The sequence below is a fragment of the Xanthobacter sp. SG618 genome (assembly GCF_012932745.1).
Taxonomy (GTDB): Bacteria; Pseudomonadota; Alphaproteobacteria; order Rhizobiales; family Xanthobacteraceae; genus Xanthobacter; species Xanthobacter flavus.
Genome location: NZ_JABBHL010000007.1, coordinates 114,775 through 169,753, shown reverse-complemented (window position 1 = coordinate 169,753; position 54,979 = coordinate 114,775). Strand labels below are relative to the sequence as shown.

The window sequence follows — 54,979 nt, the reverse complement described above, 5'->3', positions numbered from 1 at the left end:
GCCGAGGGGCACCTTGTTCTGTTCGGCCCGGGGCTCAGCCACCCTGCTTGGCCTCGATGATTTCCACGGCGTCGCCTGCGGCAAGGCGCGCCTCGGCCCAGGTGCGGCGGGGCACCACGGCGCCGTTGACCGCCACGGCGATGCCCTTGCGCTCGGGTTCAAGCCCCTTGGCGACGAGCAGATCGGTGACGGTCGCCACGGGGTGCGCCTCCTCGGCGCCGTTCACCTTCAGGGCCAGCATGGCGTTCACTCCGCCGCCGCGCGCGGCGGGCCGAAGCGCTCCGCGCCGAAGGGCAGGGCCACGTCCGCGATGGTGCCGCCCAGGATGTGGTCGGCAATCACCTGCGTGGTCACCGGCAGCAGCAGGATGCCGTTGCGGTGGTGGCCGGTGGCGTAGACCAGGCCGTCCACCTCCGGGCTCGGGCCGAGGATGGGGGCGTCGTCCCGGCTGCCGGGGCGGAAGCCGACCCATTGCTCGACGATGCTCAGTTCCTCCAGCGTCGGCAGTGCCCGCCATGCATTGGTGAGCAAAGCAAGCTGGCCGCCGGCCGTGAGGTCGGTGTCGAACCCCTTCTCCTCGGTGGTGGCGCCAATGATGAGCCGGCCGTCGCGCCGCGGCACGAGATAGGAGCCGGGCGCCCAGAGGACGTGGGAGAGGATGGGCGCGGCCGGGTCCATGCGCAGCGACAGCATCTGCCCCTTGATGGGGCGCACCGGCAGCGGCGTCGCCGGGGTGATGTCCACGCCCCGGCTCCAGGCACCGGCCGCCAGCACCACCACGTCGGCGGCATGGTGCGTCTCGCCGGTGACGATGCCGGTGGCGCGGCCGCCGGCCGTCTCCACCCGGCTGACAGGCGTATTCTGGTGGATCGTCGCGCCGGCCTTCAGCGCGGCGATCTTCAGCGCGGCGGCAACCTTGCGGTTGTCCACCTGATGATCCTCGGGGCTCAGCACGCCGCCGGCGAGGCGGGGCGCGAGATAGGGCTCTCGCCGACGCACCTCGGCGGCGGTGAGCCATTGCACGGGCAGGCCCAGCCCCTGCTGGAAGGCGTAGAGGTGGCGCAGCTTCGCGAGATCGTCCGCCGTGAGGGCGATGGTGATGGTGCCCTCGGTGCGCAGGTCCACCGCCTCGCCGGAGGCGCGCTCCAGCTCCGCGGCGAAGGCGGGCCATAGGGTCTGGCTGGCGCGGTTGAGGGCGAGGAGGCCCTCCTCACCGGGCTCTGCCTCGGCGCAGGCGGCGAGCATGCCGGCGGCGGCGCGGCTCGCGCCTTCCCCGGTCTCACCGGCCTCGAACAGGTCCACCGGGCAGCCGGCGTCGGCGAGGCGCCAGGCGAGGGCGAGGCCGATGACGCCGCCGCCGACGATGGCCACGCGCGGTTTCGCCTTGCCCGCCGGTGCCGAGCCGGCTTGCGATGAAGGTGCGGATGTAAACTGCGACAAGCTCTCGCTCATCGGCATCTCCCTACGCTGGCATGATCCAGACAGGTTCGATGGGTGTGATCTCAGCCGCGCATGATGCGCGGCACCCCAGGCCGTGTCTGTTATTTACTCATGCCGGCCGCAGAACTGCAAGAGGCGGGGCGCCTGGGACGAGGCCGACCTCAGCGGTTGAGTTCGCTTTCGTCCAGCTGGCGCGCCTCGTCGGCGAGCATGATCGGGATGCCGTCGCGGATGGGATAGGCGAGGCGGGCGGCGCGGGAGATCAGCTCCTGGCGCTCGCGATCATATTCCAGCGGCCCCTTGGTGAGGGGGCAGACCAGGATTTCGAGCAGCTTGGGGTCGACGTCGTGGCCGGGACGCTGGGACTGGATCATGTTCTCGCTCTTTGGTGCCGCGCGTTTCGAGGGCAAAGGTTCGCGGCGCGCCACCATAGCGGCGGCGGGGTGGCCTTTCATCAGCGATTTTCGCGACATCACGGTCGCTGATGGGCATATCACGCGGTTTCGCTGTCTTTTCGACCGCACAGACCCTAATAAGCGCCCTTGTAACCGCGCCTCCCGGGAGCCCAATGGATCGACGCTTGGCCCTCGGGCTTCTTCTTGGTTTCGTCGCGGTCGTGATGTTCGGCGCGACCCTGCCGCTCACCCGCTTCGCGCTGCACGATTTCAGTCCCTGGTTCATCAGCTTCGGCCGCGCTGCGTTGGCCGGCTTTGCGGCGCTCGGGCTGGTGCTGGTGATGCGCCGGCCGTGGCCGTTCGGCCAGCGGGCCGTGCTGTGGCGCCTCGCTGTTTCCTCCGGCTGTCTGATCTTCGTGTTCCCGCTGGCCATCGGGGTTGCCACCCAGACGGTGCCGGCGGCCCATGGCGGCATCGTGCTCGGCCTTCTGCCCCTGTGCACGGCCATCGCCGCCATGCTGCTGGCCGGGGAACGGCCGGGCCTCGGACTGTTCGCCGCGAGCGCGGTGGGGGCCGGGCTGGTGGTGGCCTTTGCCTTGCGCAACGGCGCGGGCGGCGCGCTGGGGATGGGCGACAGCCTGCTGTTCCTCGGCGTCATCGCCTGCGCCATCGGCTATGCCGTATCGGGCGGCCTCGCGCGCACCATGTCGGGGTGGGAGGTGATCGCGTTCATGCTGATCCTCTGCCTGCCGGTGACGCTCCCGCTCGCGCTCCTCACCTTTCCATGGGGCGCCGCGGGCACTGTGGCAGGCGCCTCCTGGGCGGCGCTGCTCTATCTCGGCCTCTTCAGCCAGCTCATCGGCTTCTTCTTCTGGAATGCCGGGCTCGCCAAGGGCGGCATCGCCCGTGTCGGCCAGATGCAGCTCCTGCAGACCTTCGTCACGGTGGGGCTCGCCTGGCCCATCAATGGCGAAGTGCCGGACGCGGAGACCGTGGCCTTCGCCGCGGGCGTGGCGCTGGTGGTCGCGGTGGCGCAGCGCACCCGCTCGCGGCCGCACTGATCCCGCAAAAGCAAACGGCCCGCCGAAGCGGGCCGTTCGTCATTTTCGAGACTGCCGGAAGGCTCAGGCCGCCTTGGAACGGGCGGTGATGAGCTTGCGGTTCACCAGCACCTCGGCGATCTGCACCGCATTCAGCGCGGCGCCCTTGCGCAGGTTGTCCGACACGCACCAGAAGGCGATGCCGTTGTCCACGGTCGGGTCGTCGCGCAGGCGCGAGATGTAGGTCGCGTCCTCGCCGGCCGCCTCGTGGGGGGTGGCGTAGCCGCCCGGCTCACGGGTGTCGATGACGAGGATGCCGGGCGCCTCGCGCAGGATCTTGCGCGCGTCGTCGGCGGACAGCTCCTTCTCGAACTCCACGTTCACCGCCTCGGAGTGGGAGATGAAGACCGGCACGCGGACGCAGGTGGCCGTGAGCTTGATCTTGGGGTCGAGAATCTTTTTGGTCTCGGCCACCATCTTCCACTCTTCCTTGGTGAAACCGTCGTCCATGAAGACGTCGATCTGCGGGATGAGGTTGAAGGCGATGCGCTTCGGGAACTTCTTCGGCTCCACCGGATCGGACACGAAGACGGCCCGCGTCTGGGTGAACAGCTCGTCCATGGCGTCCTTGCCGGCGCCGGAGACGGACTGGTAGGTGGAGACCACCACGCGCTTGATGGTCGCAGCGTCATGCAGCGGCTTCAGCGCGACGACGAGCTGCGCCGTGGAGCAGTTCGGATTGGCGATGATGTTCTTCTTGGAGAAGCCGACGATGGCGTCCGCATTCACCTCGGGAACGATCAGCGGCACGTCCGGGTCCATGCGCCACTGGGAGGAATTGTCGATGACGACGCAGCCCTGCGCGCCGATCTTCGGCGACCACTCCTTGGACACGGCTCCACCGGCCGACATCAGGCAGATGTCGGTGTCGGAGAAGTCGTAGGTCTCGAGCGCCTTCACCTTGAGGGTTTTATCGCCGTAGGAGACTTCCACGCCCTGCGACTTTCGCGAGGCGAGCGCGACGACCTCGTCCGCGGGGAAACCCCGCTCGTCGAGGATCGAGAGAATCTCCCGGCCCACGTTGCCCGTGGCGCCGACGACGGCGACCTTGTAACCCATGATGTTCCTCGGATGTATCGGCCCATGCGGCCGAAGACCGTGCTTTTAGGCCGAACCCCTTGGCCTTGCAAATCGAAGATTCGCGATCAGGCACGGCACCGGCGCATTCAACTGTTGCGTCAACGCAACGCGCCGGCGTCGAGAAGGCGGGAACATGGCACCAAGCAGGCGGGTTTCCTTGCGCAGGGGACAAACGTCTATTAATCCAGTCAAGGTCGGCCCAGCGCCGATCTGGGAGGATGCCATGGGTTTCGCGTCGTTCACCACCTTCGCTGCTTTCGCCCGTTCGGGCCTGAAGACGGCGCTCTCGGTGTCGCTGGCGGCGGCAGCCATTGCGGCGACCACCGGTGCCGTCTCCATCGCTTCCGCCGACAGCGCCGAGGCGCAGACGATCAAGAAGCGCAACCGCATCGTGGTGGAGCGCCGCTCCTATCTCGATGCCGGCACGGTGGTGAAGCCCGGCTCCAAGTCGTATCTCGATTACGCGCTGCCGCCCGGCTACTTCTACCCGACCTATGGGCCCACGGCCGCCGGCCCTGGCCCCATCACCGGCCTGCGCTGGCCGCTGCCGGGCGCCTTCGACCTGCCGGGCTTCTGAGCCAAGGCAGCCGAAGAAGACGGAAGGGGCCGCCTTGCGGCCCTTTTTTGTGGGAGGAAATCACAGCATTTTCGCGGCATTTAATTTTTATCCCGGCCAAGCATGACATTTCCGCTTGTGCGCGCCATAACGGCCGTATGCCGCGCCGTCGGCCCGACCTTCCAGCGCAAGATGCCCCTTAAGAGCCCATGCCCCGCCCCCGCTTCGCGCTGCCGATGCTGAGCCGCCAGCCCCGTCGCAGCGTCATTCCGGGCTTTCGGCTCTCGCTCGGCCTCGCGCTGCTCTATCTCGGCCTCATCGTGCTCCTGCCCATCGGCGCGCTGCTGCTGAAGGCGGCGGATGTTGGCTTCGAGCGCTACATCGCCATCATCACCTCGCCGCGCACGCTCGCCTCCTTCCAGGTGACGCTGACCACGGCGGCGCTGGCGGCGCTGTTCAACGCCATCTACGGCCTCGCCCTCGCCTGGGTGCTGGTGCGCTACGAATTTCCCGGCAAGCGCCTGCTGGACGCCATGGTGGACGTGCCCTTCGCCTTGCCCACGGCGGTGGCCGGCCTCGCGCTGACGGCGCTGTTCGCCAAGAACGGCTGGTTCGGCGCGCCGCTGGCGCAGTGGGGGATACAGGTGGCCTACGCCCCGGCCGGCATCGTCTGCGCCATGGCCTTCACCTCCATCCCCTTCGTCGTGCGCACCGTGCAGCCGGTGCTGGAGGACATGGAGCCGGAACTGGAGGAGGCGGGCGCGACGCTGGGCGCCAGCGACCTCACCATCTTCCGCCGCATCATCTTCCCCACCATCTTCCCGGCCTTCCTCGCCGGCACGTCGCTGGCCTTCGCCCGCTCGCTCGGGGAATTCGGCGCGGTGGTGTTCATCGCCGGCAACCAGCCGTTCCGCACCGAGATCGTGGCGCTGCTCACCTTCATCCGGCTGGAGGAATATGACTACGCCGCCGCCGCCGCCATCGCCGTTACCATGCTGGCCCTCGCCTTCGTCATGCTGCTGATCGTGAACGCCGTGCAGGCGTGGCACCAGAAGTTCGCCATGGGGGATGCCTGATGGCGCATCCCGTGAACCGCCACCGCCTGCGCGTCGGCGACGGCGCGGTGACCCGCTCGGTGATTCTCACCCTGGTGCTGGCGACCACCGCTCTAGCGCTCATCGCGCCGCTGGCCGTCATCTTCGCCGAGGCGTTCGCGCGCGGCCTGCCCACCTATCTCGAAGCGCTCGCCCGGCCGGATACGCTGCACGCGGTGGGGCTCACGCTGCTCACCGCCCTCGTCTGCGTGCCGCTCAACACCGCCTTCGGCATCGCCGCCGCCTGGGCGGTGACGAAATTCTCCTTCCGCGGCCGCAACCTGCTGCTGGCGGTGGCGGAGCTGCCCTTCTCCATCTCGCCCATCGTGGCGGGCGTCGCCTATCTCTTCGTCTATGGGGCGCAGGGGCTGTTCGGGCCGTTTCTGCAGGCACACGACATCAAGATCATGTTCGCCGTGCCGGCCATCATCCTCGCCAGCCTGTTCGTGACCGCGCCGTTCGTGCTGCGCGAGCTGGTGCCGCTGATGATGGCGCAGGGGCGGGACGAGGAGGAGGCGGCGGTGAGCCTCGGCGCCTCGGGCTTCGACGTGCTGCGGCTCGTCACCCTGCCCAACGTGAAGTTCGCGCTGCTCTACGGCGCGGCCCTGTGCAATGCGCGGGTGATGGGCGAGTTCGGCGCCGTCTCCATCGTCTCCGGCAACATCCGCGGCCAGACCTCGACCCTGCCGTTGCAGATCGAGCTGCTCTACCAGGACAGCCACGCCGTCGCCGCCTTCGCCGCCGCAACAGTGCTTGCGGGCGTCGCTTTGTTCACGCTGGTGGCGAAATATCTGATCGAGCGGGCGGAGCGGGCGCGGGGCGAGATCGTCGCGCCGCGCCGGCCGGGGCACTGAGGCCGACGGCATCGGTCTTCGACCGCTGCCGGATGGGGTCTCTCAGGTGCCGCGCGGGCTTGCGCCCACGTCAGGCCGCAGCGGCTGTGCCGGTGGCGGCGGCGATCTCGCGCTTCATGGCGGCGATGGTCGCGGCATAGTCCTTGGCGCCGTAAATGGCGCTGCCGGCGACGAAGGTGTCCGCCCCGGCCGCGGCGATGGCGCCGATATTGTCCACCTTCACCCCGCCGTCGATCTCAAGACGGATGTCGCGGCCCGAGGCGTCGATGCGCGCGCGAATGGCCTTCAGCTTGTCGAGCGCCGAGGGAATGAAGGCCTGCCCGCCGAAGCCGGGGTTTACCGACATAACCAGCACGAGGTCCAGCGCATCCAGCGTGTAGTCCAGCACCGAGAGGGGGGTGGCCGGGTTCAGCACCAGGCCGGCCTTCACGCCCTTGGAGCGGATGAGCTGGAGCGAGCGGTCCACATGCTCGGAGGCTTCCGGGTGGAAGGAGATCAGGTCGGCGCCCGCGGCGGCGAACGCCTCGATCATGCCGTCCACCGGCTTCACCATCAGATGCACGTCCACGAACGCCTTGGTCGCCTTGCGCAGGGACTGGAGGATCAGCGGGCCGATGGTGAGGTTGGGGACGTAATGGTTGTCCATCACGTCGAAATGGATCCACTCCGCGCCGCCCTCGAGCACCGCATCCACCTCGGCGCCGAGGCGGGTGAAGTCCGCCGAGAGGATGGAGGGGGCGATGATGGGGTAGGCGCGGGCCATGGGGATCTCTCCTTGACGACTGGATAGGGCGGGGGCGCGGTCTCGTGCCCCGGCCGACTGGAGCGTCAGTGGAAGGAGAGCCGGGGCCCAGCGCAATATTGCGCCGAAGGCGGCTCCCTTCATGACCCTCGCAGACATGAGCCTGCTGCGCAGGACCTTTCCCTGGACCCCGGATCAGCGCTCCAGCTGCGCTGTCGCTTGTCCGGGGAACGAGGCAGCCGTGGCTGCCTCAGGCACTCCTATAGGCACGGCGCCGGGTGGGCGCCAGCCGTCCCCTCAATGCACCACCTGCGCGAGCTCGCCGGACGCATAGCGCTTGGCCATCTCGTCCAGCTCGATGGCCCGGATCTTCTCGGCCTTGCCGGCGGAGCCGAAGGCCTCGAAGCGGGCGATGCAGACCTTCTTCGCCTCTTCCATGGCGGCGGCCATGAACTTGCGGGGGTCGAACTCGGACTTGTTCTTGGCGCCGACGCGGCGGATGGCGGCGGTCATGGCGAGACGGATATCGGTGTCGATGTTCACCTTGCGCACGCCGTAGCGGATGCCTTCCTGGATTTCCTCCACCGGCACGCCGTAGGTCTCCTTGATGTCGCCGCCATAGGTGCGGATTTCCTCAAGCAGTTCCTGCGGCACCGAGGACGAGCCGTGCATCACCAGATGGGTGGTGGGGATGCGCTGGTGGATCGCCTTGATACGGTCGATGGCGAGGATATCGCCGGTGGGCTTGCGGGTGAACTTGTAGGCGCCGTGGGAGGTGCCGATGGCGATGGCCAGCGCATCGCACTGGGTGGCCTTCACGAACTGGGCCGCCTCGTCCGGATCGGTGAGCAGCTTGGAATGGTCGAGGGCCTCCTCGGCGCCGTGGCCGTCCTCGGCCTCGCCCTTGCCGGTCTCCAGCGAGCCGAGGCAGCCGAGTTCGCCCTCCACCGACACGCCCACCGCATGGGCCAGCTCCACCACCTTGGCGGTGACGGAGACGTTGTAGTCGTAGTCGGCGGGGGTCTTGCCGTCTTCCTTCAGCGAGCCGTCCATCATCACGGAGGAGAAGCCGGACTTGATGGCGCCCATGCACACGGCGGGAGAGGCGCCATGGTCCTGGTGCATCACCACCGGGATTTCGGGATAGGCCTCCACGGCGGCGGCGATGAGATGGCGCAGGAAGGGTTCGCCGGCATATTTGCGCGCGCCGGCCGAGCCCTGGAGGATGACGGGCGACGAGGTGGCGCGGGCGGCGTCCATGATCGCCTTCACCTGCTCCATGTTGTTCACGTTGAAGGCCGGCAGTCCGTAGGAATGCTCCGCCGCATGGTCGAGCAGCTGGCGCATGGAAACGAGGGCCATAGTCCTCTCCTCTTCAAAGTTCAGGTTGGCGCCGCGATGCGCGCGCCATGGTTCCGTCCGCTCCGTCAGCCCCGGCTTATGCGGGGCTCACGGTGTCGCTTGGCTGCTGTCCATCGCCCTTCACCGGTCCGGCGGACCCGGCGCGGGCCGGGTCGATCGCGTCGTACGGTGGCGCCCCCGCCCAGCCCTCCGCCTCGGGCGGGGGAGGGCCTTTATTTGGGCTCATCCTACCGCGCGGCGCACGGCGTCGGCCACAGCTTCCGGTGTAAAGCCGAACAGCGGCCACAGGTCCTTTTCCGGCGCCGATTCGCCGAAGCGGTCGATGCCGATGGCGATGACGCCGTCGGCGCGGGTGCCGGAGAGGCCGCGCCAGCCGCGGGTGACGCCCGCCTCCACCGCCACCACCGGCACGCCCTTCGGGAAGAGCGCGGCACGCTCGGTCTCGGTCAGCGCCTCGAAACGCTCGCGACAGGGCATGGAGACGATGCGGGTGGGAATGCCCGCGGTGTCGAGCAGGTCCGCCGCTGCAACCGCCAGCTTCACTTCCGAGCCGGTGGCGACGAGCACGGCGCGGGCGAGGCCCTCGCTCTCGCGCAGCACGTAGGCGCCGGCCTCAATGGCTTCGAGCTGGGCCGTGTCGCGCGGCCAGCACGGAAGGTTCTGCCGCGACAGGATGAAGGCGCTCGGCCCGTCCTTGCGTGTCAGGGCACCATGCCAGGCGGCCAGCGTCTCCACCGTGTCGGCGGGGCGCCAGACATCGAGGTTCGGGATGAGGCGCAGGCTCTCCACATGCTCCACCGGCTGGTGGGTGGGGCCGTCCTCGCCGAGGCCGATGGAATCGTGGGTGAGGATGTAGATGACCCGCTGGCCCATCAGCGCGCTCATGCGCATGGCGTTGCGGGCATAGTCCGAGAACACCAGGAAGGTGGCGACGAAGGGAATGAACCCGCCGTGCAGCGCGATGCCGTTGGCGATGGCCGACATGCCGAACTCGCGCACGCCGTAGAAGATCTGGTTGCCGGCCGGATCGCGGGTGATCGGCACGGCGCCGGGGAAGGTGGTGAGGTTGGAATGGGCAAGGTCCGCGGAGCCGCCCAGGAATTCCGGCACCGCCGGGGCGAGGGCGGCAAGGGCGATCTGGCTCGCCTTGCGGGTCGCCACCGTCTCGGCCTTCTCCACGGTCGCCTTCAGGGCCGCCTCGTAGGTCGCGGCGAAGGCGGGGGAGAGGTCGCCTTTGAGCCGGCGGCGGAATTCGGCGGCCTCGGCGGGATAGGCGCGCTCATAGGCTTCCATGCGCGCGTCCCATGCCGACTGCCGGGCGGCGCCGGAGCGGCGGGCATCCCACAAGGCGTAGATGTCCTCCGGCACCTCGAAGGGCGCATGGTCCCAGCCCATGGCGGCGCGGGTGCGGGCGATCTCCTCGGCGCCGAGCGGGGCGCCGTGGGTGTCCTGGTGGCCTTCCTTGGTGGGCGCGCCTCGGCCGATGGTGGTCTTGCAGCAGATCAGCGTCGGCTTGCCGGTCTCGGACAAAGCCGCCTCCACCGCATCGCGCAGCATGGCGGGGTCGTGGCCGTCCACGTTGCGGATCACCTGCCAGCCATAGGCGGCGAAGCGGGCCGGCGTGTCGTCCGGGAACCACTCTTCCACCTTGCCGTCGATGGAGATGCCGTTGTCGTCATAGAAGGCGACGAGCTTGCCGAGGCCGAGGCGCCCGGCCAGCGAGCACGCCTCATGGCTCACGCCTTCCATCAGGCAGCCGTCGCCGAGGAAGACGAAGGTGCGGTGATCGACGATGGAAAGCCCCGGCCGGTTGAACTGGGCGGCCAGCGTCTTCTCGGCGATGGCCATGCCCACCGCATTGGCGAGGCCCTGGCCGAGCGGGCCGGTGGTGGTCTCCACGCCCGGCGTCATGCCGAGTTCGGGGTGGCCCGGGGTGCGCGAATGCAGCTGGCGGAAGCGCTTCAGCTCGGCGATGGGCAGATTGTAGCCGGTGAGGTGAAGCAGCGCGTAGATCAGCATGGAGCCGTGCCCGTTGGAGAGCACGAAGCGGTCGCGGTCGGGCCAGGAGGGATCTGCCGGATTGTGCCGCAGATGCTCGCGCCAGAGCACGGCGGCGATCTCCGCCATGCCCATGGGGGCACCGGGATGGCCCGACTTCGCCTGCTCCACGCCGTCCATGGCGAGCGCACGCAGGGCCGCCGTCACCGGCCAGCCGAGCGCACCGGGAGAACGGTCGACGGGCGCCGGGGCTTCGGCAGCGGCAACAGCAGCGGCGTGGGCGGTCATGGTCTTCTCCCTTGGGCTCGGGACCCCGCACACCATCCCCCGGCGCCGCCGGGTGGGAGGGAAGGGGCTGCCAGTTGTCGTTTACGCAAAACGCGCGCCATCTCGTGCCGGAAGAAGCGCTCGGCTTCGATCCGGAAAGGGTGGGGGGAGGGCAGCAGCCACGCGTCCAAGGTCGCCCGGGCTTCGGGGCTCAAGAACGTGCCACCCTCCCCCCTCACCCTCCCCCCGGCGCGGGGGAGGGGAGTTACGCGCCCGCCTCAGCCGGCGCGGCGCTTCCTGTCCATCAACTTCATGATGAGCGGGGTCAGCAGGAGCTGCATGGCGAGATCCTGCTTGTTGCCGGGGATGACGATGGAGTTCGCCCGCGACATGAAGCTGTTGTGGATCATCGACAGCAGATAGGGGAAATCGATGCCGTGCGGGTCGCGGAAGCGGATCACGACCATCGACTCGTCCGGCGTCGGGATCCAGCGGGCGACGAATGGGTTGGAGGTGTCCACCGTCGGCACGCGCTGGAAGTTGATGTCGGTCTCGGTGAATTGCGGGCAGATGTAGCGCACGTAATCGGGCATGCGCCGCATGATGGTGTCGGTCACGTCCTCGGTTGAATAACCGCGGGTGGCCTTGTCGCGGTGGATCTTCTGGATCCACTCCAGGTTGATCACCGGCACCACGCCGATCTTCAGGTCGGCATGCTGGGCGAGGTTCAGCTCGTCGGTGACGACCGCCCCGTGCAGACCCTCGTAGAACAGGATGTCGGTGCCCTGCTCCAGATCTTCCCAGTCGGTGAAGCGGCCGGGTTCGGTATTGTACAGCTTGGCCTCGCCGGCATCGTGGACATAGTGGCGGAAGCGGCCGGAGCCGGTCGACCCATAGTCCTTGAACAGCTGGGCCAGATCGTCGAGCCGATTGGTCTCGGGCGAGAAGTGGCTGAAATGCTTGTTGCCCTTGGCCGCCTCGGCGGCCATCAGCTCGCGCATCTCATAGCGGTCGTAGCGGTGGAAGCTGTCGCCTTCCACGAAGGCCGCCTTGACCTTCTCGCGATAGAAGATCTGCTCGAAGGTCCGCTTCACGGAGGTCGTTCCGGCGCCCGACGATCCGGTGACGACGATGATGGGGTGCTTGATGGACATGGGATGCTCGAATTCCGAAGGTCAGGGGGCGCGGGTCAGATGAACAGTCCGCGCCGGGCGAACAGCGGCGAGCGCTCGCCGTGGCCGTTCGGCTCGAGGTGATAGCGGCTGACGCGGGCCACCTCGTCGCGCGAGCCGAAGATGAACGGCACGCGCTGGTGCAGGGCGTCGGCGGTCAGATCGAGGATCGCACCCCGGCCGTCGGTGGCCGAACCGCTCGCCTGCTCCATGAGGAAGGCGACGGGGAAGGCCTCGTAGAGCAGGCGAAGGCGGCCGTGGGTGTAGCCCTTCCGGCCGTCGCCCGGATAGAGATAGATGCCGCCGCGCTGGAAGATGCGATGTGCGTCCGCCACCATGGAGGCGACCCAGCGCATGTTGAAGTCGCGCTCCCGCGGGCCCTTCTTGCCGGCGAGGCAGTCGTCCACATAGTCGCGCACCGGCACGTCCCAGTGATGGTAGTTGGACATGTTGATGGCGAACTCGGCCGCGCCCTCCTTCACCTTCACTGCGGCATCGACCAGACGGAACAGGCCGGCGCGGTCCAGGGCGAAGTGCCAGGTGCCGGCGCCGAGCGTCAGCATCATCGCGGTGTGGGGGCCGTAGACCACATAGCCGGCGGCCAGCATGTCCCGCCCGTTCTGCAGGAAGGCAGAGGGTTCGGACGCGTCGGCGCCTTCTGGACGCGGGAAGACGGCGAAGATGGTGCCGACCGAGATGTCGGTGTCGATGTTGGACGAGCCATCCAGCGGGTCGATGGCGACGAGCAGCGGCGCGGTGGGGTCGAGCAGGACCGGGGCGTCGTTCTCCTCGGACGCCACCGCCGCGACCGGCGCCGCCTTCAGCGCGCCGATGACGATGTCGTTGGAGATGACGTCGAGCGCCTTCTGGCCTTCGCCGGCCTCGCCGGAGGAGAGGGTGCGGGCGAGATCGCCGGCGAGCGGCCCCTCGGCGATGGCGGCGGCCAGCGACGCGCAGCCGGTGGCGAGGGCGCAGACGGTATCCGCGACGGCGCGCCGTCGGGCATCCGCACCCGCCCACTCGTCCAGCATGACGGTGAGGGTGATACGCGAGGCTGCGACACCTGCAGCCTGGGCAACTGCGGCCCGATGGTCTGCGTTCGGCTCCAACATGGCAGGTCTCCCTGAGGGCTCCTCCGCGCGGCCCGTTCAGCGGGCCGTCACAGGTTTTATTCTTGGGTCGTCTTCGGTCCCGCGGCGGATTATTCCGTCTGGGGCTTGTAGTTCGGGGCGTCGATGCCGCCGGCAAACACCCGGCTGGCGCGGACATCCCCCTCGGAAATGGTCGACAGCGCAGCGCGGTCGGCAAACCCGCCGTCCTCGAACAGGCGCAGCGACTGGCGCAGCCGCATGCGGTCGAGGGCGTTGCGGATCGAGCGCGCATTGGCGAAGTTCGGCTGCAGCCGGCGCTTGGCCACGTATTCCTCGATCGCGACCTCGGCCTCCGGGCTGAAGGCATAGTCGGCATCGGCCGCCATGGTCTTGGCGATCTCCACCAGCTCGGCGTCCTCGTAGTCCGGGAAGTCGATGTGGTGGGCGATGCGGGAGCGGAAGCCGGGATTGCTCTCGAAGAAGCGATCCATGCGGTCCTTGTAGCCCGCGAGGATCACCACGAGATCGTCCCGCTGGTTTTCCATCACCTGCAGCAGAATCTCGATGGCTTCCTGACCGTAATCCCGCTCGTTCTCGGGCCGGTACAGATAATAAGCCTCGTCTATGAACAGGACCCCGCCCATGGCCTTCTTAAGAATCTCTTTGGTCTTCGGTGCCGTGTGGCCGATATATTGACCCACGAGATCGTCCCGCGTCACCGAGACAAGATGACCCCGCCGCACATATCCAAGGCGGTGGAGGATCTGCGCCATCTTCAGCGCGACCGTGGTCTTGCCGGTGCCGGGATTGCCGGTAAACGCCATGTGCAGCGTCGGCGCGCCGGAGGTGAGGCCCAGCTTTTCGCGGGCCCGGCCGATGACGAGGTGGGCGGCGATCTCGCGGATGCGCCGCTTGACGGGCTTGAGCCCGATCAGGCCCTCGTCCAGCTCGGCGAGAAATTCGGGAACTTCGCTCTCGGTGAAGAGAGCGCCGAGGTCGAGCCTGCCCTCGGCAGCCTCAGCCGGCAACGCGGCGGACGGTGCGGATGTGGCAACATCGAGCATGACTCGAACCTCGGCGTTAAGTGGCGCGGTGGGAACGGCCGCGCTGGTGAAGCTCGAAAAAGTGAACCTTGAAGATCAGCCGGCCGCGTAGGCCCGGTTCTGCAGCGCATAACGCTGGGTGCGGCCGGGGCCCTCGGTGCGGTCGAGGCGGAAGCCGTCTTCCTTCGCCGGGCGCTGCACGATGAAGGACAGGCGGATCGTCTCCCACCCGCGGGTGGAGTCGAAGGCGTTCACCCGGACATAGAGACCGGGATGGGCGGCGCGGCAGGCCTCGACCTCGCCATAGACGCCGGCGGCATCGCGCAGGTCGAACATGGGCAGGCCCCACATCTCCCAATAGGTGTTCCGGGGATGCGGATCGTCCGTGTACTCGACCGAAACCGCCCAGTTCTGGTCCAGCGCATACTGGATCTGGGCCTTGACCTGAGCCGCCGTGAGGTCGGGCAGGAAGGAGAAGGTGCCTTGGGTGATGCGCATGTCTCTTCTCCTCAGGCGACGGACGCGGTGGGCACGAAGTCGGACGTGTCAGTGGAGGCGTAGTTGAAGGTCACCTCGCCCCAGGTATCGAGCGCGGCGCGCAGCGGCTGGCACCACTTGGCAGCCTCGATCAGGATTTCGGGACCTTCGTTCTTGATGTCCCGGCCCTCGTTGCGGGCGAGGATCATGGTCTCCAGCGCGACGCGGTTGGCGATGGCGCCGGCCTGGATGCCATCGGGATGGCCGATGGTGCCGCCGCCGAACTGCAGCACGACGTCCTCGCCGAACAGGTCGATGAGCTGGTGCATCTGGCCGGCGTGGATGCCGCCCGAAGCCACCGGCATGACCTTGCGCAGGCCCGCCCAATCCTGGTCGAAGAAGATGCCGCGGGTGTAGTCGGTCTTGGTCACGGTCTCGCGGCAGACGTTGTAGTAGCCCTGCACGGTCATGGGGTCGCCTTCCAGCTTGCCCACTGCGGTGCCGGTGTGGAGATGGTCGACGCCGGCCAGGCGCAGCCACTTGGCGATGACGCGGAACGAGATGCCGTGGCCCTTCTGGCGCGTGTAGGTGCCATGGCCGGCGCGGTGCATGTGCAGCAGCACGTCGTTCTCGCGGCACCAGTTGGAGATGGACTGGATCGCGGTCCAGCCCACGATGAGGTCCACCATCACCACCACGGAGCCCAGCTCCTTGGCGAACTCGGCGCGGCGGTACATCTCTTCCATGGTGCCGGCGGTGATGTTGAGGTAGTGCCCCTTCACCTCGCCGGTCTCGGCCTGCGCCTTGTTGACGGCCTCCATGCAGTAGAGGAAGCGGTCGCGCCAGTGCATGAAGGGCTGCGAGTTGATGTTCTCGTCGTCCTTCACGAAGTCGAGCCCGCCCTTGAGGCCCTCGTAAACCACGCGGCCGTAATTCTTGCCGGAAAGACCCAGCTTCGGCTTGGTGGTGGCGCCGAGCAGCGGGCGGCCGAACTTGTCGAGGCGCTCGCGTTCCACGACGATGCCGGTGGGCGGGCCACGGAAGGTCTTCACATAGGCGACGGGGAGGCGCATGTCCTCCAGGCGGCAGGCCTTCAGCGGCTTGAACGAGAAGACGTTGCCGATGATCGAGGCGGTCAGGTTGGCAATCGAGCCTTCCTCGAACAGGTCGAGCTCATAGGCCACCCAGCAGAAATACTGCCCCGGCTGGCCCGGCACCGGCTCCACCTTGTAGGCCTTGGCGCGGTACATGTCGGCGGCGGTGAGGCGGTCGGTCCACACCACGGTCCAGGTCGCGGTGGAGCTTTCGCCGGCGACGGCCGCAGCGGCTTCGATGGGGTCCACGCCGTCCTGGGGGGTGACGCGGAACAGGGCCAGGATGTCGGTGTCCTTGGGCTGGTAGTCGCCATCCCAGTAGCCCATCTGCGCGTACTTCAGCACGCCTGCGGCGTACCTCTTCTTGGCATCCTTGATCTGCCCGATGGCGGCGTCGGCACCCATGATGGCGGCCCTCCTGTTTGTTGAGGTGACCTTGCCCCCGCACCGATTTCAGGTAAATTTAAATGATATGAAGTAGGCATTCAGGAAATCTGAAGTGGCACCCCACTGGACGCTCCGCCAACTCCGCCTCGTGGCTCTCGCCGCGGCCTCCGGCTCCTATGCCAAAGCGGCGCAGGACATGGGTTTGAGCCCGCCTGCGGTCACCGCGCAGATGAAGGCGCTGGAGGAGGACATCGGCGTCCCGGTATTCGAGCGGGTGGATGGCCGTCTGCGACCGACCGCCGCTGGACAGGAGCTTCTTTCCGCTCAGGAGCGGATCGCGCGGGCCCTGTCGGAAGCGGAGCGGGCGATCGCGGCGTTGAAGAGCCCCGAGCGCGGATCGGTGGTGGTGGGGGTGGTCTCCACCGCCAAATATTTCGCCCCCATGGCGCTCGCCGCCTTCCGCCGCCGCCGGCCGGAAATCGAGCTCCGGCTTATCATCGGCAACCGCGAGGACATCATTCGGGGCATTGTCAGCCTTGATTTCGACGTGGCCATCATGGGCCGTCCGCCGCCGGCGCTGGAGGCGGAAACGCGGCTGATCGGCGACCATCCGCACATCATCGTCGCGCCCGTGGACCATCCCCTGTTCAAGCGGCGCAAGCGAATCACCCCGGCCGATCTCACCCGCGAATCGCTGCTGGTGCGCGAGCCCGGTTCCGGCACGCGGATGCTGATGGAGCGGGTGTTCGAGGAGGCGGGGGCGCCCAATCCCCCCATCGCCATGGAGATCGGCTCCAACGAGACCATCAAGCAGTCGGTGATGGCGGGCCTCGGCCTCGCATTCATCTCCGCCCACACGGTGGCGGCGGAGGTGGCGGACGGCCGGCTGCGTGTGCTGGAGGTGGAGGGGCTGCCGGTGGTGCGCCAGTGGCTGGCGGTGCGCGCCCGCGACAAGCGCCTGCTGCCGGCCGGACAGGCGCTGATGGATTTTCTCGAGCGCGAAGGTGCAAGCTTCCTGCCGCAGATGCCGGGCGGGGAGGGCGGGCGCTGCTATCTGCCGGAGCATGTCGCCGGCAGCGCCCCGTCGAAGGCCGCCGCGCGCGATCCTGTCTGAGCGCCCCCTGAAACGAAGAACGCCGCGCTCCTTGCGGGGCGCGGCGTCCTGATTTTCGGGCGGTGCCGGGAGGCTATCCCTTCGCCGCCTGTTTCTTGCCGAGGCCGAGGGCCCCCTTGATGTTGTCCCACAGCTCGATCTTCACCCCGTTGCGCCGCATGATGACGGCCTGCTGGGTGACGGAGAGCGTGTTGTTCCAGGCCCAGTAGATCACCAGGCCGGCGGCGAAGTGCGCCAGCATGAAGGTGAAGATGATAGGCATCCAGTTGAAGATCATCTGCTGGGTCGGGTCCGGCGGGGCCGGGTTCAGCTTCATCTGCACCCACATGGTCACGCCCATGATGAGCGGCCAGGCGCCGAGCAGGAGATAGCTGCCGATGACCGGCACGGAGCCCGGATCCCAGGGGATCAGCCCGAACAGGTTGAACACGGTGGTCGGGTCGGGCGCCGAGAGGTCGCGGATCCAGCCGAAGAACGGCGCATGCCGCATCTCGATGGTGACGAACAGCACCTTGTAGAGGGCGAAGAACACCGGGATCTGGATCAGGATGGGCAGGCACCCCGCCACCGGATTGATCTTCTCCTTCTTGTACAGCTCCATCATCGCCTGCTGCTGCTTCACCTTGTCGTCGGCGTAGCGCTCGCGGATGGAGGTGAGTTCCGGCTGCACCGCCTTCATCTTCGCCATGGAGGCGTAGGACTTGTTGGCCAGCGGGAAGAAGATGCCCTTCAGCAGCACCGTCACCACCAGGATGGCGACGCCGAAATTGCCGACGACGCGATAGATCCAGTCGATGACGAGAAACAGCGGCTTGGTGATGAAATAGAACCAGCCCCAGTCGATCAGCCGGTCGAAGCGGTCGATCTTGTAGGTCTCGGCATAGCCGTCCACCACCTGCACCACCTTGGCGCCGGCGAAGAGCTGGCCGGAGGAGGTGATCTTGCTGCCCGGCTCCACCGTGAGGGGCTGGGCGAGATAGTCGGTCTGGAAGGTCTGCTGGCCGTTGATCATGGCCGAGGAGAACTTGGCGTCCACCTTCACGCTCTGATCGGGAATGACGGTGGCCGCCCAGTACTTGTCGGTGATGCCGAGCCAGCCGCCGGTGGCGGAGAAGGTGAGGGGCTTCTCCTTGTCCATCTTGGCGTAGGTGACTTCCTGCAGGCCGTTGTCGCCGAGGACGCCGATCAGGCCCTCATGCAGGATGTAGAAGCCGGCCACGTGCGGCACGCCGTGCCGCGAGACGAGGGCGTAGGGATAGAGGGTGGCGGCAGCGGCGCCCTTGTTCTCCACCTCGTCCTTCACCGCGAACATGTAATGGTCGTCGATGGTGAAGGTGCGACGGAAGGTCAGGCCCTGCCCGTTGTCCCAGGTGAGGACGAGGGGGGTCTTCTCGGTCAGGGTCGCGCCGGGCTGCACGGTCCAGAGCGTGTCGGGGCCGGGGACGGCGACGCCGGCACCGGCGGCCGAGGTCCAGCCGAATTCCGCATAGAAGGGGTTGGGACCGCCCGACGGCGACAGAAGCACGATGTTCGGGCTCTTGGGGTCCACCGTCTCGTGGTACTCGGTCAGCAGCAGATCGTCTGCGCGGGCGCCGCGCAGCGAGATCGAGCCGCTGAGGCGCTGGGTGGCGATGGGCGCGCGGGGGGAGGCGGCGATCGCCTCGGCGCGGGTCAGGGCCCGGCCGCCGGGGGTGCCGGGCGCGCCGGCCTGGGGCAGGCCCGCGGGGGTCGTTCCCGGAGCGGCACCCGGCGTCGGCGTGGCGCCGGACTGCGCCTGCTGCTGGGCCGTCTGCTCGATGCGCTGCTGCTCGGCGGCCTGCCGCTGCTTTTCCGCCTGCGGAATGCCGAAGAAGAACTGCCAGCCGATGAGGATCACCATCGACAGGCCGATGGCGATGAACATGTTGCGGTTATCACTCATGCCGGAGGGTCTCCGTCGGCGGCATCGTCAAGTCGGGATTGTTCGGGCCGGCGGTGCCGGCGGAGCGTGCGGTGTCCTTAGACGCCGGCAGCGACTCTTTTAAGACCCGCGTTTCGCCCGGTCGGGCACGGGACTTGGTCTTCGGGGCATGGTCCCGGGGCGCCTTGTCCTTGGGAGCCTTGGGCGCGTGCAGCTTGCGCACGGCGCGCTCCATCTCGGACACGAGGCTGTCGAAAGGGGTGCGCAACGCGGCCTCGCGGGCCACCAGCACATAATCGAAGCCGGGACGCCCGGCCTCCGGCAACACCCGCTGCACCGCCTCGCGGAGGCGGCGGCGGATGCGGTTCCGCACGACGGAATTGCCGGTCTTCTTGGTCACGGTGAAGCCGATACGCACATCTTCCCCATCACCGCGATCGCGGCCTTGCATGAGGAAGGAGGCGACGCCGGCTCGCTCGGCCTTGGCCGCAGCGAGGAAATCACGGCGTTTCTTGAGGCGGTCCAGCCGACGGAGACGATCCGGATTGGTATCCGACGGGCGTTCCACGTTGGACGGCTCCCGAAGTCGGGCAGCTCCGCGAGGGTCCACCCTCAGGCGGACAGGCGCTTGCGGCCGTGGGCGCGGCGGGCGGCAATGATCTTGCGGCCGTTGCGGGTCTCCATGCGCGCACGGAAGCCGTGGCGGCGCTTGCGCACGAGCTTGCTGGGTTGGTAGGTGCGCTTCACGGTCAAATCTCCAGATGTCTTGAGGCCGCCTTACGGATCGGACCCCAGCAGCGGCGCTGCGACGGCGATGGTTCGCTGCTGCCCGGCTCGCGGCCCGATCCAGCAGGATCAAGCGGGAATGAGGGCTGGGCTCCGGCCGCCGCAGCCGCCTGAGTTCGGGCTCGGCTTATAGGGGCAGCGGCGGCGCGCGTCAATCCAGAGCATGGGGACAACACGCGCCGCCGGCGCTTCTTATCAGGCGCGCAGCGTTGCGCCCGTCTTCTTCGCCACTTCCGCGACGATGCGGCCGGCGACCTCTTCTATCTCCTTGTCGGTGAGCGTGCGCTCGCGCGGCTGGAGCGTGACCTCCACCGCCACCGACTTCTTGTCGGGATCGATTCCCTTGCCCTCGTAGAGGTCGAACACGCCGACGCCGGTGACGAGCTTCTTGTCCGCGCCCTGCGCGGCCTTGAGGATGTCAGCGGCGGCAACGTCGCGGCCCACGAGGAAGGCGAAGTCGCGCTTCACCGCCTGGAAGGGCGAGAGATCGAGATTCGGCTTCACCCGCGTCGCCTTGGCCTTGGGCTCGGGGATCTTGTCGAGCACGATCTCGAAGGCGACCAGCGGGCCCGTCACGTCCAGGGCCTCCAGCACGGCGGGATGGATCTCGCCGAAATGGGCCATGGCGTTGGAGCCGAGGCGCAGCGTGCCGGAGCGACCGGGGTGGTACCAGCCGGGGGCATCGGTGGTGACCTGCAGATTCGCCACCGGCGCGCCGCAGGCGGCAAGCGCGGCGAGGGCGTCCGCCTTGGCGTCGAAGGCATCCACAGCCGCCGCATTGCCCGCCCAGTGGCGTCCGCCTCCCGAGGGCTTGGCCGTGCCTCGGCGGATGCCGGAGGCGGCCTGGCGCTGGTCGCCGGGGCCGTCACCGAGGAAGACCTGTCCCACCTCGAACAGGGCTACGTCGCCCGCCCCACGCGCCGCATTGGCGCCTGCCGCCTTGATAAGGCCGGGCAGGAGGCTCGGGCGCATGTCCGAGAGGTCGGAGGCGATGGGATTCGACAGAGCGAGGGCGTCGGAGCCGCCGCCGAACAGCCTGGCGGCCTCCCTGGACACGAAGGACCAGGTGACCGCTTCCACCATGCCGCGCGCCGCCAGCGCGCGGCGGGCCTTGCGGCTCCGCAGCTGGAGCGTCGTCAGCACCGCCTTGCGGGCATCCGCTCCGCGGGGCAGCTCGGTGGAGGGCACGCGCTCCAGGCCGAGGATGCGCACCACCTCTTCCACGAGGTCCGCCTTGCCCTCGATGTCGCCACGCCAGGAGGGGGGCACCACCTCAAGCACGGGTGCCGCGCCGGAGACGGCGAAACCGAGCCTGTCCAGCACGCCGCGAATCTCGTCCTCGGAGGCTTCCAGCCCGGTCAGCCGCTTCACCTCGGTGAGCGGGAAGGCGATGGTGCGGGCCGTGGCGGGCACCGTGCCCGCCAGCACCATCTCGGACGGCTCGCCGCCGCACAGCTCAAGGACGAGGTGGGTGGCGAGGTCGAGGCCCGGCACGGTGAAGGCCGGGTCCACGCCGCGCTCGAAGCGGAAGCGGGCATCGGAATTGATGCCGAGCTTGCGGCCGGTCTGGGCGATGTTGATGGCGTCCCAGAGCGCCGATTCGACCACCACGTCGGTGGTGGTCTCGTCGCAGCCCGAGTCCTCGCCGCCCATGATGCCGGCGAGGCTCTCCACGCCTTTGTCGTCGGCGATGACGCACATGCTCTCGTCGAGCGTGTAGGTCTTGCCGTCGAGCGCCAGCAGCGTCTCGCCGCCCTTGGCCCGGCGCACCACGAGATTGCCGGTCACCTTCTTCAGGTCAAAGACGTGGAGCGGGCGGTTGCGGTCGAACGTCATGAAATTGGTGACGTCCACCAGCGCGTTGATGGGGCGCAGGCCGATGGCGCGCAGGCGGTCCTGCAGCCACTGGGGGGAGGGGCCGTTCTTCACGCCCTTCACCACCCGAAGGGCAAAGGCCGGGCAGAGCGGCGAGGTCTCGCCGAATTCCAGCGTCACCTTGAGCGGGGCGGGGAAGGTGCCCTCGACGGGCTTCACCCGGGGCGCCATCAGCTCGCCGAGGCCGGCGGCGGCGAGGTCGCGGGCGACGCCGGAGACGCCGAGGCAGTCGGCGCGGTTGGGCGTCACCGCGATCTCGATCACCGGATCATCGAGCCCGATCACCTGCGCGAACGGCGCGCCCACGGGCGCGTCCTCCGGCAGCTCCAGGATGCCGTCATGCTCCTCGGAAAGGCCCATCTCGCGGGCCGAGCAGAGCATGCCGCGGCTTTCCACGTCGCGGATCTTGCCGATCTTCAGTTCCGTGCCGGTGGCGGGGATGACCGTGCCCGGCGCGGCGAAGACGGTCTTGAGGCCCGCCCGCGCGTTCGGCGCGCCGCAGACCACCTGGATGGGGTCACCCTTGCCGATGGAAACGGTGCAGACGCGCAGCTTGTCCGCGTTTGGATGCTTCTCGGCGGTGAGCACCTCGCCCACCACGAAGGGCGCGAGCTGCTTCGCCTTGTCCTCCACGCCCTCGACCTCGAGGCCGATGAGGGAAAGGCGCTCCACGATCTGGTCGAACGACGCGGTGGGCTCGAGGTGATCCTTGAGCCAGGAGTAGGTGAATTTCATGGGTCCTGCTCCTTACGCGCTCAGCCCGCCGGCGAGCGTGGGGAAATCCAGCGGGCGGAAGCCGTAGTGGGAGAGCCAGCGCACGTCGGCCTCGAAGAAGGCGCGAAGGTCGCTCATGCCGTACTTGAGCATGGCGATGCGATCGATGCCCATGCCCCAGGCGAAGCCCTGATACTCGTCCGGGTCGATGCCGCAATTCCTGAGCACGTTGGGATGCACCATCCCGCAGCCGAGGATTTCCAGCCAGTCCGAGCCTTCGCCGAAGCGGATCTCGCCGGGGCGGGAGCGGTCGCACTGGATGTCCACTTCCATGCTGGGCTCGGTGAAGGGGAAGAAGGAGGGGCGGAAGCGCATCTTCACGCCCTCCACCTCGAAGAAGGACTTGCAGAACTCCTCCAGTACCCACTTGAGGTGGCCGAGGTGCGCGCCCTTGTCGATCACCAGCCCCTCCACCTGATGGAACATGGGCGTGTGGGTCTGGTCCGAATCGCAGCGATAGGTGCGGCCGGGGCAGATGACGCGGATGGGCGGCTTCTTCGCCTGCATGGTGCGCACCTGCACGGGCGAGGTATGGGTGCGCAGCACCTTGCGCTCGCCATCCGCGCCGGGGGGCAGGAAGAAGGTGTCGTGCATCTCGCGGGCCGGGTGGCCGGCCGGGAAGTTCAGCGCGGTGAAGTTGTGGAAGTCGTCCTCGATGTCCGGCCCTTCGGCCACCGAGAATCCCATGTCGGCGAAGATGGCGACCAGCTCTTCCGTCACCTGCGCGATGGGATGGACGCGGCCGGTCTCGGCGGCGGCCTCACGCACGGGCAGGGTCACGTCCACCCGCTCGGTGGCGAGGCGCGCCTCCAGAGCGGCGCTCTTCAGCGCCGCGCGGCGGTGGGAGAGCAGGCCCTGCACCGCGTCGCGCAGGCCGTTGATGGCGGGGCCCATCACCTTGCGCTCGTCCGGGCTCATGCCGCCCAGCGACTTCAGGAGTTCCGAGACCGAGCCTTTCTTGCCGAGGGCCGCGATGCGCACCTCTTCAAGGCCGGCCTCGTCCTGCGCGCGCAGGATGGCGGAGGAGAGGCTCTCCTGAAGGTCTTCGAGGGCGCTCGGATCGGTGGCGGATGGTGTCGCGGACATGGAGCCTATCCCGGAAAGCGGAAGGCCGGCGGGGTGGCCGGCGTCGGGTCGCGCCGCTTATAGACGGGCCGCGCCCAATGGCAAAAGCCCCGGACGGACGATCCGCACGGGGCTCTTGAAGGTCTCGGAAAAGACGGGAGGAGAAAGCTACGCCCTGGCATGGAGCCTTGGGCGCGGCAATCAGGCCAGGGCGGCCTTGGCCTTCTCCACCAGGGCCTTGAACGCGTCGGGCTCGTGGATAGCGATGTCCGAGAGCACCTTGCGATCGACCTCGATCCCGGCCTTGCCGAGACCATCGATAAATCGCGAATAGGTCAGGTCGAGGTCGAGCGCGCGCACACCGGCGTTGATGCGCTGGATCCAGAGCGCGCGGAAATTGCGCTTCTTCACCTTGCGATCGCGGTAGGCATACTGCATCGACCGTTCGACGGCCGACTTCGCAGCGCGGATGGTATTCTTGCGGCGGCCGTAAAAGCCCTTTGCGGCTTTGTAGACCTTCTTGTGCTTGGCGTGTGAGGTAACGCCACGTTTCACGCGGGCCATGGAAAAGCTCCTTCAGATCGCAGTGGCGTCAGCCGTTCGGCAGGAACGACTTGCGGATGATCCGTCCGTCGCACTCGGCGAGGATGGTCGTGCCGCGCTGGTTGCGGATCTGGTTGTTGGTCCGCTTGATCATGCCATGGCGCTTGCCGGCCTGACCCGCGATCACTTTTCCCGTACCCGTCAGACGGAAGCGTTTCTTCGCTCCCGACTTGGTCTTCATCTTGGGCATTTGGCTCTCCGTGGCATGGGTCCTCGCCCGCGAGGGCGGTGGACGCTCAGCCTCTTGTTGCTGTTGAGCGGTATGAGCCAGCGCGGCAGCCCTTAATCGCCGGCCGGCTCGAAGGCGGCAGTCGTTACAGGAGCGTGAGCATAAAGGCAAGCGCCGGGCGGCCAACCGGGCCGGGAGAGGCGGCGGGAAGGGGAACGCGGCGAGGCATGGGCACACGAAAAAGGCCGCCGCGCAAGGCGGCGACCTTTCGTTGAGCTTCAACACGCCTCAGGGGCAGGGGTGCTGAAGCCCGTCATAGCCGGTGTAGGTGCCGGTGGCGGGGTTGTAGGAGCGGAATCGCTGGGCGCAGTAGGCCACCCCGTCGCCGCCACCCGAATTGGCCGCCGCCGCACCCGCCGCCGCGCCGATGGCGAGACCGGCGATGCCCGCCGCGATCCACGCGCCATTGTCGTTGCGGTAGTACCAGCCGCCATTGCGCCAGTAAGGCTGTCCCCAGCGGGCGTGATAGCCGGGCCGCGGGCCGTGCCATCCGGGGCGAGCATAGCCGGGACGATTATAGCCGGGACGGCCATAGCCCGGACGTCCGTATCCCGGGCCGCGCACCGGCCCACGGACCGACTGGCCCGGGCCGCGTCCTGGCCCGCGCACCGCTGGGCCCGGCCCACGCCCGGGTCCGCGAACGCCCGGCGCCCGGTTGGGGCCGCCCCGGCGGTCCTGCACCGCCTCGGGCGCAGCGGCCTGGATGTTCATGGTTGAGGCACCGGCCCGCAGCGCTTGAGCCGAGGCGGCCGGAGCCGTCGCCACGGCGGCCATACCGACGCTGGAGGCGACGAGGGCAGCAGAGGTGAGGCCGACGGTGATCCGCCGGAAGGTCTTGCGCAACAGATTGGGCATACCGAACTCCTTATGATGCCACGTCAACGCTCCGGGTGACGCAAGGATGCCCCCTCTCACGCATGCGTGATCGTGGGCGGCAGGTAATCGCGGAAAAGCACCAGTTCGCCGCTTTCCAGCCGCAAGTTCCGCAACGTCCGCGAAACATTCGACACAAAGGACGCTGAAGATAGAAAGTGTTGAGGGAGTGAAGATCATGTTCGGCACAAGAAGGGTGGCATTGTTTGCCGCGGCGGCAGTCGCAGGCGGCATGCTTTCGCTTTCGGTTCCCGTCGCGAATGCACAAGCGCTGCGCCTTGGCCTTGCCAATCCCGCGATGGCCAATGTGGGCGCCGTGGATCAGGTGGCCTGGCGCGGTGGCGGCGGTGGCCCGCGCGTGGGCGGCGTGCGCATGGGCGGGCCCCGCGTCGGCTATGGTGGCCGTCCGGGTTATGTCGGCCGCCCCGGCTTCGTCGGTCGTCCCGGCTATGTGGGCCGTCCCGGTTTCGTCGGCCGTCCCGGCTACGTTGGGCGTCCTGGCTATGTCGGCCGTCCCGGCTATGTACGTCCCGCTTATGCGGGCGGTTGGGGACCGGGCCGTCCCGGCTGGGGTCCCGGCCGTCCGGGATGGGGGCCCGGTGGTCCCGGTTGGGGTCATCCGGGCTGGCGCCCGCCGCCGGGCGCGTGGGGTCCGGGGCCGTGGCGTCCGGGTTGGGGCTGGTATCGTCCCGGCTGGGGTTGGGGCTACTACAACAATACCGGCGCTTGGATCGCGCTCGGCGTCGCCAGCGGCCTGGCCCTGGGCGCCGTGGCGGCGGCCAATGCGGAGCCGGTCTACACCAACGATGCGGTGGCGTACTGCATGTCGCGGTTCCGCTCGTACAACCCGAACACCGGCACCTACACCGGCTATGACGGGTTCCAGCACCCCTGCCCGTGAGGGAAGTGCGGCCGCACCGTCGGCCGCGATCCTCGATCAGGCGAGTGAAACGAGAAAAGCCCGGCGCGCTGCGCCGGGCTTTTTCTTTACCGCCCCCGATCCCGCATCAGCGCGGGGCGAGGATCATGATCATCTGCCGGCCTTCGAGCATGGGCTCGGCCTCGACCTTGGCGATGGTGGAAACGTCTTCCTTGAGCTTCTGCAGCAGCTTGTAGCCGATGTCCTGATGCGCCATCTCGCGACCACGGAAGCGCAGGGTCACCTTCACCTTGTCGCCTTCCTCGAAGAAGCGCTGCATCGCCCGCATCTTCACGTCGTAGTCGTGGTCATCGATGCCAGGGCGGAGCTTGATCTCCTTGACCTCGACCACCTTCTGCTTCTTGCGCGCCTCGCTGGCCTTCTTCTGGTTCTGGTACTTGAAGCGGCCGTAATCGAGGATCTTGCAGACGGGGGGCGCGGAATTGGGGGAGATCTCGACGAGATCGAGCCCGGCTTCCTGCGCCAAGGTGAGCGCATCGCGGATTGCTACCACGCCGCGGTTCTGACCGTCCTGGTCGATCAGCTGGACTTCGCGGATGCGGATTTCCTCATTGACGCGCGGTCCATCCTTCTCCGGCGCGACGGGTCTCATAGGGCGGCGAATGGCTTCAGCTCCTTGGCAATCAACACGATCCCCCGAGGTAAACGGGCCGCGGCGCCGGTCCTTGCCGTCGTCTGCGCAACCCGCCTCTCAGGGTAGGCTGGAAAGATCGTGACAAACCGCCGTAAAGTCAATGACCCATGCGGATTCGCGCGGCATTCCCGGGTCTGCTGCCGGCCGGCTCCTCCGGCGGGCGGTGCGGCGGGGCGGCTGCGGCTTCGCCGATGGGCCACAGTTCAGCCGCCTTCCCTGTGCATGCCTCTGGGACACGGGTCCGCCGGCCCCCCGGACATCTCCATCCGGATTCTGCAATGACGACGACCCCGATGACCGCTCCTTTGCCCCGTTTCCGGCACCGCGCAGGTGCCGCCATGGTCGGCCTCCTGATGGCCGCCGGCCTCGCCGGTCCCGCCTGGGCGGACGGGCAGTTCAACGCCAAATATGTGCTCAGCATCGGTGGGGTCGAACTCGGCCGCGGGTCCATCAAGGTGGAGGCCGGCGACCAGGCCTATGAGATTTCCGGCTCCGCCCGCGTCACCGGCGTGCTGCGCGCCGTGTCGTCCGGCAAGGGCGTCGCTGCCTCGCGCGGGACCATCTCTGGCGGCAAGCTGGTGCCGAAGGTCTACGCGCTCAATGCCGAGGCCGACGGCAAGGCCGAGACCGCGCGCCTTGCAATGGCCTCCGGCGCGCTGAAGGAAATGCAAGTGGAGCCGCCGCTCAAGCCGGCGGCTGATCGCGTCCCCATCGAGCAGGCGGTGCTGCAGAACATTCTCGACCCCATGAGCGGGGCCTTCGTCTATGTGCCGGGCACCGGCGACATGCTGTCCGCGGCCGCCTGCTCCCGGTCCATCCCCGTGTTCGACGGACGCCAGCGCTACGATCTCGTCCTGACCTATCAGCGCACCGAGACGGTGAAGGTGGACGGCTATGCCGGCTCGGCCGTGGTGTGCTCCGTGCGCTACCAGCCGGTCGCCGGGCACCGGCCCACCCGCTACACCGTCAAGTACATGGTCGACAACAAGGACATCTATGTGTGGCTGGTGCCCATCGCCGGCACGCGCCTGATGGCGCCGTTCCGTGTGTCGGTCGCCACCATGATCGGCACCGCCCTGCTGGAGGCGACCTCCCTCGAGACCGAGGCGAAGGCCGGCACGGTGCCGGTGAACGCGCCGCGCTGAGCGGTCCGCCTGAATCCGCTACCGTTGAGGCCGAGGCCCAACATCTCGTAGGGGGAGAAGCGGGAACGCGGCCGGCACTGCGATTCGATCGTGATTCGTTCGATGGCTGTTCCCGGACCGTCGAGGCGTCTGTCCCGGACCGGGACATGGCCGTCGCCCCTGTATCTTTCCCAAACGTGAGCGTTGCCGTCTTCGGGTCGCGTTGACACTGATGGTGGCGCAGGTGTTCCCTGCTCGGGCGTGAGCGGTTCACGCCCGAGGACATCATGGCGAAACGCAGCAAGGGTGCGCAGAAGGCTCAGGCAACGGCCCCGCGGGGTGTGACATCGCTGACGGAAGCCAAGGCCTGGATGGCCAGCCGGGGCATCACCGAGATCGAATGCACCGTTCCCGATCTCGCCGGCGTCGCCCGCGGCAAGATCATGCCGGCCTCCAAGTTCTTCTCCTCGCCCGTGATGAACCTGCCGCTGTCGGTCTTCTTCCAGACCATCTCCGGCGAGTATCCCGACTATGAAGGGCTGGTCGATTCGGTGATCGCCGACAGCGACCTCGTGCTGGAGCCGGACCTTGCCACCCTGTGCTCGGTGCCGTGGGCGCAGGACCCCACCGCCCAGGTGATCCACGACGCCTACCACCGCGACGGACGCCCAGTGGAGCTGGCGCCCCGGCAGGTGCTGCGGCACGTCATTTCGCTCTACGAGAAGAAGGGCTGGAAGCCGGTGGTGGCGCCGGAAATCGAGTTCTACCTCGTCGAGCCCAACACCGATCCCGACTATCCCCTGAAGCCGCCCGTGGGCCGCTCCGGCCGGCCGGAGATCGGCCGCCAGTCCTATTCGATCCAGGCGGTGAACGAGTTCGATGCCCTGTTCGAGGACATCTATGATTATTCCGAGGCCCAGGGGCTGGAGATCGACACGCTGATCCACGAGGACGGCGCGGCGCAGATGGAAATCAACCTGCGCCACGGCGATCCGCTGGTGCTGGCGGACCAGGTGTTCCTGTTCAAGCGCACGATCCGCGAGGCGGCGCTCGCCCACAAGATCTATGCGACCTTCATGGCCAAGCCGATCGCCAACGAGCCGGGCAGCGCCATGCACATCCACCAGTCGGTCATCAACACCGCCACCGGGCGCAACCTGTTCTCCGACGAGGATGGCGACCCGACGCCGGAGTTCTTCTCCTTCATCGCCGGCCACCAGAAATATCTGCCGTCGGTCATGTGCATCATGGCGCCCTATGTGAACTCGTATCGCCGGCTGACGCGCGACTCCATGGCGCCCATCAACCTGCAATGGGGCTACGACAACCGCACCGCCGGCCTGCGCGTGCCGCCTTCCACCCCGGAAGCGCGGCGGCTGGAGAACCGGGTGCCGTCCTCGGACGCCAATCCCTATCTCGCCATCGCTGCGTCCCTCGCCTGCGGCTATCTCGGCCTGACCGAAAATCTGCGTGCGACCGATCCGATCGACGGCGACGCGAAGAATCTCGATTTCGACCTGCCGCGCGGGCTCCTCGAGGCGGTTGCGGCGTTTCAGGACAGTGAGCCGCTTGCCGAGGTCCTGGGCGAGCGGTTCGTCTCCGCCTACGCCGCGGTGAAGCAGGCCGAGTTCGAAACCTTCATGAGGGTGATCTCGCCCTGGGAGCGGGAGTACCTTCTGCTCAACGTGTGAGGCCGCCGGTGCCCAACGAGAAGAAGAAGGAACATGCCATGCACCGGGTCGCCGCGCCGCTCAATCCGGCCGGCCACGCCCGCTCCTGGTACACGGCCACGGCAACCGCATTCCCCGCCTTTTCGCCCCTGAAGGGCGCGGTGCGGGCTGACGTGTGCGTCATCGGTGCCGGCTATACGGGCCTGTCCGCCGCGCTGCATCTTGCCGAGGCGGGGTTCAAGGTGGTGGTGCTGGAGGCCGCGCGGGTGGGCTCGGGCGCCTCGGGGCGCAACGGCGGCCAGCTTCACAGCGGCCAGCGCCGCGGCCAGGATTTCCTGGAAAAGGCGGTGGGGCGCGAGGACGCCCACAAGCTCTGGAACCTCGCGGAGGAGGGCAAGGCGCTGGTGCGCAGCCTCATCGCCCGCTACGACATTCCGTGCGACCTGCGCGAGGGTCTCATCCTCGCCGACCACAAGGCGCGCTACGTCCCGGACAGCTACGATTACGCCCGCACGCTCGCGGTGGACTACGGCTACGATGCCCTCCAGCCGCTCACCCGCGACGAGATCCGGGTGCTGGTCGGTACCTCCGCCTATTATGGCGGCCTTCTCGACAAGGGCGCTGGCCACCTGCACCCGCTCAACTTCGCCCTCGGCCTCGGCTCCGCAGCCGTCGCGGCGGGGGTCGAGATCCACGAGGGGACGCGTGCGGTCAAGGTCACGGACGAGGCCGGCGTGACCGTCACCACCGACGGCGGCGGCAGCGTGGTCGCCGACTTCCTGCTCGAATGCGGCAACGGACTGATGGACGGGCTCGACCGGCGGGTCGACGCCCATGTCATGCCCATCTGCAACTATATCGCCGCCACGGAGCCCCTGGGTGATCAGGCGCAGGAGATCATCGCTAACGGCGCGGCGGTGGCGGACAGCCGGTTCGTCATCAACTATTTCCGCCTCTCCGCCGATGGCCGGCTGCTGTTCGGCGGCGGCGAGAGCTATCGCCGCGGGCTGAGGCCGGACGTGGCGGATTTCGTGCGGCCCTTCATGCTGCGCATTTTTCCGCAGCTCGGCGAAGCCCGCATCGACTATGCCTGGGGCGGTGTGCTGGCCATCACCATGACACGCATGCCATTCGTGCGCCGGCTGTCGCCGCACGTCCTCGTCTCGGCCGGCTATAGCGGGCAGGGGGTGGCGCTGGCGCCGCTGTTCGGCAAGATCCTCGCCGAGGCGGTGCAGGGCCAGCTCTCGCGCTTCGATTTGCTCGGACGTCTGCCGGTGCCGCCTTTCCCCGGCGGCACGCTGCTGCGCACCCCGCTGATGATGGCGGGCCTCAGCTATTACGCCCTGCGCGATCGGCTCTGAGCCGGTCCGGCCTCAGTTCAGGCCGCCCAGCCGCTTGGCCTCGGCGAGCGCCTTGAGGCAGCCGGCCTCGTCGCCCGCCGCCTGCAGGTTGATGGCCTGATTGAGGGCGCCGAGGGCGCCGGAGTCCGGCTGGGTCAGGCCCGCCGCGGCGAGCGAGCCCGGCGTGGCCTGGCGGTCGGTCTGCGCCGCGATGGACTGGTCCTGCTCCGGCGGCTTCTTGGGATGCGGCAGGCGCTCCTTGAGCGCCGCCTGAACCGGAACGATCTGCTCCAGGCAGGCCTGCGCGCGCGCCGGGGCGGCGAACGCCATCAGCACCAGCGCCGGCACCAGCGCGACGGCGAAACGGGACGCGGAAAAATGAGCCATTCTCGACCTCGGCCACAGGCTGCGGGGCGGCGGACTGCCGGCGATGCCCCTTTGAGTCGCGGGCCGATCCGCCCGCGCCACGAGCATAGCGATGCCCGCGGCGCGTTGGAATGCGGCGGCGAGACCGCCCGTCAGCTCAATGCCCCGCGCCAGCCGCACGGCGGCGGCGGACCATCATGTTGAGGCCCTCGATGGCCGTGGAGAAGCCCATGGCGGCGTAGACGTAGCCCTTGGGCACGTGGGCGCCGAAACCTTCCGCGATCAGCGTCATGCCGATCATGATGAGGAAGCCCAGCGCCAGCATCACCACAGTGGGGTTCGCCTCGATGAAGCGGGCCAGCGGGTCCGCGGCGAGCAGCATGCAGGTCACGGCGGCGATCACGGCGATCACCATGATCGGGATGTGCTCGGTCATGCCCACGGCGGTGATGATGCTGTCGATGGAGAACACGATGTCGAGCAGCAGGATCTGCACGATGGCGGCGGTGAAGCCGATGGTGACCTTGCTGTCCTTCACGTCCTCCGCATGGGTGCGCGGGTCCACAGTGTGATGGATCTCGGTGGTCGCCTTCCACACCAGGAACAGGCCGCCGGCGATGAGGATCAGGTCGCGCCAGGAGAAGGCGTGGCCGAACACCTCGAAGATGGGCGCCGTCAGCCGCACGATGATGGCGATGGTGCCGAGCAAAGCGAGGCGCATGATGAGCGCGAGGCTGATGCCGATGCGCCGCGCCTTGCTGCGATACTGTTCCGGCAGCTTGTTGGTGAGGATGGAGATGAAGATCAGGTTGTCGATGCCGAGCACGACTTCCATGGCCACCAGCGTCACCAGGGCGACCCACGCGGCGGGATCGGCTGCGAGTTGGAGGAGGTAGTCCATTTAGGGGGTGCCTTCAGCGAGGGGTTGCGAGGAATTCTGCTCACCGCTGCCGGATCGGGTCACGGTCTGCGGCGGCGCATGCACACGGATGGCGGCGGGCCGAATGCTGAAATGCGCCGGGGTGTAGGTGACGAGCTCGCCGTCCGTATTGACGGGGCGCGGCCGGCTGGTGCGCACCACCACCTTTTTGGTGCGGAAGGCGCGTACGTCGTCCCACTGGCCCTGCGTGCCGGCGCGGAGCGAGGGCAGGAGGGCCAGAAGGCGCCACCAATGGTCCACCTCCAGGCTGTAGAAGTCGAGCTGGCCGTCATCGGCCGTGGCGCTCGCCTCCACCGTCATGCCGCCGCCATAGTGGCGCCCGTTGCCCACCGAGACCTGCAAGGTGCGGACCGCCTCGGCCGTGCCGTCGTGCTCGATATAGGCGGTGAAAAGCCGTGACTGGATCAGCAGGCGCGCGGCGACGATGCCATAGCCGACAACGCCGAAATAGCGCTTGGCCTCGCGTGTGAGGGCGCGGGCAAGATCGGCGGAAAAGCCGATGCTCGCGACATTGAGGAACGGATGGCCGTTCACATCGCCGAGGTCGATGAAGCGGGGCGGGTGGGCGAGGATGACCCGCGCCGCCGCCAGAGGATCGGTGGGAATGGCGAGGGTGCGGGCGAAGTCGTTGGCCGTGCCGAGCGGCAGGACACCGAGGGGAAGCTGCGTGTCGTAGAGGCCGGAGGCCGCTGCATTGAGCGTGCCGTCGCCGCCGCCGAGGATGACGAGATCCACCTCATCCGCGCGGGCGCGAAGCAGGTCCGATAGTTCGCCGGGGGAGGGCAGCGGCGTTTCGAGGAGGTCGAATTCCGTCTCGAGCACGGCGCGCACCGCTTCGAGCGGCAGCGAGCCGCCGCGGGCGCGCGGATTGACCATGAACAGCGCACGCCGCCGGCTCTGGGGGCCTTGTGCGGTCATGCTGAAACAGGTCTCGACGAAGCGGGGGGAACCATGGGGCCTCTGGATGGAGCGCGGATATCACGCCTGATCCGACATCACGCAGAAGACCTGCGCCAGAGGGGCCCGGACCGGTGAGCGAGGAAATAGGGGCTTTAGCCCGCTCACCAAAGGGGATGTGGCGGAATGTCGCGGGTTGGCCGCTTCGGCTCGGGCGGAAGGGCAGACCAGTGGGACATTCGGGGGGAGGGGGCCGATGGAAACAGAGGGAGGAGAGCGGGGGCGTTGCTCTCCTCCCTCTCGCATCAGTCAGGACCAGGGTTGCGGCACCGGGTCATGACCGAACCGATCGGCGGGATAGGAAGGGAGGAGAGCGGGGGCGTTGCTCTCCTCCCTCGGTTCGTTCAGCGCACGGGTTGCGGTTCCGAGCGATGACCGAACGGTTTGGTTCGATGAATATTGACATAGCGCACCGCTTTCGGTCATGCAAGAACGAACTGAACGGTTCGGTCAGAAAATTGTGTGCGACCCCTCCCCAAGGGAAGGGGGCCATCGCGGTGGGCGGCGTGTGTCATCGTTGCCATGGCCGCGGCTGAAGGCGCCGGAAAGTCGTTAACGTGCTTGCGCAGAGCCGGCGCGATCGCAGAGAACGAGGACAAGAGGAAGAGACCCGCAGGATGACGGACAGGGAAGGCGAGATCGCACTCAAGCCGCGGCACGCGGCGGGCCGCGAGGATTGTGGCCTCGGCGATGCGCACGAAACCGGTTCCGGCGCAGGCCAGGACCCGGAGAAGCGCAGCCAGATTCTCGCCGGGGCGCGTCAGGTGTTCTTCGACCGCGGCTTCGACGCCGCCAGCATGGGAGACATCGCCCGCGCGGCCGGGGTCTCCAAGGGCACGCTCTACGTCTATTTCGAGAACAAGGAAGACCTGTTCGCGGAACTCGTCTCCAGCGAGTGCGGTGAAACTGCCGAGCGCATGTTCGTGGTGGACCCGGACGAAGCGGATCTCGAGGCGGCGCTGACCAAGATCGGCCGGTCTTTCATCACCGCCATCCTGCGGCCGAGCAGTATTGCCTTGCTCAGAACCGTCATCTCCATTTCCGGCAAGTTCCCGGACGTGGGTCGCCGCTTCTTCGAGGCGGGCCCGTGCGAGGGCATTTCCCGCCTGTCGGTGTTCCTGAAGGCCAAGGTGGAGCAGGGGCTGCTCGACATCGAGGACGTAGACCAGGCGGCCAGCCAGTTCCTCACCCTCTGCAAGGATGGCGTGACCATTCCGGTGCTCGTCGGCGCGCCGGATGCGCCGGACCCGGCGGTGGTGGAGAAATCGGTGCGCGGCGCCGTCCGTGTGTTCCTGCGCGCCTATGGCAGCGACCGCCGCACCGCGCCCTGATCTCACGCGCCCGGCAGCACCAGCCGGCCCTCTGTATCGAACGGGAAGAAGGGATTGTGGGCGACCTCCCACAGATGCCCGTCGGGGTCGGCGAAATAGCCGCTCGTTCCGCCCCAGAACACCTTCTGCGCCGGCTTCACCACGCGCCCGCCCGCCGCTTCCGCCCGCGCGATCAGGGCCGCGGCCTCTTCCGGCGATCCCACATTGCAGGCGAGCGTGATGCCGGCGAAGGGCTGCGGCGGGGTATCGGCCAGCGTCGCATCCTCGGCGAGGCGCGCCCGTGGAAAAAGGCTCACCACCACATTGCCCGCATGGAAGAAGGCGACGTTGCCGGCTTCGCCTTCTCCCGCCTTGCTCTCGACGAGACCCAGCGCCCGATAGAAGGCGGCCGCGCGCGGCAGGTCGGACACGCCGAGCGTGACGAGGTGGAGCCTGAGATCGGGTGCGCTCATGTGGGGTTCCTCAAGCGAACAGGTCGAGCTGCTCGCCCGCCTGCTTGGGGTGACGGAAATGCTCGGTGGTCAGCTTCAGCCCGCGGCCGGCGAGGCCGAGGCGCCGGGCGGCGATCTCGAACCTGCGGCCCACCGTCCAGGCATAGGGCCCCTCACCCCGCCCCCTGCGGCCGAAGGTGGAGTCGTAATCCTTGCCCCCATGCATCTGGCGGATGAGGTTGAGGACATGGCGGGCCTTGTCAGGGAAATTGGCCACGAGCCATTCGCGGAACAGGTCGGCGATCTCCAGCGGCAGGCGCAGCATCACATAGCCGGCCTCGGATGCCCCTGCGGCCTTGGCGGCATCGAGGATGCGCTCGATCTCCATGTCGTTCAGCGCCGGGATCAGCGGCGCGGTGAGGACCGCCGTGGGAATGCCGGCTTCGGCGAGGCGGCGTATGGTGCCGAGGCGCACATGCGGGCTGGCGGCGCGCGGCTCCATGGTGCGGGACAGGTGCGGATCGAGCGTCGTCATGGAGATGGCGACCTTGGCGAGGCCCTTTTCCGCCATCGGCCCGAGGATGTCGATGTCGCGCACCACCAAAGCCGACTTGGTGACGATGCCCACCGGGTGGCCGAAGTCCGCCAGCACCTCGAGGATGCGCCGGGTCAGCTCGTAGCGCCGCTCGATGGGCTGGTAGGGATCGGTATTGGTCCCCATGGCGATGACGCGCGGCTTGTAGGAGGGGTGCGACAGCTCCCGCGCCAGAAGCTCCGGCGCGTCCGGCTTCACGAACAGCTTGGTCTCGAAGTCGAGTCCGGCGGAGAGCCCCTGATAGGCGTGGGTGGGCCGGGCAAAGCAATAGATGCAGCCGTGCTCGCAGCCTCGATAGGCGTTGATGGAGCGGTCGAAGGCGATGTCGGGTGACTGGTTGCGGGTGATGATGGTGCGCGCCCGCTCCTCCGTCACCTCGGTGCGGAAGGGCGGCAGGTCTTCCAGCGTCTGCCAGCCGTCGTCGAACAGCACGCGGGCGGCAGGCTCGAAGCGCCCGGCGGCGTTGGAGACCGCGCCACGGCCGCGCCGGCGTTCCGCCTCGACGCCGGTCCCGGCCTCAGCGTCCAGCGCCGGCGGCAGGGCAGGGGGTGGCGCCCGGCGCTCCTCGGCGAGCCGGCCCATGATCCGCTCGCTCCGGGTCTTCACCGGCGGCGAAGCGATGCGGGCGTCGCCTGAAGCAGCCTTGGGGGCCGCCTTTGGCTGCACTGCCTTGGGCTGTGCCGCCTTGGCGGGAGCAGCCTTGGCGGGCGCGGATTTGGGCGATACCGTCCTAGAGCTGGCCTTCAGGGCGGGAGTGATCGGCGCGGCAATTGGTCCCCCCGGAACGGGCGGGGCGGCTGCGCGCGGGCCGTGGGAATCGGATGCGGGGCTCATGCTCAAAAAGCTAGCATCGAAGACGGAACATAACAAGAACATCCGGGGCGCCGCGGATAGCCGGCGGTTCACACCGTTCAATCTGGCATACTGTACACCAGAAGGCAGTTGCCAGACATTCCCATCTCCGGTAAAGGCCTCAGAAGACGCTTAGGAGCAGGGGGATAAGATGGCTGAACACGCCACGATCGAATACGCCACGGCAGACGGAAACGATTATCCCGAGCACGAGCGCACCTACGCCATGTTCACTGCCCTCGCCAAGTGGGGCACCATCGGCGTTGCTGCCATCCTCGTCCTGATGTGGATTTTCCTCCTCTGAACGGCTGAGCGGCCGGAGCACCGGAGACTTCAAGAAATGAAAATCGCTGTTCCCGCCGAGATCGATCTCGGCGAGCCGAGGGTTGGCGCGACCCCGGATACGGTGAAGCGTCTGGTCGCACTTGGCGCATCCGTGGCCGTGGAGAGCGGCGCGGGCGTGAAGTCCGGCATTCTCGATTCAGACTTCGTGGCGGCAGGTGCCACCATCGCCCCGTCGGCGTGGGATGCGCTGAACGGCGCGGAAGTCGTACTGAAGGTTCGCCGGCCGACGGAAGCCGAACTTTCGTCGTACAAGCCCGGCGCGCTCGTCCTCGCCATCATGGATCCCTACGGCAATGACGCGGCGCTCGCCGCCATGGCCAATGCCGGGATCGCCTCCTTCGCCATGGAGCTGATGCCCCGCATCACCCGTGCGCAGGTGATGGACGTGCTCTCCTCGCAGGCGAACCTCGCCGGCTATCGCGCGGTGATCGACGCGGCCGCCGAGTTCAACCGCGCCCTGCCGCAGATGATGACCGCCGCCGGCACCGTTCCCGCCGCGCGCGTCTTCGTCATGGGCGCCGGCGTCGCGGGCCTGCAGGCCATCGCGACCGCCCGCCGCCTCGGCGCCATCGTGACCGCCACCGACGTCCGTCCCGCCGCCAAGGAACAGGTCGCCTCGCTGGGCGCCAAGTTCGTCGCGGTGGAGGACGAGGAGTTCAAGCAGGCCGAGACCGCGGCCGGCTACGCCAAGCCCATGTCGGCGGAGTACCAGGCCAAGCAGGCCGCGCTCGTCGCCGAGCACATCAAGAAGCAGGACATCGTCATCACCACCGCCCTCATCCCGGGCCGGCCTGCGCCGCGCCTCGTGACGGCGGAGATGGTGGCCTCCATGAAGCCGGGCTCCGTGCTGATCGACCTCGCGGTCGAGCGCGGCGGCAACGTCGCCGGCGCGGTGGCGGGGCAGGTGGTCGAGGTGAACGGCGTGAAGATCGTCGGCCACCTCAACGTGCCGGGCCGCATCGCCGCCTCGGCCTCGCCGCTCTACGCCAAGAACCTGTTCAACTTCTTCGAGACGATGGTGGACAAGGCGTCGAAGGCGCTGGCCGTCAAGTGGGACGACGAGCTGGTGAAGGCCACGCTCCTCACCCGTGACGGTGCCGTCGTGCATCCGAACTTCGCACCCAAGAATCCCGCAGCGACCAGCGAGGGAGCGGCCTGATGAATCCCGCCACAGCCCAGTCCGCGGCGGACGCCGCAGTTCAAGCCCGCACCTCCGCCGAGATCGCGCGGCAGGCAGCGGAAGCCGCCCAGCTCTATGCCGACCAGGCGGCCTCCGCCCTCGGCGCGGCCGCCCACGCGGCGACCGGCGGGGCGATCGACCCCTTCGTGTTCCGCCTCTCTATCTTCGTGCTCGCGGTGTTCGTGGGCTACTACGTGGTGTGGTCGGTGACCCCGGCGCTGCACACCCCGCTGATGAGCGTGACCAACGCCATCTCGTCGGTGATCGTGGTGGGCGCGCTGCTCGCCGTCGGCGTGACCACGGTGGGCGATTCCAGCCACGCCTGGGGCGCGCGCATCTTCGGTTTCGTCGCGCTCATCTTCGCCTCGGTGAACATCTTCGGCGGGTTCATGGTGACCAGCCGAATGCTCGCCATGTACTCCAAGAAGAAGTGAGGCGAGGCACATGACCGCGAACCTCGCCGCCCTGCTCTATCTGGTTGCAGGCATCCTCTTCGTGCTGGCCCTTCGGGGCCTCTCCCATCCCACCACCTCGCGGCAGGGCAACCTGTTCGGCATGGTGGGCATGGGCATCGCCATCCTCACCACGCTCGCCCTCTCCCCGCCGTCCGACGGGATCGGCTGGGTGCTGGTGCTCGCCGGCATCGGCATCGGCGGTGGCGTCGGTGCGGTGGTGGCCAAGCGCATCGCCATGACGGCAATGCCGCAGCTGGTCGCCGCCTTCCACTCGCTCGTCGGCCTTGCCGCCGTGCTGGTGGCTGCGGCCGCGCTCTATGCGCCGCGCGCCTTCGGCATCGGCGATCCCGGCCACCTGCACGGGGCGAGCCTCGTGGAGATGTCGCTGGGCGTGGCCATCGGTGCGATCACCTTCACCGGCTCGATCATCGCCTTCGCCAAGCTCAACGGCAACATGAGCGGCAAGCCGATCATGCTGCCGGCGCGTCACCTCATCAATGGCGGCCTCGCCCTGCTGCTGCTGATCCTCATCGTCGCGTTCGTGCTGACCGGCTCGATCACGCTGTTCTGGATCATCACGCTGCTGTCGCTGATCCTCGGCGGCCTGCTTATCATCCCCATCGGCGGCGCGGACATGCCCGTCGTGGTGTCGATGCTGAACTCCTACTCGGGTTGGGCGGCGGCCGGCATCGGCTTCACCCTGGGCAACACCGCGCTCATCATCACGGGTGCGCTGGTGGGCTCCTCGGGCGCCATCCTGTCCTACATCATGTGCAAGGGCATGAACCGGTCCTTCATCTCGGTCATCCTCGGCGGCTTCGGCGGTGACGCCGCGGCGGCCGGTGCGGCCGGCCATGCGGAAGCCCGCCCGGTGAAGCAGGGTTCGGCTGATGACGCCGCCTACATCATGAAGAACGCCGAGAAGGTCATCATCGTGCCCGGCTACGGCATGGCGGTGGCCCAGGCCCAGCACGCGCTCCGCGAGATGGCGGATCTGCTCAAGGAGGAGGGCGTCGAGGTCAAGTACGCCATCCACCCGGTGGCGGGCCGCATGCCGGGCCACATGAACGTGCTGCTCGCCGAGGCCCAGGTGCCCTACGACGAGGTGTTCGAGCTCGAGGACATCAACTCCGAGTTCGCCCAGGCGGACGTGGCCTTCGTGATCGGCGCCAACGACGTGACCAACCCGGCAGCCAAGACCGACCCGCAGTCGCCCATCTACGGCATGCCTATCCTCGATGTGGAGAAGGCCAAGACCGTTCTCTTCATCAAGCGCGGCATGTCTGCGGGCTATGCCGGTGTCGAGAACGAGCTGTTCTTCAAGGACAACACCATGATGCTCTTCGGCGACGCCAAGAAGGTCACCGAGGACGTGGTGAAGGCCTTCGGGCACTGAAGACACCTTCATTCTGAACGAGATCGAAGCCGCCGGATCGCAAGGTCCGGCGGCTTTTTCGTTGCAGCACCCGAGGGTGGCGCTCAAGACGACGCCCAATTGTTCCAAAGCGCCACAATTTGCTCCATATCCTTGACTGCCCACCACTTCTTAACCAGAAGCACATACCGTGGAACTTGGGATTCGACGGCGGCTGCGGGGATCGGGGGACGATGACACGGTGGACCCACGGACTGGTCAATCGGCTTGTCCTGTCGTGCGACGTCGTCATGGCGGCGCTCGGTGCGATCATTGCGCATCTGCGCTGGGATTTCCTGTCCTGGAGCCAGCTCGCCATACTCTGGGCATTCGGCATCTTCACCTATGTGCAGGTGCTGCAGATCGGCCGCGGCTACCGGGTCGAGCACTATGTGCGCCCGCTGCGGCAGATCGGCCATATCGGCGTAGGCGTGGTGCCCGCGGGCGCGGTCATCGCCATCTGCTATTACGCGCTGATCCCGATCGGCCAGACCAACCTCTGGGCGCTGCTCGGCTGGGGTGTCGTCACCACCCTCATGCTCATCTTCGGCCGCCTCGTGATTGTGCGCATCGGCATGTCGCTGGTGCAGACCCACGAGGTCCTGCGCCGCAACGTGGTGGCCATCGGCGATCTCGGCCGCGCCCGTGATCTGGTTCGGCGCTATGAGGAAGAGGAAGGCGATACCGGCCTCCTGAGCTTCGTCGCCCTGTTCGACGACAGCCACGAGGACGGCGGGCCCCTGCCGCCGCCGGGTCCCGACGGACTGCCCGTGCTTGGCGGCATGAAGGACCTTCTGGAATATGTGAAGCACAACCCCGTGGACATCGTGGTTGTCGCCAAGAGCTGGAACGACCCGGCCGCCATCAGCGCCATCGCCAACCAGATGTACCAGATCGCCGCCGACGTCATCGTCGAGCTGGATCCGGACCGCTTCACGCTCAACTACGCCAACCTCACCCGCATCGCCGGCGAGCCGGCCCTTCAGGTGCAGCAGCAGCCGCTGAAGGGCTCCCTCGGTCTCCTGAAGGGGGTGGAGGATTATGTGGTGGCCTCCATCGGCCTCCTGCTCACGGCGCCAATCCTCATCGGCGCGGCCATTGCCATCAAGCTGGATTCCCCGGGGCCCATCCTGTTCCGCCAGCCCCGCGTCGGCCTGAACAACCGCGTGTTCCAGTGCTACAAGCTGCGCACCATGCGGGTCGATCCCACCGACGACGGCTCCAAGGGCACGAGCAAGAACGACCCGCGCATCACCAAGGTCGGCAACTTCCTGCGCTCCACCTCCATCGACGAACTGCCGCAGCTCATCAATGTGCTGCGCGGCGAGATGAGCGTCGTCGGCCCCCGCCCCCATGTGCCGAACATGAAGGTGGCGACCAACGTCCGTTACGAGGCCATCAGCCAGTATGTGGCGCGCTACCGCATGAAGCCGGGCATCACCGGCTGGGCGCAGATCAACGGCATGCGCGGGGGCATCAACACCCTGGAGAAGGCCGAGCGCGGCGTCGAGCTCGACCTCTTCTACATCGAGCACTGGTCCATATGGTTCGACATCAGAATCATGCTGCTCACTGTCACCAAGGGCATGGCCGGTCCTTCGGTGTTCTGATCGCGGGGCTGCTTCTGGCAGCCCTCGCGCTCGTCCCCGTCGCGCCCGCCGCTGCGGCAGAGGGACGACCCTTCCTCGCCTATCTCGCCTCCTGGGCGGATCGGGACACGCCCGATCCCGCCGCGACCCTCCTGGCAAGGACGCCGGGCTACGTCACGCACATAGCCCTCGGCTTCGTGAAGCCCGATCTCGTCTATCCCGGCAATCTCGATCTTTCCGGCACTGGCTTCGCCTTTCCCTATCCGGGCCCGGTGCTCAAGGCGGCCGTCGCCGAGCTGAAGCGCCGCCAGCCCGCCATGAAGGTGCTGGTGGCCGTGGGGGGCTGGGGCTATTTCGGCTGGCACGCCCGTGATTTCGCGGCGCTGGCGCGGCTCGTCGCCGACCTCGGCGCAGATGGGGTCGACCTTGACTACGAGACCTCCAACGGCGGATGCATCCGCACGCCGGAAGGCCGTATCGCCTGCGCGGAGGACGCCCAGTCCATTGCCGTCCTGAAAGACCTGCGGGCCGCGCTGCCGCGCCCTTATGTCATCAGTCTGGCGGGCTGGAACGTGGGAGCCTATGGCGAGGGGCGATTCGAGCGGTCGGAGCCGCGCTTCGGGTCGTATGTCGGCCTCATGCGGGCGATGCTGAAATCCGATGCGGCCGCCAATCTCGACCTTGTTTCGGTGATGGCCTACGACGGCGGGCCCACCTTCCAGCCGGAGGAAGCGTTCCGGGCCTATCGCAGTCTGTGGAGCGGCCCGCTGGCGCTGGGCATCCCGGTCATGCCCTCCGAGTTCGGCGACCCCCGCTTCACCCTGGAGCGCACCGCGCGGCTGCTGACCGGCGTGCTCGCGGACCCGCGCGCGGGCGCCATGCTCTACGCCATCGGCCTGGTTCCGCCCGGTCCACCGGGGCCGGACAACCCCGACTATCGCAGCCTTGCCCTCGCCATCTGCGTCACGCTCGAGCTGGCGAACTGCACCGCGCCGGTGCCTTGAATCTCCGCCGGCGCGGCCGGCCTGCGTCAGCGTCGCGCGCGATCACGGGACAAGGCCGCGGGCGAAATCGTGGAGATTGCCGTTCGTGAACAGGTGCCCGGCAATGCCGGCCGCGGTGGCGGCCTCGATGTCGGTCTGGCTGTCGCCGATGAGCAGGCTGGCGGCGCGGTCGACGGGCCAATGCTCCATGAGGTCGAGGATCATGCCCGGCTCGGGCTTGCGCCAGGGATGGGCGGCCCGATAGCGCTCCACGACGGCTTCCGGATGATAAGGGCAGTAGCGCCAGTCATCGATCCGCGCGCCGACCTGAGCCAGTTCGTCGATCATCCAGCGCTGCAGGGTCTCGATTTCCGCCTCGCCATAATAACCGCGGGCAACGCCCGACTGGTTGGACACCAGGAAGACCAGCCAGCCGCGGTCGTTGAAGTGCCGCACCGCCTCGCGCGCTCCGGGAATCCAGAAGAAGTCCTCGGGCCGATGCACGTAACCGCTGTTTTCGTTGAGGACGCCATCGCGGTCGAAGAAGACGGCAGGCCGGGGAGCCTGGTTCGGGATCTCCATGCATTCTCCTTGCTGACCGCTTCAACGGCAACCGCACGCGGCATTGGTCCGCGGGGATCAGCCTCTCGTGCGGGCTGACGCGCTGCTCAAGTTATTGTACCAAACTGCAAGGGCGCCTGTCGTGCCGGATGCGACGTGTCCCTCAACTCTTCCCCACCCTGTCGAGGCGACAGTGTCGCCCTCGTTCCCGCCACCGCCTGCAGGGCAGATGCATGGACAGCCGCACACAGACGCCCGTCGCGGACAGGAAGATCAGCCCGCGTTTCAGTGTCGCGCTCGACGCCGCGCGTGCCGCCGCTGCCTTCTACGTGGTGCTGCACCACGTCGGACAGGCGCGGGGCTGGACGGAGGGCGGGCTCGCATCGGGCGGTGTGTTGCTGCGGTTCGGCCAGGAGGCGGTGCTCATCTTCTTCCTGCTGAGCGGCTTCGTCATCTTTCTCAATGAAAGGCGCAGGGCGGACGACGTGTCCGGCTATTTCCAGCGCCGCTTCCGCCGCATCTATCCGACCCTGATCGCGGCCATGGCCGTTTCGGCCCTCGTCGCGCTGGACAACGGCGATTTTCTCGCCCGCTTCAGTTGGTGGGAACTGCTGGGCACGCTGCTGTCGCTGCAGGATGTGGCGGCCCTCAAGCCGGGCGTCATCGTCGCGCCGTTTCTGGATAATGAACCCCTGTGGTCGCTGTCCTACGAGGTGGCGTTCTATCTCGTCTTCCCGTTGGTCATCAGGTTCTGGCTGCGCTGGCCTGCCCTGACCAACCATGCCGTCGGCGTGGTCTGCTGCCTGTGCTACGCGGCCTTCATCGTGGCGCCCAATCACTTCACGCTGGTCGGCGCCTACTTCCTCGTGTGGTGGTGTGGAGCCATGGCGGCGGATGCCTACCAGCGCGGGGGACGAAGCTTCCTCGCCATGGGGCCGATCCTCTTATGGCTCGTGGCCCTGTGTGGCGTGGCGTGTCTCGCGTTCCTCGTGACCCCCTTCGACGGGGTCGGCCACTATCCGTTCCTGCCGCTCCGGCATTTCGCCGTGGCCCTGCTGATGATCCTGGTGCTGTTCGGCCCGGTGGGATCGGCGCTGTGCGCGGGCGTGACCTGGCTCGGCCGGGTGCCCGTCGCGGTCGCCTCCATCTCCTACGGCGTCTACGTGCTCCACTTCCCGCTGATGGTGCAGTGGCGGGGTGCCGCGACGCTCCCCGGCCTCGCCGTGGGCTTCGGCTTGCTGATCCTGACGTCCTACGTTTTCGACCGGGTGCTTTCGCGGTTTCTGACGGATCGCGCCGCGGCGAAGCGGCGGCGTGCCGCGGCGCCGGCTACGGCGTCGCCGTCTGCCGGGCCGGACGCTTCCTGCTCATGAGCGTGAACAGCGGCTTCTCGATCCACAGATGGACGAGGAGCCCAGCCACAATCGCAGCGCCCACCCCCACGATGCCGCACGCGAGGTAGGACACCGGCGGTGCCAGCGGCACGCGCAGGAAAACCTGCCCCACGGCCGACAGCACCATGCCGTGCACGAGATAGAGGGAATAGGACGCATCACCCAGCAAGGCGAGGGGTGCGATGCGGCGCACCGGCCGCGCCTTCTCCAGCACTAGCGCCCCGCCGACCACCAACGCGGCCGGTATGCCCCAGCGGATCACGCGCAGCTCTGGCGACACGTCGCCCTGTGTGAGCAGCGACACGAAACCCGCCACGATGAAGACGTAGCCCCAGGCGCGGGAAATGGCTGGCCCCTTCAGAAACCACAGCCCCAGCAACAGGCCGAAGCAGAACTCCAGCATGATCGTCGAGGTGTAGAACGCCACGAATGCGGACTCGTGCGGCAGGATCAGGCCGACGAGCCCAAGAGCTGCCAGGAGCGTGCAGATGGCCGGCACGCGGAGCGCCTGCGGAAGCTGCAGCACGATGCCCCACAGCAGATAGAAGAACATCTCGTAGTTGAGGGTCCAGCCCGGAACCACCAGCGGCTCCACCGAGCCGAGAACAGGGTGCCGCGCCGGGAGAAAGAGATAGGACGCGATGATATGCCACGTCTCGGCCCGGCCGCTCTTGACCAGTTGCGGGGCGAGCAGGAGCAGGGCGAGGCTGGCCGTGGTGAGGATCCAGTAGAGCGGCGCGATGCGCACGAGACGCTTGTAGTAGAAGGAGGCGGTGTAGCCGTCGCGTCCGTAGGTCGTCGTCAGCATCAGGAAGCCGCTGAGGACGAAGAAGATGTCGACGCCGCTCGCGCCCGATTGCGGCCACGGCGCCTGAAGGCCGAGCCGCTCCAGGGGCGCGCCGAGGTGGAACACCACCACCATGAGGCTCGCGGTGGCGCGCAGGTATTGAAGGGACTCAAGCATCGTTTGCCCTCTGCGGACGTGCGGTGGGAGGGCCGTCAGCCGACACGTCCGTGAACCACGACAGCGCCGCTCCCCGGCCGTTTCCCCAGCCGCACCCGGGCCTTCGGCGCGAGACGCCTGGGGGCGGGCTCGTTCCGTCGGCGGTGGAGATAGACGGCAAGGGCTGTCGTAACCGCAAGCTCGCCCGGCGTGAACATCACCGAATAGACGCTCGAGCTGGCGATGATGAACAGGATGTAGTCCGACAAAGCGAGGAAGAACGGATCCCCCGATCGATCGGTGAAGCGGAACACCATCACGAAGCACCAGATGTGGAGCGAGGCCAGCAACAGCACGCCCGTTGCCCCATACTCGAACAGCACGCCGATCCAGCCGAGATCGGAAATGTAGAACTGCCCGTTGCCGAAGATGTCGTTGATGGTGGTGCTGCTGAAACGGGTGGTGGCGCCCACGCCGAACAGCCAGCGCATGGGATCGTCGCCGAGGAAGCCGAAGGCGAGCCGCAGCGAGTTGCTGCGCACGGTGAGCGAATCTCCGAGCCCGTCGGCGAGGACCGCCTTTGGAACGGTCGAGAACAGGCCGGACTTGGCCGCAATGGCGATGGCACCGGCCGCCAATGCCACGAGGCCGGCTCCGAGCACCAGCCGGCGCACCCGCGGGGCCAGTGACATGGTCATGCCATAGGCCACCACCAGCGCCGCGGCACCGATTGCGGTGCGCTGCTTGTAGATCAGGAACAGCGGAACGAAGGCGAGGAGGACGCCGAGGAGAAACACCGGGTTCCGCTTCAACACGAAGCTGCGGCCCATCCAGAACAGCAGGATCATGCCGAAGAACATGGGCATGTAGACGCGATAGCCGCGTTCGAGATCGTAGAGCAGCAGCTTGCTGTCCTCGGGATTTTCGCCGTACCAGGAGGTCGGGGCCGCGAGGAAGATGAGGATCATCAGAATGAAGGTGGCGGCGCCGTAGCCGAGGCAGATCTTGCGCACCGAATGCGCCGGCACCGAGAGCAAGGCGAGCAGCGCCGACAGGCTGAAATAGTAGCTGAATGGCCAGGCCTTGATGGTCGTCGACAGGGCGCCGATGAAGTCGTTGCCCAGCTGGATGATCGACATCAGCGGCGTGAAGCCGATCACATAGGCGAGCACCGCGAGGTAGAGAAACCTGAGGGGCAGCTTGAGCCGCGCGATGCCGTAGAAGGCGAGGGGCAAGGTCAGGAACGGCCAGGCCTTCGACAGCAGATAGGGCGGCGGATACTCGTTGAGATAATAGAAAATCTGGGCGAACAGCGGGAGCGTTCCCGCCAGTACGACCTTGGCGAGCAGAGCCGCGCCGCCCTCGATGGTCGCGCCCTCGCGGGACGAAACCGCACCGGCGCTCCGCCTCAGGGGCATGACGATGCGGGGCTGCCGGTGGCCCGTCTCGGTCATGGACCCCCGCTCCGGGGACCATCCATTCCGTAGGCCTTTGGATTCATCTTCGCCTTGGCGGCGGTGATGAACACCGGCATGGAATCCACGAACACGCGCTGGATATGGGTGCTGGGGCTCTGGATCAGCCGGTACAGCCATTCGAGGCCGAGCCGGCGGAAGGCCGGGCTCGCGCGCTGGACGAGGCCGGTCAGGAAGTTGAGCGAGCTGCCCACGCATAGCCCGATGCCGACGGCGGAACCACGCTGGTAGATGAGGTGCGCGAGATATTCCGACCGCGGCGCGCCGACCACCAGGAAGACGTAGCGTGCCGGATGGGTCACGACGAAATCGATCGCGGCCTCCACCGCGTCAGGATCGTCGATGAAGCCCATGGGCGGAACGTGGAGATGGACGGTCCTGAGGCCATAGCGCTCAATCAGCCGCCGCTTCATTTCCTCGCTGCCACCGATGATGGTGATGGCATCGTCGGGCTGGATGACGTGCTCGAACAGCTCGGCCGTCAGATCGCTTCCGGGACACAGCGGGATATTGAGGCCAAACAGCTTGCGCGAGAGCCAGTGCGGCACCGAGCCGTCCAGCGTGTGCAGCCAGGCGTCCTTGAGCGTTGCGATGAAGCGCGCGTCCTTCAGCTCGTTCAGGCGGACAAGGTGCGAGGCGTTCGAGGTGATGATGTAGGCGAACGGTGCCGTGGGGGACCGGGCGGCGATGACCTGCGCGGTCCCATGCACATCCAGGCAGGCGAAGGGAACGCCGAGGAACGTCTGGATTTTCCAATCTGGGGACGAAGAAGGTTCAGCAGGCATGGCCGCTCAATGCCTCAGGACGCGCGCGGGGCGCGAAAATCTATTGCAACAGGGAAGTCTATTGCAAAAGGGTGCTGCCGCCGCCGGTCTGCGAGAACGAGCCGATGGTGTAGCTGAACTGGCGCTGGAACGGGACGACCTTGGTGATGAACTGGTCGATCCACAGATTCACTTCCGCGATCGAGCTGCGCGGCACATAGATGATGTCGCCGGCCACGAGCGGTACGTCGTTGGCGTCGAACCCGGTCTGGATCACGTCGCGGACGTTGATGATGCGGAGCATGGGCTCGTTGTTGGGGCCGCGGCGGATAAGTGCCACCTGTCCGGTGCGGGATTCGTCTGTGAAGCCGCCGGCGAGCAGGATGCCCTGGAGGGCGCTCGTGCCCATGTCGGGCAGCTTATAGGCGCCGGGGCGCGGCACGGTGCCGCCCACATACACCTTCGCCGAGACCGCTTCCTCAAGGGAGACGACCACTTTCTGGTCGACGAGCTCCTTGCGAGACTCCCTGCGGATGTAGTCCTGAATCGAAGACAACGTGGAGCCTTCCACGCGGATCTGGCCGATCGCCCGCGGGGCAATGGAGCCATCCGGGCTGACGATCAGATCCTCGTCCATGTCGCGGGTAATGAAGTACTTCACCTTGAGCTTGTCGCCCGGCCCGAGCCGATAACTGGGAACGACGTCGGTCCAGGGCTTGAACCGGTCAGCGTTGACCTCGGTGAAGCGCAGTTCGTGGCCCGTGGTGAACGGCTCGCTGCCGGTCTGCTGGGACGTGGCGATGGCGGCGCAACCGTTGAGAAGGAGCGCCAAGATGGCGAGCGGCGCTGCCAACTTCAAGGCGCGGGAGGCTCGCCCGTCGCGCCCGCCAAAGGCTGCGGGGGCATTTCCCGGTGCCGAGGCGCGAGCGGTATCCGCGCTGCACTCTGGCAAGACCATCAACGCACTCCCACAGCGAATCACTGCAACATGATTAACGCTCCGTTTACCTGTCTCGCCTCTCCAGATGTGGGAGGTCAACAGAATATCCCGTCGCGATAACCCTCGAACGTGGTAAATCCACCCTAAAGGGTCATGGTTAAGGATCGATTATCAACGGTGTTTGAGTGCGTGACGGCGCAATACAGCTTGAGCGGGCTCAGCGGGATCGTGCCCCTATCCCAAGGCGAGCTGGGCGCCTAAGAACAGTGCGCTCAGGCGCGGCGGTACAACCATTGCGGCAGGTAGTAGCGCCGATTGAGGAACACAAGGCCGAGCAGGACGCCGCCGCTTTCGACCACCAGATCACGCAGGTGCAGCGCCGAAGGCTGGCGGGTGGTTTCGGCTTGCACGGCAATGATGTTGCCGTCCGCAAGCTGGCAGAACCTCTGCGTGATGATGGACGCGCCCTGCAGGCTGGAGCAGACGATGATGAAGTCGAAAGCCGTCTCCAGCTCTGCCATCAACCGCTCGCCCTCGGCCAGCGGCAGGCGGATGTCGAGCAGGGGGGATTTCTCGATGTCGGCCAGCGCCCACAGATTGGGCACCGGCGTTCCTGTGACGGAGATGCCGCCGCGGACTTCCATCACGCCCGCCGTCAACGGATAGGGCGAGGGGGTGGCGAGATCGATCAGCAGCGTGCGCTTCTGACGCTGCCCGGCCAGTTCCTCGGCCAGAAGCCGGGCGTAGTGGGTCAGGCTGTCGTCGCCATCCGGCGTCAGGAGATGCACCGTGCGCACGGGAGCATCGTCGATGCGCGTGTCGAGGAGCAGTGTCGCGGAGGTACTGATGGCGGCATCCGCGCCGAACTCGTCCGGCTCCGAGTCCGCGTCCAGCGTTGCGATAACGGGGAGAGAGAGACTGCGCTCCACCTCTCCGGGGGTGATGTAGGACGTGCGCAGGGCAGAGGCCACCGCACCCGCCGCGCCACCGAACAGCAGGCCGGCGAACACGCCCGCAGCCAGAAGCGGCAGCACCAGCGAGCGCTTCACGACCGCGCCGCCGGCCTCCTGCACGACCCGCACGGCGGATTGGCGGGAGAGGGCGGCGGTTTCCTCGATGCTCGCAGCGACCGCGCGGCGCTGATACTCCCGGAAGCCTTCCCCAAGGGAGTCCCGGCGGCGGTTCAGCTCGATGAGCGGCGTCTCGGCATTGCGGAGCAGGGAGAGCCGCTGCTCTGCGACGCGCTGCTGCTCGACCAGCTCGACCTGCTGGCGCGCGAGGGAATCCTTCTCCACCTTCAGGGAGAGAAGCATGTTCTGGACGTAGTTGACCTGCGGGTTGCGCACGGCGCGATCGGTGGAATAGCGCCGGTCCTGCCGCGCCTTGATGCGGGCGCGAACGGTCGTGATCTGCTTGTCGATCTCTCTCAGCAGCTGGCTGCCGGGCGCATACTGCGCCGCGATCCGGTCGCGCGAGACGAGGAGCTTCGTCAGGGTGTTCGCATCCTCGTCGCCGGGCAGGGCGTCGGTGGTCTCGGCGAAGTCGAACACCGAGTCCGGCAACGCCGCCAGCTGGCGCTCGGCCTCGCCGATCTGCGCCGTCACGGCAACCTCGCGCTCCGCCACCTGCCGGCGGCGCTGCAGGATGGAATCCACCTGATTCGCCGCGAGCACTGCGTCCTGATTGAAATCGATGATGCCCGCCTTGGCCTTCAGGTTCTCGATGTCCCGATCGACCGTCGCAAGGTCGTTCCGGAAGCGCTCGACCTCAAGCTTGAGGATCTTGGCGGTGGGGTTCTCCAGCACCTTTCGACGATAGCTCAGATAGTTGCGCACCAGGGCGTCGGTCGCCTCCACAGCCACAGCGCGATCCGAATTGGTGTAGCTGACCTGGATGACGTTGGATCCGGATACCACGTTGGCGCGCACGCTTGCCTGGAAGCGGGCGACGGCCTTGTCCATGCGGTCTTCGCTGGTGCCGAAGAGATCCGTCAGCGCGGCGAGGCGTCCAGGCGGATAGAGCCGGTCGATGCCGATCTGCTCGATAGTGGCGCGTGCGACGTCCGCGCTCTCGATGACCTGGACTTCCGACTCGACCTGCTTGAGGCCCTCGATGGTCATCACGCTCGGGCCGCTGTCGGTCACGTTCTGCGAGTTCACCTCGCGCGTGACGATGACCAGCAGCAGGCTGTTGGCCGTGTATTCCGTCTTCGAGGTCAAGGCCGCGCCGATGGCGATGACGAGCGGGATGACCGCAAAGACCAGCACCAGCCGAATATGATAGAAGGTTGCGATCAGGAAATCGCGGACGGTGAAGCCCAGGGGGGCGGGCTCGTTCGCCTGCATTGCTTCCGTGGCGTTTGGCTGCGCCGCGTTCGGCATAGACATTCTTCCCCCTGATGACCCCACGGCGCCGACCGTCCGCCGCGCCGGCTCCCCTCCGCTCGCCGGTATCCGGGCCGTCCGCAAGGTTGGCCGTCCGCCAGGCTGGCACGTGACCGCCCGCGGACGAATCAAACCAAGCCTGCAGGAAGATTGCGCCGTCGAATATGCGCGGAAATGACTAAGGAAACTTCAAACTGGCGTCGGTCAAACTGCTTGAGAGAACGGCGAACGGTCTAAAACACCTTGGGCATGAGCATCCGCACGGCGATGGCCGAGCCGATGGCGAGTTGCGCAGCGTTCACAGCGTTGGAAATGGCCGCGCCCATCATCCCGAACGGCGGGATGAGCGCGAAGCACAGGATCAGAGTGACGACCGCCTGCGCGATGATGAGCCAGCGCAGCACGCCGCCATAGCCCGACATGGACAGCACGACCTCCTGGCACGGCATCAGGCTGTAGATCAGCTGGCCGACGCCCAGCACCATGAGCGCCGGGGCGGCGATCTCGAACCCGGGTCCGATGAGGTGCAGGAGGGGGCCGGGCAAAAGGATCATAACCGCCACGATGGGCAGGCTGAACACCGCGATGGCGAGGCGCATGCGGCGGTTGAGGCGCCGCATCTCGTCCGTCTGCCTCTGCCGGTGCTGGGCGGCGAAGGAGGGGGCCGCCACGGCGCCGATGGGCGTGCTCACCACCCACACCAGCATGGAAATGCGGTTGGCGACGCTGAAGGCACCCACGTCGGAGGGCAGGCCGAAGCTGGCCAGCAGCAGGATGGGCAGGGAGGGGAGCAGGATCTGCATGACCTCCACCACCGACAGCGGCAGGGCCGTGCGCCACAGGCTGGGCAGGGGCTCGTGATCGGCGCCGTCGGACGGCAGATCCACGAAGCGGTTGCGTTCGCGGAACAGCAGGGCGACGCCCACGCCCGCGGCCGCGAGATTGGCCGCGGCGAAGGCGTAGAGGATCCCGTCGAGGGAGTGCACGCCCGCCACCAGCGCGGCGAGGGTGAAGATCGGCCAGAGGCTGTTCTGGACCATCTGCCCGGCGGCGCTGCGGTGGAAGCCCAGCAGTGCATTCCCGAGGAAGTAGCACAGCGCCTGGGGCAGGATGACCGCCGCCGAGATCAGGAGGGGTCGCGCGGCCTCGGGGTCCCTGAAGGCATAGATGGCGAGGGGCTGGGCCAGCGCCGCGGTGACGAGCGAGGCGATGGTGCCGCCGACCAGCACCACGAGCGTGCCCGACAGGAGCGCCTTGAGTGCGGCACGGCCTCGGCCGACGGCGAGCTCGGCCGCCACATGCCGCACCACGGCCCGTTCATGACCGACGCGGGCGATGGTGGCGATCACGCCCACCCACGTCATGCACAGGAAGAAGTATCCGGAATCATGCACGCCGAGAATGCGGGCGCCGACCATGTAAAGGCCGAGCTTGCCGACGAGCTCGAGGCCGCGCGCCATGAGCGCACCGACATAAGGTCCATAGCTGGAGATCAGCGCGGACAGGGAACGGGGCAGGGCGATGCTCATGCGTTTCGGCTCGTGCCGGTGCATCCGCACAGAGGCGCTCCGGCTCCGCTCGAACATATCGGAGCCCAGCCAGATTCCGCCCCCCCGGCCCCCCGCTGTCCGAACATCATGCCCCTCCAGGCCAAACGCGACCGGCCGCCCGCGATTCGATGCTGCGGCGCACTGCATCTGTCGTCTTCTCTCACGTCATCCGCGCGCGGGCGCAAGCCAAATCAGGCGTCGCCGTTGACCTGCCGCATGTGCGCCGCCCCGTGCGTTGCCCGATGGGCACAGGCGTGGCACAAGGCGGCCATCCTATCCGATGGCGGAGCGCGGCTGGCCGATGGCTGATGATCCGGTTCGGGCGAGCCGGCGAACGGAGGCGGAGGGGAAGACCTCGGCCTTTCACGCTTTGGCTGGCTGCTGCGCGGCCGCGGCCTTGTTTCTCGGGGCGCTGCCGGCGCTAGCACAGTCGCCGAGCCAGAGCCTCGGGGATGTTCCGGGGCGCGAGCCCCTCGACCCCAACATCGATCCCTATCCCTTCGATGCACCGCTGGCTCTGCGCGTCTATTTCCGCGAGACGCTGCCGGGCGGCTGGCGCGCCGGGGAGCCTCGGCAGGAGCCGGGCGGCGGCTTCTCGCTGCTGATCTACGTCCCGGATTTCTGGAAGGGCAATCCGTCGTCGGCGATGATGCGGTTCTGCCCCAGGCCCTACAGCAACATATGGCGGGGCGGGGTTCGCTGGATCGAGCTCAAACCCTATTACCGCCAGTCCTACTGGCCGACCTCCGTGTGCCGGCCAGGGGCGGGCTGACGCGCCCTCGACCGGCCGCTCCTCGCGAAGCGCGGCCGGTCGTCATAGGGGCGAAAGCAGACGGTATTCGGCGGACGGGCTCGTCGCCTCAGGCCACCTCATCGCGCAGCGAGCGGTGCACGTGGACCGCGGCGGCGGGGGACATGTGACGGCCGGAGGTGCGTTCGAAGCCGAAAATCGCGGCCATCAGCACGAAGCCGAAGAAGATGATGCTGCTGGCGGTGCTCAGCGTGAGCACGATGCTGCCGAGCGCGACGAACATCTCGGACGGATGCGTCACGACCCCGAACAGCAGGGCAAAAGCGATAAACGCGGGAAAGACGGCGCGAACGATCGACATGGCTGCTTCTCCGGCTAAATCTGTCCAGGGACTTTTCGTCACAGGTAAAATTAACGTTAACACATATTTTACCATTTTGCGAAGCGCGCAGCCCTGCCGCCCCGCGCCTTGAGGGGCAGGCGATTCGCGGGTGTAATTCTTGAGAGCAGGGGGCTCTGGAACGCGCGAAGGCAACGCCGGACAGCGGCGCTCCGGTTCAGCCGGAGATGCGGGCAGGTCTGCCCCGTCCGTCAGGCGGAGTGCGAGGCCTCAGACGGCTCCGAGGGCCGCAGGCGGTCGCGACACGTCAGAAAACAAAAGGACCGCCGCGCCAGTCTGGCGGGCGGTCCCGGTAGCAGCCGGAGATGCGGTCAGCGTCAGATCTGGCGCTCGACCATCATCTTCTTGATTTCGGCGATGGCCTTGGCCGGGTTGAGGCTCTTCGGGCACGCCTGGGCGCAGTTCATGATGGTGTGGCAGCGATAGAGCCGGAAGGGATCTTCCAGATAGTCGAGACGCTCGCCGGTGCGTTCGTCGCGGCTGTCCTTCAGCCAGCGGGTGGCCTGCAGGAGCGCGGCGGGGCCGAGATAGCGGTCGCCGTTCCACCAGTAGCTCGGGCAGGAGGTGGAGCAGCAGGCGCACAGGATGCACTCGTAGAGGCCATCCAGCTTCTCGCGGTCGTCCTTGGACTGGCGCCACTCCTTCTCGGGGGCGGCGGTGTCCGTCTGGAGCCACGGCTCGATCGAGGCGTGCTGCGCGTAGAAGTTGGTGAGGTCGGGCACCAGATCCTTCACCACCGGCATGTGCGGCAGGGGATAGATGTTGACCACGCCCTTCACCAGCACCTCGTCCATGCCCTTGGTGCAGGCGAGGGTGTTGGTGCCGCCGATGTTCATGGCGCACGAGCCGCACACGCCTTCGCGGCAGGAGCGGCGGAAGGTGAGGGTCGGGTCGATCTTGTTCTTGATGTAGATCAGGCCGTCCAGCACCATCGGGCCGCAATCCTCGCGATCGACATAATAGGTGTCGATGCGCGGGTTCTTCCCGTCGTCCGGATTCCAGCGGTAGATGCGGAACTCGGTCAGCTTCTTGGCGCCGGCGGGCTTCGGCCAGGTCTTGCCGGTCGTGACCTGCGAGTTCTTCGGAAGAGTGAGCTCAACCATGGGACGTCCTGAAGCGCTGGAGCGGTGACCGCCCGCAGGAATTCTTGCCATGGCCGCGCGCGGCGGGCGTTCCCCCCGGCGCGCGCGGTCGAGTGGGGCGTCAGTACACGCGCTTCTTCGGCTCGATGTACTGGATGTCGTTGGACAGCGTGTAGGTGTGCACGGGCCGGTCGTCGAGCCGGACAGCACCTGAGGCC

54 protein-coding genes and 1 riboswitch (1 of these 55 cut by a window edge) are annotated in these 54,979 nt (G+C 67.5%); of the genes, 18 read left to right on the top strand and 36 right to left on the bottom strand.

The features are described 5' to 3' along the window. Positions 1–34 precede the first annotated feature (34 nt). From thiS to FHT36_RS18750, 3 genes are all read right to left on the bottom strand, one after another. Positions 35–241, bottom strand: a complete 207-nt coding sequence (thiS, locus tag FHT36_RS18760) for a sulfur carrier protein ThiS (RefSeq protein WP_210257859.1) — start codon at positions 239–241, stop codon at positions 35–37. Between the two features lie 5 nt (positions 242–246). Next, a complete protein-coding gene (gene thiO, locus FHT36_RS18755) occupies positions 247–1,371 on the bottom strand; it encodes a glycine oxidase ThiO (protein WP_348644511.1) in 1,125 nt (374 codons plus the stop codon). Positions 1,372–1,440: 69 nt separating this feature from the next. Then, a riboswitch (TPP riboswitch) is annotated at positions 1,441–1,540 on the bottom strand. 61 nt (positions 1,541–1,601) lie between these two features. Next, positions 1,602–1,814, bottom strand: coding sequence for a Trm112 family protein (locus FHT36_RS18750; RefSeq protein WP_024280433.1), 213 nt, complete (start codon positions 1,812–1,814; stop codon positions 1,602–1,604). Positions 1,815–2,008: 194 nt separating this feature from the next. Here FHT36_RS18750 and FHT36_RS18745 point away from each other — a divergent pair, with 194 nt between their 5' ends. Beyond that, entirely contained in the window at positions 2,009–2,896 is an 888-nt protein-coding gene (locus tag FHT36_RS18745) for a DMT family transporter (RefSeq protein WP_169124004.1), read from the top strand. A gap of 63 nt (positions 2,897–2,959) precedes the next feature. Here FHT36_RS18745 and FHT36_RS18740 read toward each other — a convergent pair whose 3' ends face one another. Beyond that, the gene (locus FHT36_RS18740) at positions 2,960–3,994 is read right to left on the bottom strand and encodes an aspartate-semialdehyde dehydrogenase (protein WP_169124003.1); all 1,035 of its coding nucleotides are present in this window, start codon (positions 3,992–3,994) and stop codon (positions 2,960–2,962) included. A 244-nt stretch (positions 3,995–4,238) separates the two neighbouring features. On the opposite strand from FHT36_RS18740, the gene FHT36_RS18735 reads away from it, so the two are divergent. From FHT36_RS18735 to cysW, 3 genes are all read left to right on the top strand, one after another. Beyond that, positions 4,239–4,592: a hypothetical protein gene (locus tag FHT36_RS18735; RefSeq protein ID WP_246702312.1), complete on the top strand. Its 354-nt coding sequence runs from the start codon at positions 4,239–4,241 to the stop codon at positions 4,590–4,592. A 188-nt stretch (positions 4,593–4,780) separates the two neighbouring features. Further along, entirely contained in the window at positions 4,781–5,647 is an 867-nt protein-coding gene (gene cysT / locus FHT36_RS18730; RefSeq protein ID WP_169124002.1) for a sulfate ABC transporter permease subunit CysT, read from the top strand. After that, complete coding sequence (cysW, locus tag FHT36_RS18725; protein WP_024280428.1) at positions 5,647–6,519, top strand: sulfate ABC transporter permease subunit CysW; 873 nt, start codon at positions 5,647–5,649, stop codon at positions 6,517–6,519. Before cysT ends, cysW begins: the two co-directional genes overlap by 1 nt. A gap of 70 nt (positions 6,520–6,589) precedes the next feature. Here the strand turns inward: cysW and rpe are convergent, their stop codons facing one another. The 8 genes from rpe to FHT36_RS18685 all read right to left on the bottom strand — a co-directional run bounded on the left by rpe (position 6,590) and on the right by FHT36_RS18685 (position 16,170). Beyond that, positions 6,590–7,282: a ribulose-phosphate 3-epimerase gene (gene rpe, locus FHT36_RS18720; protein WP_169124001.1), complete on the bottom strand. Its 693-nt coding sequence runs from the start codon at positions 7,280–7,282 to the stop codon at positions 6,590–6,592. A 276-nt stretch (positions 7,283–7,558) separates the two neighbouring features. Next, on the bottom strand, positions 7,559–8,623 hold the full coding sequence (gene fba, locus FHT36_RS18715) for a class II fructose-bisphosphate aldolase (protein ID WP_024280426.1): 1,065 nt from the start codon (positions 8,621–8,623) through the stop codon (positions 7,559–7,561). Positions 8,624–8,845: 222 nt separating this feature from the next. Continuing rightward, positions 8,846–10,909, bottom strand: coding sequence for a transketolase (gene tkt / locus FHT36_RS18710; protein ID WP_169124000.1), 2,064 nt, complete (start codon positions 10,907–10,909; stop codon positions 8,846–8,848). A gap of 257 nt (positions 10,910–11,166) precedes the next feature. Further along, positions 11,167–12,042: a phosphoribulokinase gene (locus FHT36_RS18705; protein ID WP_169123999.1), complete on the bottom strand. Its 876-nt coding sequence runs from the start codon at positions 12,040–12,042 to the stop codon at positions 11,167–11,169. Between the two features lie 35 nt (positions 12,043–12,077). Then, positions 12,078–13,172 carry a class 1 fructose-bisphosphatase gene (locus FHT36_RS18700; RefSeq protein WP_169123998.1) on the bottom strand — a complete coding sequence of 365 codons (1,095 nt, stop codon included), beginning with the start codon at positions 13,170–13,172 and terminating at the stop codon, positions 12,078–12,080. An 89-nt stretch (positions 13,173–13,261) separates the two neighbouring features. Continuing rightward, positions 13,262–14,215 carry a CbbX protein gene (cbbX, locus tag FHT36_RS18695; RefSeq protein ID WP_169123997.1) on the bottom strand — a complete coding sequence of 318 codons (954 nt, stop codon included), beginning with the start codon at positions 14,213–14,215 and terminating at the stop codon, positions 13,262–13,264. Positions 14,216–14,290: 75 nt separating this feature from the next. After that, positions 14,291–14,692: a ribulose bisphosphate carboxylase small subunit gene (locus FHT36_RS18690; RefSeq protein ID WP_169123996.1), complete on the bottom strand. Its 402-nt coding sequence runs from the start codon at positions 14,690–14,692 to the stop codon at positions 14,291–14,293. An 11-nt stretch (positions 14,693–14,703) separates the two neighbouring features. Further along, complete coding sequence (locus FHT36_RS18685; RefSeq protein WP_169123995.1) at positions 14,704–16,170, bottom strand: form I ribulose bisphosphate carboxylase large subunit; 1,467 nt, start codon at positions 16,168–16,170, stop codon at positions 14,704–14,706. 94 nt (positions 16,171–16,264) lie between these two features. On the opposite strand from FHT36_RS18685, the gene FHT36_RS18680 reads away from it, so the two are divergent. Continuing rightward, complete coding sequence (locus FHT36_RS18680; RefSeq protein WP_169123994.1) at positions 16,265–17,266, top strand: LysR family transcriptional regulator; 1,002 nt, start codon at positions 16,265–16,267, stop codon at positions 17,264–17,266. A gap of 73 nt (positions 17,267–17,339) precedes the next feature. Here the strand turns inward: FHT36_RS18680 and yidC are convergent, their stop codons facing one another. From yidC to FHT36_RS24580, 8 genes are all read right to left on the bottom strand, one after another. Next, complete coding sequence (gene yidC / locus FHT36_RS18675; RefSeq protein WP_169123993.1) at positions 17,340–19,187, bottom strand: membrane protein insertase YidC; 1,848 nt, start codon at positions 19,185–19,187, stop codon at positions 17,340–17,342. After that, entirely contained in the window at positions 19,180–19,734 is a 555-nt protein-coding gene (gene rnpA / locus FHT36_RS18670; RefSeq protein WP_348644510.1) for a ribonuclease P protein component, read from the bottom strand. The genes yidC and rnpA overlap by 8 nt, the downstream gene beginning before the upstream one ends. A 44-nt stretch (positions 19,735–19,778) precedes the next feature. Further along, the gene (gene rpmH / locus FHT36_RS18665; RefSeq protein WP_024280417.1) at positions 19,779–19,913 is read right to left on the bottom strand and encodes a 50S ribosomal protein L34; all 135 of its coding nucleotides are present in this window, start codon (positions 19,911–19,913) and stop codon (positions 19,779–19,781) included. Between the two features lie 234 nt (positions 19,914–20,147). Then, on the bottom strand, positions 20,148–22,562 hold the full coding sequence (pheT, locus tag FHT36_RS18660; protein ID WP_169123992.1) for a phenylalanine--tRNA ligase subunit beta: 2,415 nt from the start codon (positions 22,560–22,562) through the stop codon (positions 20,148–20,150). 12 nt (positions 22,563–22,574) lie between these two features. Further along, the gene (pheS, locus tag FHT36_RS18655) at positions 22,575–23,687 is read right to left on the bottom strand and encodes a phenylalanine--tRNA ligase subunit alpha (protein ID WP_169123991.1); all 1,113 of its coding nucleotides are present in this window, start codon (positions 23,685–23,687) and stop codon (positions 22,575–22,577) included. A 180-nt stretch (positions 23,688–23,867) separates the two neighbouring features. Continuing rightward, positions 23,868–24,230 (bottom strand): 50S ribosomal protein L20, encoded by a 363-nt coding sequence (rplT, locus tag FHT36_RS18650; RefSeq protein ID WP_168459952.1) that lies wholly within the window; start codon positions 24,228–24,230, stop codon positions 23,868–23,870. A gap of 28 nt (positions 24,231–24,258) precedes the next feature. After that, the gene (rpmI, locus tag FHT36_RS18645) at positions 24,259–24,459 is read right to left on the bottom strand and encodes a 50S ribosomal protein L35 (RefSeq protein WP_169123990.1); all 201 of its coding nucleotides are present in this window, start codon (positions 24,457–24,459) and stop codon (positions 24,259–24,261) included. 267 nt (positions 24,460–24,726) lie between these two features. Next, positions 24,727–25,353: a BA14K family protein gene (locus FHT36_RS24580; protein ID WP_246702311.1), complete on the bottom strand. Its 627-nt coding sequence runs from the start codon at positions 25,351–25,353 to the stop codon at positions 24,727–24,729. A 250-nt stretch (positions 25,354–25,603) separates the two neighbouring features. Between FHT36_RS24580 and FHT36_RS18635 the strand changes: the two genes are divergently transcribed. After that, a complete protein-coding gene (locus FHT36_RS18635) occupies positions 25,604–26,272 on the top strand; it encodes a BA14K family protein (protein WP_169123989.1) in 669 nt (222 codons plus the stop codon). Positions 26,273–26,378: 106 nt separating this feature from the next. Here the strand turns inward: FHT36_RS18635 and infC are convergent, their stop codons facing one another. Beyond that, entirely contained in the window at positions 26,379–26,903 is a 525-nt protein-coding gene (infC, locus tag FHT36_RS18630) for a translation initiation factor IF-3 (RefSeq protein WP_168459950.1), read from the bottom strand. 320 nt (positions 26,904–27,223) lie between these two features. Here infC and FHT36_RS18625 point away from each other — a divergent pair, with 320 nt between their 5' ends. The 3 genes from FHT36_RS18625 (at position 27,224) to FHT36_RS18615 (ending at position 31,100) form a co-directional block, all read left to right on the top strand. Beyond that, a complete protein-coding gene (locus FHT36_RS18625) occupies positions 27,224–28,090 on the top strand; it encodes a DUF3108 domain-containing protein (RefSeq protein WP_169123988.1) in 867 nt (288 codons plus the stop codon). Positions 28,091–28,356: 266 nt separating this feature from the next. Further along, a complete protein-coding gene (locus tag FHT36_RS18620) occupies positions 28,357–29,760 on the top strand; it encodes a glutamine synthetase family protein (RefSeq protein ID WP_169123987.1) in 1,404 nt (467 codons plus the stop codon). Positions 29,761–29,798: 38 nt separating this feature from the next. Beyond that, entirely contained in the window at positions 29,799–31,100 is a 1,302-nt protein-coding gene (locus FHT36_RS18615) for an FAD-binding oxidoreductase (RefSeq protein WP_169124128.1), read from the top strand. 12 nt (positions 31,101–31,112) lie between these two features. Here the strand turns inward: FHT36_RS18615 and FHT36_RS18610 are convergent, their stop codons facing one another. The 3 genes from FHT36_RS18610 to FHT36_RS18600 all read right to left on the bottom strand — a co-directional run bounded on the left by FHT36_RS18610 (position 31,113) and on the right by FHT36_RS18600 (position 33,303). Then, the gene (locus tag FHT36_RS18610) at positions 31,113–31,466 is read right to left on the bottom strand and encodes a hypothetical protein (protein ID WP_169123986.1); all 354 of its coding nucleotides are present in this window, start codon (positions 31,464–31,466) and stop codon (positions 31,113–31,115) included. 136 nt (positions 31,467–31,602) lie between these two features. Next, a complete protein-coding gene (locus tag FHT36_RS18605; protein WP_169123985.1) occupies positions 31,603–32,346 on the bottom strand; it encodes a TerC family protein in 744 nt (247 codons plus the stop codon). Continuing rightward, complete coding sequence (locus FHT36_RS18600) at positions 32,347–33,303, bottom strand: lipid kinase (RefSeq protein WP_169123984.1); 957 nt, start codon at positions 33,301–33,303, stop codon at positions 32,347–32,349. Between the two features lie 656 nt (positions 33,304–33,959). Here FHT36_RS18600 and FHT36_RS18595 point away from each other — a divergent pair. Beyond that, positions 33,960–34,673 (top strand): TetR/AcrR family transcriptional regulator, encoded by a 714-nt coding sequence (locus FHT36_RS18595; protein WP_169123983.1) that lies wholly within the window; start codon positions 33,960–33,962, stop codon positions 34,671–34,673. Between the two features lie 2 nt (positions 34,674–34,675). On the opposite strand, the gene FHT36_RS18590 is transcribed toward FHT36_RS18595, so the two are convergent. Together FHT36_RS18590 and FHT36_RS18585 are read right to left on the bottom strand one after the other, a co-directional pair. Further along, a complete protein-coding gene (locus FHT36_RS18590; protein ID WP_169123982.1) occupies positions 34,676–35,125 on the bottom strand; it encodes a VOC family protein in 450 nt (149 codons plus the stop codon). Between the two features lie 10 nt (positions 35,126–35,135). Further along, positions 35,136–36,281 carry a PA0069 family radical SAM protein gene (locus FHT36_RS18585; protein WP_169123981.1) on the bottom strand — a complete coding sequence of 382 codons (1,146 nt, stop codon included), beginning with the start codon at positions 36,279–36,281 and terminating at the stop codon, positions 35,136–35,138. Positions 36,282–36,702: 421 nt separating this feature from the next. Between FHT36_RS18585 and FHT36_RS18580 the strand changes: the two genes are divergently transcribed. The 6 genes from FHT36_RS18580 to FHT36_RS18555 all read left to right on the top strand — a co-directional run bounded on the left by FHT36_RS18580 (position 36,703) and on the right by FHT36_RS18555 (position 42,538). Beyond that, positions 36,703–36,855 carry an aa3-type cytochrome c oxidase subunit IV gene (locus tag FHT36_RS18580; RefSeq protein WP_024280402.1) on the top strand — a complete coding sequence of 51 codons (153 nt, stop codon included), beginning with the start codon at positions 36,703–36,705 and terminating at the stop codon, positions 36,853–36,855. 36 nt (positions 36,856–36,891) lie between these two features. Further along, positions 36,892–38,055, top strand: coding sequence for a Re/Si-specific NAD(P)(+) transhydrogenase subunit alpha (locus FHT36_RS18575; protein WP_169123980.1), 1,164 nt, complete (start codon positions 36,892–36,894; stop codon positions 38,053–38,055). Continuing rightward, complete coding sequence (locus FHT36_RS18570) at positions 38,055–38,510, top strand: proton-translocating transhydrogenase family protein (protein WP_169123979.1); 456 nt, start codon at positions 38,055–38,057, stop codon at positions 38,508–38,510. Before FHT36_RS18575 ends, FHT36_RS18570 begins: the two co-directional genes overlap by 1 nt. A gap of 10 nt (positions 38,511–38,520) precedes the next feature. Continuing rightward, entirely contained in the window at positions 38,521–39,927 is a 1,407-nt protein-coding gene (locus FHT36_RS18565) for an NAD(P)(+) transhydrogenase (Re/Si-specific) subunit beta (protein ID WP_169123978.1), read from the top strand. Positions 39,928–40,139: 212 nt separating this feature from the next. Continuing rightward, entirely contained in the window at positions 40,140–41,555 is a 1,416-nt protein-coding gene (locus FHT36_RS18560) for an exopolysaccharide biosynthesis polyprenyl glycosylphosphotransferase (protein WP_169123977.1), read from the top strand. Then, positions 41,489–42,538 carry a glycoside hydrolase family 18 protein gene (locus FHT36_RS18555; RefSeq protein WP_169123976.1) on the top strand — a complete coding sequence of 350 codons (1,050 nt, stop codon included), beginning with the start codon at positions 41,489–41,491 and terminating at the stop codon, positions 42,536–42,538. Before FHT36_RS18560 ends, FHT36_RS18555 begins: the two co-directional genes overlap by 67 nt. A gap of 42 nt (positions 42,539–42,580) precedes the next feature. Here the strand turns inward: FHT36_RS18555 and FHT36_RS18550 are convergent, their stop codons facing one another. After that, a complete protein-coding gene (locus tag FHT36_RS18550; RefSeq protein WP_169123975.1) occupies positions 42,581–43,099 on the bottom strand; it encodes an HAD-IIIA family hydrolase in 519 nt (172 codons plus the stop codon). Between the two features lie 212 nt (positions 43,100–43,311). Here FHT36_RS18550 and FHT36_RS18545 point away from each other — a divergent pair, with 212 nt between their 5' ends. Beyond that, positions 43,312–44,451 carry an acyltransferase gene (locus FHT36_RS18545; RefSeq protein WP_169123974.1) on the top strand — a complete coding sequence of 380 codons (1,140 nt, stop codon included), beginning with the start codon at positions 43,312–43,314 and terminating at the stop codon, positions 44,449–44,451. On the opposite strand, the gene FHT36_RS18540 is transcribed toward FHT36_RS18545, so the two are convergent. The 6 genes from FHT36_RS18540 to FHT36_RS18515 form a co-directional block, all read right to left on the bottom strand. After that, positions 44,408–45,436, bottom strand: a complete 1,029-nt coding sequence (locus FHT36_RS18540; RefSeq protein WP_169123973.1) for an acyltransferase — start codon at positions 45,434–45,436, stop codon at positions 44,408–44,410. The two genes, FHT36_RS18545 and FHT36_RS18540, sit on opposite strands and share 44 nt — an antisense overlap. Positions 45,437–45,471: 35 nt before the next feature. Continuing rightward, a complete protein-coding gene (locus FHT36_RS18535) occupies positions 45,472–46,869 on the bottom strand; it encodes a hypothetical protein (protein ID WP_169123972.1) in 1,398 nt (465 codons plus the stop codon). Beyond that, positions 46,866–47,675 carry a WecB/TagA/CpsF family glycosyltransferase gene (locus FHT36_RS18530; RefSeq protein ID WP_169123971.1) on the bottom strand — a complete coding sequence of 270 codons (810 nt, stop codon included), beginning with the start codon at positions 47,673–47,675 and terminating at the stop codon, positions 46,866–46,868. The genes FHT36_RS18535 and FHT36_RS18530 overlap by 4 nt, the downstream gene beginning before the upstream one ends. Before the next feature lie 58 nt (positions 47,676–47,733). Further along, positions 47,734–48,612, bottom strand: a complete 879-nt coding sequence (locus FHT36_RS18525; protein ID WP_169123970.1) for a polysaccharide biosynthesis/export family protein — start codon at positions 48,610–48,612, stop codon at positions 47,734–47,736. A gap of 254 nt (positions 48,613–48,866) precedes the next feature. Next, entirely contained in the window at positions 48,867–50,981 is a 2,115-nt protein-coding gene (locus tag FHT36_RS18520; RefSeq protein WP_169123969.1) for a lipopolysaccharide biosynthesis protein, read from the bottom strand. Between the two features lie 230 nt (positions 50,982–51,211). Beyond that, a complete protein-coding gene (locus FHT36_RS18515; protein WP_169123968.1) occupies positions 51,212–52,507 on the bottom strand; it encodes an oligosaccharide flippase family protein in 1,296 nt (431 codons plus the stop codon). Between the two features lie 322 nt (positions 52,508–52,829). Between FHT36_RS18515 and FHT36_RS18510 the strand changes: the two genes are divergently transcribed. Continuing rightward, on the top strand, positions 52,830–53,300 hold the full coding sequence (locus FHT36_RS18510; RefSeq protein WP_169123967.1) for a hypothetical protein: 471 nt from the start codon (positions 52,830–52,832) through the stop codon (positions 53,298–53,300). 88 nt (positions 53,301–53,388) lie between these two features. Here the strand turns inward: FHT36_RS18510 and FHT36_RS18505 are convergent, their stop codons facing one another. From FHT36_RS18505 to sdhA, 3 genes are all read right to left on the bottom strand, one after another. Next, positions 53,389–53,640 (bottom strand): hypothetical protein, encoded by a 252-nt coding sequence (locus tag FHT36_RS18505; protein WP_169123966.1) that lies wholly within the window; start codon positions 53,638–53,640, stop codon positions 53,389–53,391. 356 nt (positions 53,641–53,996) lie between these two features. Then, a complete protein-coding gene (locus FHT36_RS18500) occupies positions 53,997–54,782 on the bottom strand; it encodes a succinate dehydrogenase iron-sulfur subunit (protein WP_029555308.1) in 786 nt (261 codons plus the stop codon). A 100-nt stretch (positions 54,783–54,882) separates the two neighbouring features. Further along, a protein-coding gene (gene sdhA, locus FHT36_RS18495; RefSeq protein WP_169123965.1) for a succinate dehydrogenase flavoprotein subunit crosses the window boundary here: on the bottom strand, positions 54,883–54,979 show its final stretch. 1,739 nt of this gene lie beyond the right edge of the window; the window shows 97 of its 1,836 coding nt (coding positions 1,740–1,836); the start codon falls outside the window, past its right edge; the stop codon is at positions 54,883–54,885.

Bases quoted from the DNA above. Each gene is read 5' to 3' on its own strand.
- infC (WP_168459950.1), bottom strand. From the start codon at position 26,903: ATGAGACCCGTCGCGCCGGAGAAGGATGGACCGCGCGTCAATGAGGAA.
- FHT36_RS18575 (WP_169123980.1), top strand. From the start codon at position 36,892: ATGAAAATCGCTGTTCCCGCCGAGATCGATCTCGGCGAGCCGAGGGTT.
- pheT (WP_169123992.1), bottom strand. From the start codon at position 22,562: ATGAAATTCACCTACTCCTGGCTCAAGGATCACCTCGAGCCCACCGCG.
- FHT36_RS18565 (WP_169123978.1), top strand. From the start codon at position 38,521: ATGACCGCGAACCTCGCCGCCCTGCTCTATCTGGTTGCAGGCATCCTC.
- rpmI (WP_169123990.1), bottom strand. From the start codon at position 24,459: ATGCCCAAGATGAAGACCAAGTCGGGAGCGAAGAAACGCTTCCGTCTG.
- rplT (WP_168459952.1), bottom strand. From the start codon at position 24,230: ATGGCCCGCGTGAAACGTGGCGTTACCTCACACGCCAAGCACAAGAAG.
- rpe (WP_169124001.1), bottom strand. From the start codon at position 7,282: ATGGCCCGCGCCTACCCCATCATCGCCCCCTCCATCCTCTCGGCGGAC.
- FHT36_RS24580 (WP_246702311.1), bottom strand. From the start codon at position 25,353: ATGCCCAATCTGTTGCGCAAGACCTTCCGGCGGATCACCGTCGGCCTC.
- FHT36_RS18550 (WP_169123975.1), bottom strand. From the start codon at position 43,099: ATGGAGATCCCGAACCAGGCTCCCCGGCCTGCCGTCTTCTTCGACCGC.
- FHT36_RS18520 (WP_169123969.1), bottom strand. From the start codon at position 50,981: ATGTCTATGCCGAACGCGGCGCAGCCAAACGCCACGGAAGCAATGCAG.
- cbbX (WP_169123997.1), bottom strand. From the start codon at position 14,215: ATGCTCGATGTTGCCACATCCGCACCGTCCGCCGCGTTGCCGGCTGAG.
- fba (WP_024280426.1), bottom strand. From the start codon at position 8,623: ATGGCCCTCGTTTCCATGCGCCAGCTGCTCGACCATGCGGCGGAGCAT.
- tkt (WP_169124000.1), bottom strand. From the start codon at position 10,909: ATGACCGCCCACGCCGCTGCTGTTGCCGCTGCCGAAGCCCCGGCGCCC.
- FHT36_RS18605 (WP_169123985.1), bottom strand. From the start codon at position 32,346: ATGGACTACCTCCTCCAACTCGCAGCCGATCCCGCCGCGTGGGTCGCC.
- cysW (WP_024280428.1), top strand. From the start codon at position 5,647: ATGGCGCATCCCGTGAACCGCCACCGCCTGCGCGTCGGCGACGGCGCG.
- FHT36_RS18525 (WP_169123970.1), bottom strand. From the start codon at position 48,612: ATGGTCTTGCCAGAGTGCAGCGCGGATACCGCTCGCGCCTCGGCACCG.
- FHT36_RS18700 (WP_169123998.1), bottom strand. From the start codon at position 13,172: ATGTTGGAGCCGAACGCAGACCATCGGGCCGCAGTTGCCCAGGCTGCA.
- FHT36_RS18595 (WP_169123983.1), top strand. From the start codon at position 33,960: ATGACGGACAGGGAAGGCGAGATCGCACTCAAGCCGCGGCACGCGGCG.
- FHT36_RS18560 (WP_169123977.1), top strand. From the start codon at position 40,140: ATGACACGGTGGACCCACGGACTGGTCAATCGGCTTGTCCTGTCGTGC.
- FHT36_RS18600 (WP_169123984.1), bottom strand. From the start codon at position 33,303: ATGACCGCACAAGGCCCCCAGAGCCGGCGGCGTGCGCTGTTCATGGTC.
- pheS (WP_169123991.1), bottom strand. From the start codon at position 23,687: ATGTCCGCGACACCATCCGCCACCGATCCGAGCGCCCTCGAAGACCTT.
- FHT36_RS18705 (WP_169123999.1), bottom strand. From the start codon at position 12,042: ATGTCCATCAAGCACCCCATCATCGTCGTCACCGGATCGTCGGGCGCC.
- FHT36_RS18740 (WP_169124003.1), bottom strand. From the start codon at position 3,994: ATGGGTTACAAGGTCGCCGTCGTCGGCGCCACGGGCAACGTGGGCCGG.
- FHT36_RS18745 (WP_169124004.1), top strand. From the start codon at position 2,009: ATGGATCGACGCTTGGCCCTCGGGCTTCTTCTTGGTTTCGTCGCGGTC.
- FHT36_RS18685 (WP_169123995.1), bottom strand. From the start codon at position 16,170: ATGGGTGCCGACGCCGCCATCGGGCAGATCAAGGATGCCAAGAAGAGG.
- FHT36_RS18510 (WP_169123967.1), top strand. From the start codon at position 52,830: ATGGCTGATGATCCGGTTCGGGCGAGCCGGCGAACGGAGGCGGAGGGG.
- FHT36_RS18530 (WP_169123971.1), bottom strand. From the start codon at position 47,675: ATGCCTGCTGAACCTTCTTCGTCCCCAGATTGGAAAATCCAGACGTTC.
- FHT36_RS18610 (WP_169123986.1), bottom strand. From the start codon at position 31,466: ATGGCTCATTTTTCCGCGTCCCGTTTCGCCGTCGCGCTGGTGCCGGCG.
- FHT36_RS18620 (WP_169123987.1), top strand. From the start codon at position 28,357: ATGGCGAAACGCAGCAAGGGTGCGCAGAAGGCTCAGGCAACGGCCCCG.
- FHT36_RS18585 (WP_169123981.1), bottom strand. From the start codon at position 36,281: ATGGGCCGGCTCGCCGAGGAGCGCCGGGCGCCACCCCCTGCCCTGCCG.
- FHT36_RS18750 (WP_024280433.1), bottom strand. From the start codon at position 1,814: ATGATCCAGTCCCAGCGTCCCGGCCACGACGTCGACCCCAAGCTGCTC.
- thiS (WP_210257859.1), bottom strand. From the start codon at position 241: ATGCTGGCCCTGAAGGTGAACGGCGCCGAGGAGGCGCACCCCGTGGCG.
- FHT36_RS18625 (WP_169123988.1), top strand. From the start codon at position 27,224: ATGACGACGACCCCGATGACCGCTCCTTTGCCCCGTTTCCGGCACCGC.
- yidC (WP_169123993.1), bottom strand. From the start codon at position 19,187: ATGAGTGATAACCGCAACATGTTCATCGCCATCGGCCTGTCGATGGTG.
- cysT (WP_169124002.1), top strand. From the start codon at position 4,781: ATGCCCCGCCCCCGCTTCGCGCTGCCGATGCTGAGCCGCCAGCCCCGT.
- FHT36_RS18535 (WP_169123972.1), bottom strand. From the start codon at position 46,869: ATGACCGAGACGGGCCACCGGCAGCCCCGCATCGTCATGCCCCTGAGG.
- FHT36_RS18615 (WP_169124128.1), top strand. From the start codon at position 29,799: ATGCACCGGGTCGCCGCGCCGCTCAATCCGGCCGGCCACGCCCGCTCC.
- FHT36_RS18635 (WP_169123989.1), top strand. From the start codon at position 25,604: ATGCTTTCGCTTTCGGTTCCCGTCGCGAATGCACAAGCGCTGCGCCTT.
- FHT36_RS18505 (WP_169123966.1), bottom strand. From the start codon at position 53,640: ATGTCGATCGTTCGCGCCGTCTTTCCCGCGTTTATCGCTTTTGCCCTG.
- FHT36_RS18515 (WP_169123968.1), bottom strand. From the start codon at position 52,507: ATGAGCATCGCCCTGCCCCGTTCCCTGTCCGCGCTGATCTCCAGCTAT.
- FHT36_RS18545 (WP_169123974.1), top strand. From the start codon at position 43,312: ATGGACAGCCGCACACAGACGCCCGTCGCGGACAGGAAGATCAGCCCG.
- FHT36_RS18570 (WP_169123979.1), top strand. From the start codon at position 38,055: ATGAATCCCGCCACAGCCCAGTCCGCGGCGGACGCCGCAGTTCAAGCC.
- FHT36_RS18580 (WP_024280402.1), top strand. From the start codon at position 36,703: ATGGCTGAACACGCCACGATCGAATACGCCACGGCAGACGGAAACGAT.
- FHT36_RS18690 (WP_169123996.1), bottom strand. From the start codon at position 14,692: ATGCGCATCACCCAAGGCACCTTCTCCTTCCTGCCCGACCTCACGGCG.
- FHT36_RS18500 (WP_029555308.1), bottom strand. From the start codon at position 54,782: ATGGTTGAGCTCACTCTTCCGAAGAACTCGCAGGTCACGACCGGCAAG.
- FHT36_RS18590 (WP_169123982.1), bottom strand. From the start codon at position 35,125: ATGAGCGCACCCGATCTCAGGCTCCACCTCGTCACGCTCGGCGTGTCC.
- FHT36_RS18540 (WP_169123973.1), bottom strand. From the start codon at position 45,436: ATGCTTGAGTCCCTTCAATACCTGCGCGCCACCGCGAGCCTCATGGTG.
- FHT36_RS18735 (WP_246702312.1), top strand. From the start codon at position 4,239: ATGGGTTTCGCGTCGTTCACCACCTTCGCTGCTTTCGCCCGTTCGGGC.
- FHT36_RS18555 (WP_169123976.1), top strand. From the start codon at position 41,489: ATGGTTCGACATCAGAATCATGCTGCTCACTGTCACCAAGGGCATGGC.